The sequence below is a fragment of the Devosia naphthalenivorans genome (assembly GCF_003056355.1).
GTDB classification, from domain to species: domain Bacteria; phylum Pseudomonadota; class Alphaproteobacteria; order Rhizobiales; family Devosiaceae; genus Devosia; species Devosia naphthalenivorans.
The window spans coordinates 1-56150 of the sequence record NZ_PYVW01000015.1 but is presented as its reverse complement, the minus strand read 5'-3'; the positions used below and the strand labels follow the sequence as shown (position 1 = coordinate 56150).

The following is a 56150-nucleotide window of genomic DNA, read 5'->3' as shown; positions in this document are numbered from 1 at the left end:
GCCGGCACGAACCACAGCGTGATCCTGTCGACGACGCCCTGGATCGGCAGCTTGCCGCCCTGTGCTTCTTCGACCATGCGGATGATCTGCGCCAGCATAGTATCGCCGCCAACCTTGGTCGCGCGGAAGCTGAAGCTGCCGGAGGTGTTGATGGTGCCGCCGACTACGGCCGCGCCAACGGTCTTGGAGACCGGGAGGGGCTCGCCCGAAATCATCGACTCGTCGATATGGCTGGCGCCTTCGATGATCTCGCCATCCACCGCGATCTTCTCGCCGGGGCGGACGATGATGACATCGCCGGCAACCACTTGTTCGACGGGCAGCTCGACTGTTTGGCCATCGCGTTGCACTCGGGCCGTCTTGGCCTGCTCGCGCACCAATCGCTGGATCGCCTCGCCGGTGCGGCCCTTGGCCATTGCCTCGAGCAGTCGCCCCACCAGGATCAGCGTCACGATGACGGCCGCGGCCTCATAATAAACATAGCGCGTGCCCTGCGGCAGCACTTGCGGGGCAAAGGTGGCGACCGCCGAATAGAGATAGGCTGCGCCCGAGCCGAGCGCGACCAGGGAGTTCATCTCCGGCGCGCCGCGCAGCAGAGCCGGGATGCCGATCTTGAAAAAGCGCCAACCGGGAACGAACAGCACGATGCTGGTCGCTATAAAGTAGAGCGTCCACAGCACATCCATGGAGATCACGGACATCTGCCACATGTGGAACGGCATATAGAGATGGCCCCCCATCTCCAGCACGAAGAGCGGCAGGGTAAATGCTGCCGCAATTAGCACGTCGCGGCGCAACACGGCCGCATCCTCATCGTGATGTTGATGCGATCCGTGGTCATGATGATGGGCCCCTGGCGTCTTGCTGCCTTTATAGCCCGCCTTCTCGATTGCCTCGAGCAAGGGATCGAGGTCGTAAGCTTCGCCGAGTTGCACGGTGGCGCGCTGGGTGGCCAGATTGACCGAGGCCGAAGTGACACTCGGCACTTTCATAAGGCTCTTTTCCACCCGCGCCACGCAGGACGCACAAGTCATGCCTTCGATGTCGATGGATATGGGCTTGGTATGGACGTGTTCATTCATGGCAATCACCTCGTCCGACATCATATAAACCTTCCAATGATGGTAAGGTCAAGGCCATGTAGGGAATAATCGAGGTTCCAGCCAGCCGCATGGCTCCTGACCAGATGGTAAAATTTGATTTTACGGCGCGCGGTCAGAAGGAAAGCTAGTAAACTCCTTGCTAATCAGCATCTTATGAAGGCGACGGCGTGGCTATGTTCCGGTCGGGCGGGGACAGGCGACAGAGGTCAGACTGCCAGATTGCCTCTTCTGCTTGCACCCACTGCATAACGGTTGTGCACAAAGCCCATCTTCTAATCACGACCGGGCGGGTCTATATAGAGGTCATCAAACGAAGGGGAACCGAAAATGAACATCCGCCAGAAAATCGCAAAGTTTGCTCAGTATCAGCGCACGATGCGCGAGCTCAACGCTCTCGACACCCGTCAGCTGAATGATCTGGGCATCACCAAGGGCGACATCAAGAACATCGCTCGCGGCAACTACACCAACTAAGACTTGGTCGCTGCTTTAAGATTTGAGATGAAGGCGTCCATTCGGGCGCCTTTTGTCTTTTCTGGGTCCGGTTTTTACCGGATCAGATCTGCCAGCTTTCCGCCCAACGCGGCAATCAGGTCGTCCGGCTTCATTCGGATCTGCAATCCGCGCTGACCGCCATTCAAAAAGCATTCATCTTCAAGGCAAGCGAGCTCTTCCACCGCGGTCGGGATCGGCTTTTTCTGCCCGAACGGGCTGATGCCACCCACCTTGTAGCCGGTCAAACGCTCCGCATCCGCCGGCTTCATCATGTGCGCCGACTTGCCGCCGAAGGCAGCCGCCAGCTTTTTCATGTTGACCTCTTCATCCGAGGGCACCACCACACAGACCGGCTTGCCATCCACCTCCGCCATCAGCGTCTTGAGCACGATGGACGGCGAAACCCCCAGCGCTTCAGCAGCTTGCAGCCCGACCCGATCGGCATCGGGGTCATAGTCATAGGTTGCCGTGCTGAACGGCACTCCGGCCCTGGTGAGCGCAATAGTGGCGGGCGTGGTCTTGGACATGGGCCATTTCTAGTGAACACGAGGCCGCCCGCGCAAGCCGCAACCCTCACTTTTTGCGGCAAACCACCTTGTCCTCTGTCGCCCCGATATCCCGCAGCAAATGCGGCGAAGCATTGATCAAATCAATCGTCGCCTGCCGCCGGCGCCGATCAGCACTGGACAGATGCGGAAATCGCCAGTGAAACAGGTGAGCGGCAGCGGCGAACGGCTTGGCAATCACAGTCATGGCTACAACCATCCTTATGCGGACGGCTCCCGGATTGTTTTAACAGTTCCAGGATTGCTGGTATTGCGGCCGATTTCCAACTAAAGCTCCGATGGCGTGCATAAGGAGATTTGATCCATGTCAGCATTGCCGCCTCTTACCGCAGTGCGCGCCTTCGAGGCCGTTGCGCGGCATTTGAGCTTCACCCGGGCGGCCGAGGAACTGGGCATGACCCAGGCCGCGGTGAGCTACCAGATCAGGATTCTCGAGGAGCGCGTCGGCGCGCCGCTCTTCCTGCGCAAGCCGCGTCAGATTGCGCTGAGCGAGACCGGCGCCCGGCTGGCACCCGAGGTGACGCACGCCTTCGAAACATTGCGCAGCGCCTTTGCCGATAGCCGCGGCCGCATCGACGGCATGCTCGGCATTACCTCGGTACCGACCTTTGCCAGCCATTGGCTGGTGCAAAATCTGGGGCATTTCCAGCTGCAGCATCCCAATCTGGCCGTGCGCGTGGAAAGCTCGCCGCGTGTGGTCGATTTCGCCACCGAGGAGTTCGACCTGGGCATCCGCGGCAGTATCGGTGTGCCGCCGGGCCTCGCCGGGCACTTCCTGCTCGCAGCGGATTTTACCCCCATGCTCAGTCCGCGTCTTGCCGACTCGATCGGGGGCATCAGGGAGCCTGCCGACCTGCTGAAGCTGCCCATGGTCGATGCCGACGATCCATGGTTCTCGCTCTGGTTCGAGCAGGCTGGGGTGACTGGCTACAGCATAGAGACGCGCCCGATCAGCCAGCTCGGCTCTCAGAACCTCGAAGCCGCAGCAGCGATTGCGGGGCGCGGCGTCGCCATGTTGACGCCGGCATTCTATGTCGAGGACATCGCCGCCGGTCGCCTGATCCAGCCCTTCGACCTGATCGCCTCCGATAAGCACAGCTATTATCTCGTCTATCCCGAGGCGCGGCGAAACTCCCCCAAGATCAAGGCCTTTCGCGAATGGATCATTCCAGCGACGGAGCCGCTGCGGGCCGGCGGGGCGACGCGCCAGCCATGACAATAGGCCCGTGGATCGCTTCACGGGCCTTCGCTTTCTCCCCGCGGGAGGCGCGTGGATATCTAGACGATACCGCCGGAACCGGCGGCGACTTCTGGACGGATTTCGGCGACTTTCTGGCGGTACCCCGCCGCGCGATAGGTGCCGAGCAGGTCGATGGCGCCTCCCTTTTCAAACCGCGACATCGCCAGGATCGGTTCGACATCAGTGCGGTAGGCGGTGCGCAGACGCTGCGTTGCGGTTAGCGGATCGTTAGCATCTTGAGCCTCCGATAGGCCCTTCCGGTCAACAAGCAGCGCCTGCGCATAGGCACGCTGCACGTCGGACGCCGACAGCATCAGCGACTCGATTGGATCGGTGACGTTGTGGGACTGGTCCAGCATGTGGGCCGGATGGAAATTGGCGTCGCGCGTTTCGATGTCGACCAGCTCGTTGAAGACGAGGAACAGGCGATAGGGATCGACCGAGCCGGCGTCGAGATCGTCGTCGCCATATTTGCTGTCGTTGAAGTGGAAGCCGCCGAGCTTGCCGAACTGGGCCAGGCGCGAGACGATCATCTCGATGTTTACGTTGGGCGCATGGTGGCCGAGGTCGACCAGGCAATAGGCCTTCTCGCCCAGCTCCTTGGCGATGATGTAATTGGTGCCCCAATCCTGCACGACGGTCGAATAGAACGCCGGCTCGTACATCTTGTGTTCGGTATAGATGCGCCAGTCATCGGGCAGGGCGGCGTAGATAGCCTTGGCCGAGTCGAGATAGCGCTCGAATTGGGTGGCGAAGTTGACCTGGCCGGGGAAATTGGAGCCGTCGCCGATCCAGACGGTCAGGGCCTTGGACCCAATGGTCTTGCCGATCTCGATGCATTCGAGATTGTGCTCGATTGCCTGCTGGCGGGTAGGGGCGTCGGCGGCCGAGAGGGAGCCATACTTGTAGCTCTGCAACTGGCCCTTGGCATCAGCAAAGGTGTTGGAGTTCATCGCGTCGAAGCCGAGGTTGAAGCGCGATGCAGCTTGCTTCAGGCGGTTGGGATCGGCCTTGTCCCACGGGATGTGGAGCGAGACGGTGTTGGTCGCCTGCGTCAGCTGGGCGATAACGGCGCAGTCCTCGATCTTGTCGAAGATGTCGCGCGGCTCGCCAGGGCCGGGGAAGCGGGCAAAGCGCGTGCCGCCAGTGCCAACGCCCCAGGAGGGAACGGCGATGTTGAATTGGGAAACCTTGGCTTTGATGGCATCGATGGAGATGCCGCGCCGGTCGAGGCGCTCGCCCAGGCTGTCATAGTCGGCGCGCAGACTGGCCTCGTGCTTGGCGTTCTCGGCTTCGACGGTGGATTTGTCGATGATGTATTCGGTCATTTGTTTCCTCCGGCTGCTCCACTCACTCGGTGTCGTACCGGCGAAGGCCGGTATCCATCTTGACGTCTCAGGATGGACCCCGGCCTCCGCCGGGGTGACACGTGGGTGTGGAGAGATAGCGCCCCTTACCGCGTAAACGACTGCGCGTTGCCCGCGTCGACGTTGATGATGTTGCCCGTGGACTTGGCCGACGCCTCCGAGGCAAAGAAATAGATAGCTTCGGCGATGTCCTCGGGGAACACGGAACGCTTCAACATGGAGCGCTCGCGATACATCTCCTCCAGGCCGTCCTTGTCGGTCTTGTAGGTCGATGCGCGCTGCTCTAGCCATTCGCCTGCCCAGATCTTGGAGCCGCGCAAAACGGCGTCCGGGTTGACGACGTTGATCCGGATCTGCTCGCCAGCGCCTTCCAGCGCCAGGCAGCGGGCCAGATGGATTTCGGCGGCCTTGGCGGTGCAATAAGCGGCAGCGTTTGGCGACGCGGCAAGGCCGTTCTTGGATGCAACGAACACGACATTGCCGCCGATTTTTTGTTGACGGAACAGGCGGAACGCTTCGCGGCTGACCAGGAAATAGCCCGTGGACAGGATGTCCATGTTCTTGTTCCACAGCTCGAGCGTGGTGTCCTCGATCGGCGCGGAGGACGCGAGGCCGGCATTGGACACGAGGATGTCGAGCCCGCCGAACTCCACCACGGCGTGGGCGAAGCCGGAAATGACCTGCTCTTCGCGGGTGACGTTGATGTTGACCGGGCGGACGACATCTTTGCCGAACACGGAGCTCAGCTCTTGATTGGCGCTGTCGAGCGCTGCCTGGTCGATATCGGCTAGTACCACGCAAGCGCCTTCGCGCAGGAGGCGAACGGCAGTGGCCTTGCCGATGCCGCCGGCGCCGCCGGTGACCAGCGCAATCTTGCCGGCAAGGGACTTTGGCTTGGGCATGCGCTGGAGCTTCGCTTCCTCCAGCAGCCAGTATTCGATGTCAAAGGCCTCCTGCTCAGGCAGGCCCTGGTACTCGCTGACGGTGGAGGCGCCGCGCATCACGTTGATGGCGTTGACATAGAACTCGCCGGAGATGCGAGCGGTGGCCTTGTCCTTGGCGAAGGTGATCATGCCGACGCCCGGGATCAGGTAGACCACGGCATTGGGATCGCGGATGGCGGGCGAGTTGTCGTGTTTGGAGCGCTCGTAATAGGCGGTGTAGTCGGCGCGATAAGCGGCAATCGCGTCAGCCAGGTCGGCGATGACGGCATCAACGTCGGGATTGGCAGGGTCGAAGTCGATCACCAGTGGGCGGATCTTGGTGCGCAGAAAATGGTCGGGGCAGGAGGTGCCCAAGGCGGCGAGCGGACGAAGGTTCTTGGAGTTGACGAACTCCAGCACGGCTGCCGAGTCATCGAAATGGCCGAGCTTGTGGCTGTCTTCGGAGATGAAGCCACGGATCTTGGGCATCAGGCGAGCGGCAATGGCGCGGCGCTGTTCGGCAGGCAAGGACTCGACGGCCTGGCCGCCAAAGATGGTCTTGCCTTCGGTCTTCTTTTCAAACCATTCGATGGCCTGGTTGATGATGCCGATCGTGGTTTCGTAGCATTCCTTAGGCGTGTCGCCCCAGGTGAAGAGGCCGTGCGATTCAAGGATCAGGCCCTTGGCGTTGGGGTTCTCTTCGCAGAACTTGCCCAGCCATAGCCCGAGCTCGAAGCCGGGCTTCTTCCAGGGGAGCCAGCCGATCGTGTCGCCAAAGATCTGCTGCGTGAGCTCGCGCGAGTTCTTGGAGGCCGCAATGGCGATGATCGCATCGGGGTGCATGTGATCCACGAACGGGTGGTTCACATAGGCATGAAGCGGGGTGTCGATCGAAGCGGCGCGTGGATTGAGATTAAACGTGGCGTGGGGCAAATAGCCCACCATCTCGTCTTCGAATTCGACGCCGCGATAGAGACCCTTCAGCGCGCGCAGCTTGTCCATGTAGAGCGTCGAGAAGCCATCGAGCTTGATCGAGGCGCTGTCGCCGCCCGAGCCCTTGACCCAGAGAACTTCCACCATCTCGCCGGTGAGCGGGTCCTTCTGCATGATTTTGGAGGAGGTGTTGCCGCCACCATAATTGGTGACGCGCTTGTCGCTGCCCAGCAGGTTCGAGCGATAGACGAGGCGCTCGGGCTCGCTCATGGCGGCGGCCTTTGCGTCATCCCAAAGGTTCGCAAGGCGCTTGGGCGCGGTGGTGGACATGGGGTCTCCTCCAAAGAGATATGGTCAAGAATTGAGCGGGAGATGGCCACGATCGCCCGTCAGTGTCAATCACAATCAATCACGAATGATCGCGATCGGCATTCGTTGTTCAATGATGATGGTTTGTTGATTGACACTGATCGGATTCAATGTGAAGGAATGCGTCAGGAGGATGGCAGCATTGCACGAGAGTGAGCGACATAGAGTGATCCTGGCCGCGGTCCAAAGCCGCCCGGTGATGACCGTTGCCGATTTGTGCGAGGTGACGGGATCGTCCGAAGCCACCATTCGCCGCGATATCGCAGCACTGGACGAGCGTGGGGAACTGCGCCGGGTGCGCGGCGGGGCCGAGGCGGTCAATCCGCCCGAGCAGTCCGCGCTGATGGGGCGGCCATTCTCGGTCAACGAAACCATCAACATCGCGCAAAAGCGCGCCATCGCCCGCGCTGCCGTCGACCTCTGCCGCGATGGCGAGCCCATCATCATCAATGGCGGCACGACGACCTACCAGATGGTGCACCATCTGGCGGGCCGGCGGCTCAGCGTTTTCACCAACAGCTTCGCCATTGCCGAATATCTCATTCACAACTCGCGCAATTCCGTCGTCATTCCCGGCGGCACGATCTATCGCGAGCAGAACGTGATCCTGTCGCCATTCGGCGGCGTGGTGGCGAGCCACTTCTATGCCAAGCGCATGTTCCTGGGCTGCCAGGGCATCGGCGCGCATGGGCTGATGGAAGCCGACCCGATGGTGGTCCAGTCCGAACTCGCCCTGATCGGGCAGGCGGACGAAGTCATCGTGCTTGCCGATTCATCCAAGTTTTCGGGGAGATCGAGCCTCATCCTGTGTGGGCTCGACCGAATAGCCGCCGTCATTACCGACAGCGGAATACGCGACGAAGACCGCCAGATGCTGGAAACGGCAGGCGTGCGGCTCATCGTGGCGGAAACAAGTGCCTCAAGTGAGCGGCAAGCTGCCGTCGCCTGAAGCGAAACGCAAAGACCAGAAGATCCCAGGGAGGGAAACCGAAGTGAAGCTTTTGAAAGTACTGGCCGCCACCACTGCCGTTGCAGTGTTGCTCGCCGCTCCAGCCTATGCCCAGACCCGCATCGCGCTCGTCGTGAAGTCGCTCGGCAACGGCTTCTTTGACGCCGCCAACAAGGGCGCGCAGGAAGCTGCCGCCGAACTGGGCGATGTCGAAGTCATCTATACCGGCCCAACAGCTGCAACCGCCGAAGCCCAGATCGAAGTCATCAACTCGCTGATCGCCCAGCAGGTCGACGCCATCGCCATCTCCGCCAACGATCCTGATGCGCTGGTGCCGGCTCTGCAGCGCGCCATGCAGCGCGGCATCAAGGTTGTGTCGTTCGACTCCGGCGTTGCCGAAGAAGGCCGCCAGATCCATCTTAACCCATCCGACACCGCCCTGATCGGCGAAACCATTATCAAGCTGGCCGCCGATTATCTGCCCGAAGGTGGCGACGTGGCGATCCTGTCGGCTGCGTCAACGGCAACCAACCAGAACGCCTGGATCGAAGCGGCCAAAGCTGCGCTGCCCGAGAAGTTCCCCAACATCAATCTGGTCGCGACCGTCTATGGCGACGACGACTCGGTGAAGTCCACCGACGAAGCCAAGGGCCTGATTGCAGCCTATCCTGATCTCAAGGCCATCATAGCCCCGACCACGGTCGGCGTTGTTGCGGCGGCCCAGGTGGTCACCGACCAAGATTTGATCGGCAAGATCAACGTGACCGGCCTCGCGCTGCCATCCGAGTTCAAGCAGTTCATCGACAATGGTGCTTCGCAGGCCGTTGCCCTGTGGAACCCGATCGATCTGGGCTACTCGGCCGTGATGCTGGCCAACGCACTGGTTGAAGGCGAAGAAGCTGCTCCGGGCGCAACCTTCTCGATCGGCCGCGTTGGCGAAGTGACCCTGGACGACACCAACGCTGCTGCAATGGCCGTGCCGTTCCAGTTCGACAAGTCCAACATCGAAGAGTTCAGCAAGATTTATTGAGACTGCTACGGCCGGGCGCATGCGCCCGGCCACCTTCCAACCCACGGCGTCATTCCCGCGAAGGCGGGAATCCCCTTTCAGCCGAAGGGAGATTCCCGCCTTCGCGGGAATGACGTGGTGAAGGCTCAAAGACCGCTTCATGACCGAACCCATCCTCACCCTCTCCGGCATATCCAAGAGCTTCCCCGGCGTTCGGGCGCTCAACGATGTGTCGCTGGAGCTTTATCCCGGCGAGGTCACCGCGCTGATCGGCGAGAACGGCGCGGGTAAGTCGACGCTGGTCAAGACCATGACCGGCATCTACCAACCAGACGCCGGTGAAATCCGGGTCGCCGGCAAGATCGTGACGCTGCCGACTGCCCATTCTGCATCGGCGGTCGGCATCACGGCGATCCATCAGGAAACCGTGCTGTTCGACGAGATGACCGTCGCCGAAAACATCTATCTGGGCCACGCGCCGCGCAACCGTTTCGGGATGATCGATTGGCGCAAGATGCGTGCCGAAGCCAGAGCGACGCTGGACGCCATGGCGGCGGGGATCGACCCCGACATCAAGCTTAGGGAACTCGGCATTGCCAAGAAGCACCTCGTGGCGGTAGCGCGGGCGCTCTCGATCGATGCTGCTGTGGTCATCATGGACGAGCCCACCGCCGCCTTGAGCCAGAAGGAAATCGAAGAACTCTACGTCCTCATCGAACTGCTCAAGCAGGACGGCAAGGCGATCCTCTTCATCTCCCACAAGTTCGACGAAATCTATCGCATCGCGGACCGCTTCATCGTGTTCCGCGATGGGGAACAGGTGGGCAAGGGAATGATCAAGAACACCACCCAAAGCCAGATCGTGCAGATGATGGTGGGCCGTGCCGTCGACCACATCTTCCCTGAGCGCACAGCGACCATCGGCGAGACCGTGCTCGAAGCCAATGGACTGAGCCACCCCACCGAATTCGAGGACATCTCCTTTGCCGTGAGCAAGGGTGAGATTCTCGGCTTTTACGGGCTGGTCGGGGCAGGGCGCTCCGAGGTGATGCAGGCCGTCTTCGGCATGACCCAGCCGTCAAGCGGCTCCCTGGTCCTAAACGGGCAAATCATATCGCCGAAATCCGCCGCGGACGCCGTCGAAGCCGGCATCGTCTATGTGCCCGAGGAGCGCGGCAAGCAGGGCGTCATTACGGGAGAACCGATTTTCAAGAACGTCTCCTTGCCGTCGCTTCGCAAGACGTCCAAGTCCGGCTTCCTGCGCATGGCCGAGGAATATGCCCTCGCCCGCACCTATACCGAACGGCTGGACCTGCGCGCATCCTCCCTCAGCCAAGACGTTTCGACCCTGTCGGGCGGCAACCAGCAGAAGGTGGTGATCGCCAAGTGGCTCGCAACGCTGCCCAAGGTCATCATTCTCGATGAACCGACCAAAGGCATCGACATCGGCTCCAAGGCGGCCGTGCATCAGTTCATGAGCGAACTGGTGGCCGAGGGCTTGAGTGTGATCATGGTCTCGTCCGAACTGCCCGAAGTGCTGGGGATGAGCGACCGCATCGTCGTCATGCGCGAGGGCCGGATCGTCGACACACTGGAGAACAACGGCCTGCAGCCCGAAACGCTGGTGCGGCTGGCCGCCGGCATAGCCGAGGAGCAGGCGGCATGAAGGCGCTGACCAAACACCGCGAAATCTGGCTCGGCCTCGCCATTCTGCTGCTGCTGGTGATCGTCACCGCGCGTTTCCCGCGCTTCGCTCAGCCGCAGAATCTGCTGACCATTTTCAACGACACCTCCATTCTGATGATGCTCGCACTCGGGCAGATGGTGGTGATCCTCACCCGCTCGATCGACCTGTCCATGGCCGCCAATCTGGCGCTCACCGGCATGATCGTCGCCATGACCAACGCGGCATTCCCCGGCGCGCCGATCCCGCTGCTGATGGCGATGTGCGTCGTCATTGGCGCAGGGCTGGGCGCGTTCAATGGCGTGCTGGTGTGGAAGCTGAGCATCCCGCCGATCGTGGTGACGCTCGGCACGCTGACGATCTACCGCGGCCTGGTGTTCGTGATTTCCAACGGCGCCTGGGTCAACGCGGCCCAGATGAGCCCCGATTTCATCAATCTGCAGCGCATGGTGTTCCTCGGCCTGCCATTGCTGAGCTGGTTCGCCATCGTCGTGGCGCTGCTGTTCTGGCTTATGATGACGCGAACACCTCTCGGGCGCTCCTTCTATGCCATCGGCGTCAATCCGACAGCATCGGTCTATACCGGCATCGACGTAGGCCGCACCAAGTTCATGGCCTTCACCATTGCGGGCGCCATGGCCGGCCTTTGCGGCTATCTCTGGGTGTCCCGCTACGTGATCGCGTCGACGGAAGTGGCGAGCGGATATGAACTCACCATCATCGCGGCCTGCGTGATCGGTGGCGTGTCCATCGCCGGCGGCATCGGCACCGTCACGGGCGTACTGCTCGGGGCGCTCTTCCTCGGCGTCATCAACAACGCCCTGCCTGTCATCAATATATCGCCGTTCTGGCAGATGGCGATTTCCGGCTCGGCGATCCTGCTTGCCGTGGTGCTGAACGCCCGTGGCGAACAACGCAAGGGCCGGATCATCCTGAAGAAGGCGGAGGCCGTATGACCGACACAACCGCAACCCCTCGCCGCCTACCTAACCGTCTGGATAGCCCGTTCAAGGCAACCGTGTTGAGCTGGGAATCGCTACTGGTGCTGGTGGCCATCGCCATCTTCATCCTCAATTCACTCGCATCGCCCTACTTCCTGAACGAATGGTCCCTTTCGGACATGACGTTCAACTTCACCGAGAAGGCCTTGATTGCGCTCGCCATGGCGCTGCTGATCATCTCCGGCGAAATCGACCTGTCGGTTGCCGCGATCATCGCACTGGCATCCACGCTGATGGGTTGGGCGCTGCAGTTTGGTGCCGACACGCCGGCCCTGGTGGCGATCGGCATCGGCACCGGCATCCTCTGCGGCGCGTTCAACGGCTTCCTTGTGACCGGCCTCAAGCTGCCGTCCATAGTGGTCACGATCGGCACCATGAGCCTCTTCCGCGGCATCAGCTTCATCATCCTGGGCGACCAGAGCTTCAAGGGCTATCCGGCAAGCTTTTCCTGGTTCGGCCAGGGCTATGTATATTGGGTGATCTCGTTCGAACTCGTGCTGTTCCTGGTTTGCGCCGCTGTCTACTTTGTGCTGCTGCAACGCACCAATTTCGGGCGCCGGGTCTACGCTATCGGCAATAACGACGTGGCGGCGGAGTTCTCCGGCGTGCGTGTCGCTCGTACCAAGTTCATCCTGTTTTGCCTCACCGGCCTGATGAGCGGCATGGCAGCGGTTCTGCTGACTGCGCGGCTCGGCTCCACCCGCCCGTCGATTGCCGAGGGATGGGAACTCGAAGCCATCACCATGGTGGTGCTGGGCGGAGTTTCGATCCTGGGTGGCGCCGGCTCGATCGTGGGCGTCGTCCTCGCGGCGCTGATCATGGGGCTGGTGACCTTCGGGCTGGGTCTTCTCAACGTGCCGGGGATCGTGATGTCGATCTTCATCGGCGCATTGCTGATCATGGTGATCGCCCTGCCGATCCTGTTCCGCATGTGGCGGCAGCGATCATCGGTGCGCAGCGCCTAGAAGCACGGTATAGAGACGGCATGAACGAACATGCTGTCTCCCTCTCGTCCGAGCCAATCCTGCTCAGTGGCAAGCCGCTGAGTTTTTCCGACATTGCCCGAATAGGAACCCGCAAGGCCAGTGTGCTCGCCGATCCGCTCGCGATGGAGCGCGTCGGCAATGCACGCGAGGTCATCGAGGATGCCATTGCGCATCGCCGGCCGGTCTATGGCTCGACCACCGGAGTGGGCGCCATGAAGGATGTGGAGTGGACGCCCGACCAGTTGGACGAGTTCAATCTGGGCCTGGTCCGCGCCCACCATTTCGGTACCGGTGAAGCCTTCTCCTCCGAGATCGTGCGCACGGCTATGGCGATCCGCGTCAACATGGCGCTGACCGGCCGGGTCGGCTGCACTGCCGATCTGGTGGAGGCTTATCTGGCGTTGCTCTCGGCCGATGTGGTGCCGGTGGTGCGGCGAACCGGCTCGATCGGTTGCGCGGACATTGGCTTGATGGGCCAGATCGGCGCCGTGCTGACCGGCTCGGGTGAGGCCATATTTGCCGATCGCCGCCAGCCTGCCGGACAAGCCCTGGCAGCGGCAGGGCTCAAGCCATTCCGCCTGGCTCCGCGCGATAGCCTGGCGTCGATATCCACCAATGCTGTTGGCTATGCCGCGGCCGCCACGGCCATTCGGCAAGCTGCGACCACGGTACGCGTGATGCTGGCAACGGCCCTGACGACTGCAGGGGCCTTGGGTGCTTCGCGCGACCCGTGGAAGGCCGTGGCCCATGTCGGCACCGATCGCGAAGCCGGGATCGGCGCTTGGCTCTACTTCAATGCCAAGGGTTGGGACTGGCCTGATGCCACCCACATTCAGGACCCATTGAGCCTGCGCATGATGAGCCAGGTGTTTGCCACCGCTTTCGATACGCTGGTAGTGGCGGGCAAGACCTTGCTCGCCGCCACGGGGCGGACTGACGATAATCCAGTGGTTGCCGGCGGGCAAATCCTGACCTCGGGCGGTTCCCTGCCGCTTGATGTGACCGTGTTCCTGCAGACTGCCCAGCTTGGGCTGACGCATGTGGCGCGCAATTCGTTCAACCGCTGCGTGCTTCTCGGCAATGGCGGTCGCCGGGAATTGCCGGTCAATTTGGTGGCGCCGGGCGCCATCGCTACGGGCTTCGGTCCGATCATCAAGCTGGCGGGAGAATTGTTCGCCCGCGTCCTTTCCATGACCAACCCCATTTCGGCCAATTCGATGGTCGTCGCGGGCGGCATGGAGGACGAAGCGGCGTTCCTGCCGCTTGTCGTTGAACGTCTGGAGCGGCAAGTGCTGGCGCTGCAGCGGCTTGCGGCGCTTGAGGCGATCCTTGCTGCCCAGGCGCTGGACATTACGCAGGACAGTCCCGGCAATGTGCCCGGCATGATTTATGACCTGGTCCGGCAGCACGCCGCCTACTATGTCGCCGACCGTCCGCTGTCGGCTGAAGTGGAGGTGGTGGAAAGGGCATTGCAATCCCATCCATTCATGGGTGAACTTATCGCCCACTCAACCGTCATGGAACTGGATGAGTTTTTCGCGTTGGGCCTGGTTCCGTAGCATTTGCGGCCTAGCCCAATTCTGCCAAAACGGTAATCTACGTTGGACAAGAGCCGCGCTGCGCGGTGAATGCCCAGGGAAACGGAGAAATCATGCGCCTCAAGTCCACTCTTCTGAGCGCCGTTGCTGCGCTCGCCATCTCGGTCACTTCGGCCAATGCCCAGGTTGTCGTTTCCTCCAAGATCGATACCGAAGGCGGCGTGCTGGGCAACATCATCAAGCAGGTGCTGGAATCCAATGATATCTCGGTGGAAAACCGCATCCAGCTCGGCGCCACCCCGATCGTGCGCGAAGCCATCACTGCGGGCGAAATCGACATCTATCCCGAATATACCGGCAATGGCGCCTTCTTCTTCGACAAGGCGGAAGACCCGATCTGGAATGACGCAGCATCGGCCTATGCCGAGGTCGCCAAGCTCGACTATGAAGCCAACAAGATCGTCTGGTTGACCCCATCGCCGGCCAACAACACCTGGGCGGTCGCCATCCGTAGCGATGTGGCAGAGGCCAACAACCTGACCACGTTCACCGAGTTCGGCGCCTGGGTTGCCGGTGGCGGCGAGGTGAAGCTCGCGGCCTCCGCCGAGTTCGTGAACTCGCCTGCAGCGCTGCCCAAGTTCCAGGAAGTCTATGGCTTCACGCTCTCCCCGGATCAGCTCGTGACCCTTTCGGGCGGCGACACCGCGGCAACCATCGCCGCTGCTGCCCAGCAGACCAATGGCGTCAATGCCGCGATGGTCTATGGCACCGACGGCGGCATCGCGCCCTCCGGCCTAACGGTTCTGGAAGACGATAAGGGCGTGCAGCCGGTCTATCAGCCCGCGCCGATCATCCGCGAAGAAGTGCTCGCCGAATATCCGCAGATCGAAGAACTGCTCAAGCCCGTGTTCGAAAGCCTCACCCTCGAAGTGCTGCAGGAACTCAATGGCCGCGTCCAGGTCGGCGGCGAAGCAGCCGCTGCCGTGGCGACCGACTATCTGACGACGGCTGGCTTTTTGCAGTAGGGGCAGAGTTTGGAGCCCACCGCGTCATTCCCGCGTTCGCGGGAATGACGCGGTGGGAGGCGAGGTGTCTCCTCACCCGGGATGACACCGCGTTTTTGGTGGCGGCGTAGCACGATCCCACCCGAACATCCGGAGCCTGCATGAGCCTTGCCGCAGCACAGAGTGCAACGTCCCGCCCCACCTGGCTCGCCCTCGACAAACTCGGCGTCCTCATCGCCCTGATTGCTCTTGCCGGCGCCGCATTGCCATTCGCCCTATTCCGCGCCAACCGCATCGTGCTCGGCGAACCACGTTCGCTGCTCGATGCACTGCCAAGCTTCCCCGCTGCCCTCCTGATCGGAATATTGCTGGTCGGTTTCGCCGTGGCGTTGCTCAGGCTGCCCATCATTGCCAAACTGGTCGCGGGCTTTGCTGTCCTTGCAACTTTGTTCGTCGTCATCGGCTGGTCGGCCGGATACCTCACCCCGGAGGGTGACACCTTCGCCCGGGTTTCCCCCGGCGCCGGCTTCTGGCTGCTGGTCTTTGCCTTTGCGCTCCTGGTCACCGACGCGCTGACCCGCCTACGCCTGGCGCCTCTAGCGCGCATCGCTATCCTCTTGGCCGTGATTGCCGCCGCCACACTGCTGCTCTGGAGCGGCAGCTGGAACGATCTGTCGCTCCTCAAGGAATACAGCACCCGCGCCCCCGCATTCTGGGCCGAAGCGCGTACCCATCTGGCGCTGGCGTTCGGCTCCGTCGCCATCGCCGCAGTGGTCGGCATGCCGCTTGGCATACTCTGCTACAAGGTCCGGCCCGTCCGGGCGGCGGTGCTCAATGTGCTAAACATCGTCCAGACCATTCCCTCGATCGCGCTCTTCGGCCTGCTGATTGCGCCGCTGGCCTGGGTGGCGGCGAACGTTCCCGGCGCGTCCGCCGCCGGTATTTCCGGCATCGGGGCCGCGCCGGCCATGGTTGCGCTCTTCGCCTATTCGCTGCTGCCCATCGTTTCCAACACCGTGGTCGGCCTGCTCGGCGTTCCGCCTGCTGCCGTGGACGCGGCCAAGGGAATGGGCATGACCGGCCGCCAGCGCATGGTCGGCATCGAACTGCCGCTGGCCTTTCCCGTCATCCTCACCGGCATCCGCATCGTGCTGGTGCAAAATATCGGCCTCGCCACCATCGCCGCATTGATCGGCGGCGGCGGCTTCGGCGTGTTCGTTTTCCAGGGCATCGGACAAACGGCAATGGATCTCGTGCTGTTGGGCGCCATCCCCACCGTGGCGCTGGCTTTCGCGGCCGCCGTCGTGCTCGACGCGCTGGTAGAAATGACATCGCGCGGAGTGCGCCGTCCATGATCGAAATCGACGACATCACCAAGGTCTACAACACCACCGCGGTCGTGGACCGGGTGACACTCACCATCGAGCCGCACAGCATCTGCGTGATCGTGGGCACCTCCGGTTCCGGCAAGACCACGCTGATGCGAATGATCAACAAGCTGGTGGAGCCAACCTCCGGCCACATCCGTATCGATGGGCAGGATATCGCCGGCATCCCCGCCTACGAGCTGCGCCGCAGGATAGGCTACGCCATCCAGGGGCACGGGCTTTTCCCCCACCGCACGGTGGGCCAGAACGTGGCAACCGTTCCCAAGCTGCTCGGCTGGGACAAGCGCAAGACCGCCGACCGCGTTGATGAATTGCTCAGCCTCTTCCAGCTCGACCCTGCCGAGTTCCGCGATCGCTTGCCGCACGAACTCTCGGGCGGCCAGCAACAGCGCGTCGGCGTGGCGCGGGCGCTGGCGGCCGGGCCCAATATCCTCTTGATGGACGAGCCCTATGGCGCGCTTGATCCCGTCATCCGCGCCAAGGCGCAGGAGGATTTGCTGTCCATCCAGCGCCGTTTCGGCACCACCGTGGTGCTGGTGACGCACGACATGGAGGAAGCCATCCATCTGGGCGACGTCATCGCCGTGATGGACAAGGGCAAGCTGCTGCAATGCGACAAACCCGCCGAAATCATCGCCAATCCGGCCACGCCCTTCGTCGCCGAACTGATCGGCACCAGCGAACGGCCATTCCGCCTGCTGTCGCTCGCCACAGTGGCGGACCATCTTGAACCGGGCACGCCGGACGGCGAGCCCATCGACGCCACCGCATCCCTGCGAGACGCCTACGCCGAGCTCCTGTGGTCCGGCCGCTCGGCCCTGCCAGTCCGCCGGGACGGCCAGCTCGTCGGTCAGGTGACCCTCGACGCCCTCGCGCGATTGGCGCGTCCGCAATGACCATCGGCAATCTGCTCAGGGTTCTTGCCTTCGCGATCCTGGTGTTGCTGCTGGTCAACCCCGACCTGTTCAGCGGCTTCTTCGGGCTCTTTGCCCGCGACACCCAGCCGGCGATCTACAACCAGGGCAATCTGCTCGATATCACCATCAATCACCTCGGCATCGTGTTGGCGGCAACGCTGGCGTCCACCATCATCGCCGTGGGCTTGGCGATCATCGTTACCCGCCCATTCGGCGCCGAATTCCTGCCCCTGTCGCGCTCGCTCGCCAATGTCGGGCAGACGTTTCCCCCGGTGGCCGTCCTCGCGCTCGCGGTGCCGATGCTGGGTTTCGGCACTGCACCGACGCTGGTGGCGCTGTTCCTCTATGGCCTGCTGCCGATATTCGAGAATACCCTGACCGGGCTCACCAATCTGCCGCCGGCAGTGACAGACGCCGCCAAGGGCGTCGGCATGACGGGCTGGCAACGGCTGGTGAAAATCGAACTGCCCCTGGCGCTGCCGGTGATTCTGGCTGGGATCAGGCTCTCGACCGTCATCTCGCTCGCCACCGCCACGATCGGCTCCACCGTCGCAGCCCGCACCTTGGGCGAAGTCATCATTGCCGGCCTCACCACCGGCAATACGGCCTTCGTGTTGCAGGGCGGCTTGATCGTCGGCGTGCTGGCGGTATTGATCTATGATGCGCTGTCGGCGCTGGAGCGCACATTGATGCTGCGCACCGGCCAATTGGGAAGGGCGTCTGCATGACCAGAGCGAGGGCCTGTTCCGATGTCTGATTTTGACCTCTCGCTTTCGGGCACAGTCGTGCTGCCGCACACCATTATCGAAAATGGCTATGTGGCCTTTCGCGATGGCAAAATTGCCCATGTGGGCGAAGGCACCGCGCCTGCCGCCAAGGAGCGGCACGACCTCGGCAATGCCCTGATCCTGCCCGGCGCAATCGACGCGCAGACCCATTCGCTGAGCCAGAAGGACCAGGAGGATTTCATCTGGTCCACCCGTTCGGCAGCGGCGGGTGGCGTCACCACAATTGTCGACATGCCCTATGACGAAGGCAATCTGGTGTGCTCGGCCGAAGCCGTCCGGCGCAAGATCGCCCATGCGGAACCGCAGGCGCGGGTGGATTTCGCGCTCTATGGCACGGTTCTGCCGGAGGAGGGTGCCTCGCGTATCCTCGAGCAGGTGGAGGCCGGCGTTGCCGCCTTCAAGTTCTCCACCTTCGGCACCGATCCGGTTCGCTTTCCGCGCATTCCGCCTGCGCTGCTCGAGGAGTGCTTCGCCGCCATCGCGCCCACCGGATTGACGGCCGGCGTACACAATGAGGATGATGAAGCGGTGCGCGCGGCCATCGCCAAGGTCAAGGCGCAGGGCATCACCGATTATCGCGCTCATGCCATGAGCCGCCCGCCGCTCACTGAATTGCTGGCGAGCCTGCAGATCTACGAAACCGGCGCCCAGACCGGCTGCCCGGCCCATGTGGTGCATTGCTCGCTCGGACGCGGCTATGAAATCGCCCGCCTCTATCGCGACCAGGGCTTTGCCGCCACCATCGAGTGCTGCATTCACTATTTGACCCTGGACGAAGAAAACGATGTCGCCCGCCTGGGCGGCAAAGCCAAGATCAACCCGCCGATCCGGCCGCGCGCCGAGGTCGAAAAGCTCTGGGAGCACGTCCGCCAGGGCAATGTAACGCTGGTTTCCACCGATCACGTCAGTTGGTCTGAAAATCGTAAGAACAATCCCGACATGCTGGCCAATGCTTCGGGCGTACCGGGTCTGGAAGTCATGGTGCCGCTCTTCGTGATGGGCGCGCTGCAGCGCGGTATTCCGCTGACCTGGGCGGCAAGGCTGATGGCCGAAAATCCGGCGCGCCATTTTCGGCTGAGCCAGAAGGGCGCGCTGGAAGTGGGCAAGGACGCCGATATCGCCGTGCTGTTCCCGCGCCCCCAGCGCTACGATGCCGCCGCCAGCGGGCACAATGTGGTGGGCTGGTCGCCCTACAATGGCATCGAACTGCCCTGGACTGTGGGGCTGACCTATCTGCGCGGGAGCCAGGTATTCGATGGCACCAATGTTGCGGAGCCGGGAAGTGGGCGGTTTGTGCGGCCGGAATGGAAGCACTGATGTTCATCGCCCAAACATCCCCCCACCCAGCCTCCCCCGCAAGGGGGGAGGTGCCGCATCCTGCCTTGAGCAGTATCTTGCCCCGTTCACCGGCCCGGCACCTCCCCCTTGACGGGGGAGGTTGGGAGGGGGTGCGGAGAGCCCCGATCTGGGAAAACCATCTACCATGACCCCAAACTCCCCCATCCGCCCCGACCGCATCGAAGCCGACATCTACGCCCTGGCGGCAATAACCGAACCCGACCGGCCCTATACCCGTCGCGCTTTCACCCCCCTGTTCCTTGAAGGCCGCCGCTGGCTCGAAAAGGCGATGCAAGATGCAGGCGCCGTGACACAGATAGACGCTGCCGGTAACCTCATCGGCACCATTCCCGGGCAGCGGCCCGAGCTTGGCACCATCTTGCTCGGCTCTCATTCGGACACCGTGCCTGACGGTGGACGTTTCGATGGCGTCGCCGGGGTCATCGCCGCGCTGGAAGTAGCCCGCGCGCTGCGCGACCAGGGCGCAGTGCTGGCCCATACCCTGGAGATCGTCGATTTTCTCGCCGAAGAAGTCTCGATCTTTGGCGTCTCCTGTATCGGCAGCCGCGGCATCAGCGGCACCCAGCCCAGGGAATGGCTGGAACGCGAGGCCGCAGGTATTACGCTCGAGCAGGGGATCGTTCAGGTCGGCGGCGAACCATTCAAGCCGGCTCAGCGCGACGACATCAAGGCATTCCTTGAACTCCACATCGAGCAAGGACCCGTGCTGCAAAACGAGCAATTGGACGTGGGCGTGGTAACAGCCATCGCCGGCATTACCCGCATCGAGATCGTCGTCGAAGGGCGCGCCGATCATGCTGGAACCACCCCCATGGGCTCGCGTAAGGATGCGCTGACAACGGCCGCATGGATCGCGCTTGGCGTGGAAGAACTGGCCAAGGCGCTGGCGAGCGGCGAAGAGCATTTCGCGGCCACCGTTGGTGAATTCGAAATGCTGCCCAATGCGGCCAATGTGGTGCCAGCGCGGGTGCGGATGCTGATCGATGCGCGTGCCGAACTGCGCGATGACATGGACCGGTTCATCGATGAACTCGCCAAGGGCGTGGCGGCCATCAGCGAAAAAACCGGCGTCGGCGCTACCGAACCCCGCATCATCTCGGACAATCCGCCCACGCCCTGCGATGCCGATGTGCTCGATGTGCTCGACGCGGCATGCGAGAGCGCTGGGGCGCGTCACCGGCGCATGGCGTCGGGAGCAGGGCACGACACCGCCTGGATGGCCCGGATCGCCAAGGCCGCGATGATCTTTGTTCCCTGCAAGGACGGCCGCAGTCATTCGCCGGACGAGTTCGCCACGGTGGACGATATCGCACTCGGCACGGCCGTGCTGCTGGACGCAGTCAAGGCCCTCGATATCAAATTGCAGGAGACTATCTGATGGGGCGCATCCTGACCGAAAAGGACGTCGAGGCTGCCGTTCGTGGCGGTTCCGTCTATGCGGCGGGTGGCGGTGGCTGGGCTGATCACGGCCGCATGCTGGGCAAGGCTGCCGTCAGCATCGGCAAGCCGGAATTGGTGAGTATCGAAGAACTCGATGCCGACGATTGGGTTGCGACGGCCGCAGCAATCGGCGCGCCGGCCTCCACCACGCCGTGGGAAATGCAGGGCGTCGACTATGTCAAGGCCGTGCAATTGCTGCAGGACGCGCTGGGCGAGAAGGTCAGCGGGTTGATGGTCGGCCAGAACGGCAAGTCATCCACCCTCAACGGCTGGCTACCTTCCGCCATCCTGGGCACCAAGGTGGTGGATGCCGTGGGCGATATCCGCGCCCATCCGACCGGCGACATGGGTTCCATCGGCATGGCCGGATCGCCCGATCAGGTGATCCAGACCGCTGTCGGCGGCAATCGCGCCGAGAACCGCTATATCGAACTGGTGACGCGTGGCGCGACGGCAAAAGTCTCACCCATCCTGCGTACTGCCGCCGATATGTCCGGCGGCTTTATCGCCTCATGCCGCAACCCACTGCGCGCGAGCTATGTGCAAAAGCACGCGGCGCTCGGCGGCATTTCGCTGGCGCTGAAGCTGGGCGACGCGATGATGTCAGCCGAGGGCAAGGGCCCCGGCAAGATGCTCGACGCCATCGTCGAAACCACCGGCGGCACCATTCTCACCAAGGGTTACATCACCGCTGTTGACGTGACCTACACCAGGGAAGCCTTCGACATCGGCCGCATCACCATCGGCGAGGGCGACAAGGCGACGACGCTGCACGTCATGAACGAATACATGGCCGTGGAAGACGCCGGCGGCACAAGGCTCGCGACCTTCCCCGATGTGATCACCACACTGGACGCCGCCGGGCAGGCCCTCTCGGTCGGGCAACTGGGCCGCGGCATGTATGTGTTCGTGCTGCATGTTCCAAAGACCGGTATTCCACTGAGTTCGAGCGTGCTGGACCCGGCAGTGTATCCATTTGTCGAGGAACGGATGGGGATTGAATTGGCGAGGTATGCGTTGAGTTAAGGCGGCTATTTGCCCTCCGCCCTGTAGATGTACGAGAGACCTCATGGTGAGCTTGTCGAACCACGAGGTCGCCTGCCGAGGTGCCACGACCTCGTCCTTCGACAGGCTCAGGATGAGGTCTGCTGAGAGACGTGACCATGCCCACACCAAACCCCCGCCATCCCAATTTCCCCATCCCCGGCGGCCCTGAGCTCCGCGCCAGGGGCTGGCGACAGGAAGCCCTGCTGCGGCTGCTGGAAAACGTGCTGGCTGTCGGCGAGAACCCGAACGAGTTGATCGTCTACGCAGCTCTTGGCAAGGCCGCGCGCAATTGGGCCAGCCACAAGGCCATCGTCGAAACACTGCTGCGCATGGACGAGGACCAGACGCTGATCATCCAGTCGGGCAAGCCAATCGGCCTGCTCAAAACGCATGCCAAGGCGCCTTTGGTGATCATGGCCAACTGCAACATTGTGGGGCAGTGGGCCAAGGCGGAAGTGTTCTACGAGCTGGAGCGAAAAGGCTTGATCTGCTGGGGCGGGCTCACTGCGGGCGCCTGGCAATATATCGGCAGCCAGGGCGTCATCCAAGGCACCTATGAAATCTTCATGCGTATTGCCGAAAACCGCTTCGGTGGAGACCTCGCGGGACGGTTTATCCTGACGGCGGGCCTGGGTGGCATGGGCGGGGCGCAGCCACTGGCCGGACGCATGGCAGGTGCGGCGATCCTCTGCGTGGACATCGACCCTGAGCGCGCCCGCAAGCGCCAGCAGGTTGGCTATCTCGAAGAAATTGCTCCCGATCTCGATACCGCTTTGGCCATGATCGACCGGGCCGTTGCCGAGAAGCGGGCAACATCGATCGGGCTCGTCGGCAATGCGGCTGAGATCTACCCCGAGATCGCGCGCCGCGGCATCGTGCCCGATATCGTCACCGACCAGACCTCGGCGCATGATCTGGTCTATGGCTATGTGCCCAAGGGCATGTCGCTCGACGAAGTCCGGCGCCTGCGCGTCGAGGGACCATCGCAACTCATGGCGGCCAGCCGCGCCTCCATCGCCGACCATGTCCGTGCCATGCTGGCCTTCCAGCAGGCAGGCTCGGAGGTCTTCGACAACGGCAATCTGATCCGCACCCAGGCCAAGGCGGGCGGGGTGGACAACGCCTTCGACATCAAGATCTTCACCGAAGCCTATCTGCGGCCGCTTTTCGCCCGCGCCGTCGGTCCATTCCGCTGGATGGCCCTGTCGGGCGATCCCGAGGACATCAGCAACATCGACGACAAACTGCTCGAGATGTTCCCCGACAACAGGATCGTCACCAACTGGATCAAGCTTGCGCGCCAGCATGTGCCCTTCGAAGGCCTGCCGGCCCGTATCGCCTGGCTCGGACATGGCGAGCGCACGGCGCTGGCCCGCGCCGTCAACCAGATGGTGGCCGATGGAGCGCTGGCGGGTCCTGTTGCCTTCAGCCGCGATCACCTTGATGCCGGCGCCATGGCGCATCCCAACATCATGACCGAACGAATGAAAGACGGCTCGGACGCGATCGCGGATTGGCCCATTCTCGACGCCATGCTGCTCTGCTCCTCCATGGCCGACCTTGTGGTGGTCCATTCGGGCGGTGGCGGCTATGCCGGATACATGACGTCAGCCGGTGTAACCGTCGTGGCCGATGGCACACCCGCCGCCGACGAGCGGCTGGAGCATGCCCTCACCAATGACACGGCGCTCGGCGTGATGCGCTACGCCGACGCCGGCTATGAGGAGGGCCTTGAGGAGATCGCCGCCAAGGGGATCGGGTATATTCCCGTCGGTTAAACCTCGTTCCGCCAGGAAAACTGCGGCGAATAACCCAGCATCCGCTTGGCCTTGTCGATGCTGAGCAAAGTGCTGTTGGTCGCGATGTTGCCCTTGGTCGGGACCTGCGGAAAGACCTCGGCCAGCAGCGACATATTGGACCGGCTCATGACCGTATCGGCATTGGCTATGATGAAGGCCTCGAACCCGGTAAAATCCGCCTGGATCGAGCGGCGAACCGCCTGTGCCCCATCGCGCGCATCGATGTAACCCCAGAGGTTCCACTTGCGGGCATGTGGGTCGGCGTCGAACTTGGGAAAGGCCTTGTAGTCTTCCGGGTACATGACGTTGGAAAACCGCAAACCGACAATCCGAAGTTCGGGATCCCAGCGGCAAAACTGGGCGGCCATTGTCTCGTCCAGCAGCTTGCCGAGAGAGTAAGCGGATTCGGGACGCGGAAAGTACTCTTCGTCCACCGGCGCATAGGGCGGGGGCGAAGCAAAGGGGAGGCCAAGTACGGTCTCGCTCGAAGCAAAAACGATATTTTTGACGCCGGAAAGGCGGCATGCTTCGAAGATATTGTAGGTCGCGGGCACGTTGTTGGCGAAGGTGCGGGCATTGGCGGCAAGGCCCGGAGCGGGAATTGCGGCCAGGTGGACCACGGCGTCAAACGGCCCGCCGCGCTCGTCGACTCCGCCCAGAATGGCCGCCGTAACCTCCCCAAAATCGGTCAGATCGATGCGAACGCTGGGGCAAATCGGCTCTGGGAGAGCCTGTTGGTCGAGGTTCAGCACGTCGTATCCATGCGCGACGAGGTCCCGCAAAACGGCCCGTCCAAGCTTGCCGCTGCCGCCTGTTACCAACACCTTGGGCATTCGATCCTCCACGTATTCAAGCACTTAGCTGCCGTGCCCTGCTGGCCAGCATGGCACGCTGGCGGTGGGCTGCCAAGCGGCTCGATAGGTAAACGGACGATGAACGGCGCGATCACGGGCGGTTCAATGGCGGGGGCGCCTTATGGGAGCAAGGACGGCGCAGGGCCGGACCAATTGCTACCCAGAGGAGACTTCAAATGCGCAAACTCAGCACACTCGCCATCATTGCCGGCCTCGTGACTGCCATGGTCACGACGGGCGCCCAGGCCCAATCCAACTACCCGCGCCAGCCCGGCTCGAGCACCGCGACGGACCCCGATTGTACCGACATCATGGGCTTCATGCGGTCGGTAAAACCTGCGGAGATTCAATCGTTTAACGGCCACCGTGCAGTCCTGATCCCGGTCTGTGAAGACGGCACGATGCGCACCCGCAATGCCTATGGCTCGTTGTTTCGCGATGGCAATGCCGAGCTTTTGCGGCTGCCGATCGCCAGCCAGCCGGTGATGATCAACGCCCTCAAGGCGCGGGATTATGACCAGCACGACGTGGTTTCGGTGCGGTTCAGCGCCAATAACGGCGTCATCCTTTATGTGCACCAGCGCGACATGCGGTGAGGATTTGTCACGGGTTTGCCACGCCGATGAACGCTTTATGAACGGCAATCTCAGGGCCGGTTCAAAGCCAGGGTGGCAAGCTCCAGACCAGTGAAATTGAAATCGCTCTTGAGGGAGAGTTCGAGATGAACAAGAAACAGGAAAAAGTTCTGGTCGCCGCCCTGTGTGGCCTGGTGATCACCGCCGCCGGCGCCTTCGCCGTACAACCCGCAATGGCAGCCGGCTATGATGTAGACCAACTGGCCAAGGTGACCGACGTTGCGCGGTGGGATAATCTGAACGTCCGCAAATGGCCGGCCAGCTATTCCCAGAAGGTGGGAGCCTTCGCGCCGGGCGACCATGTGTGGGTGGAGCGCTGCATCGAGGCGGAAACCGGCGCCGACTGGTGCCTGGTCGATGCTCGGGACACGCGCGGCTGGGTCAATTCGCGTTACCTCACCATGGTGAGCGATTGGGACATCTGATCCTCCACCGATTTTCGTGCCGACCTCCTTCCCATGCTCAGTTGACTTTTCCGGTCCTGCGCTGTCTTCAAGACAGCCTGGACCGGAGTTTTATCTATGGACGCCAATCCCATTCTCGCCGAAACCGTCAGGGGCAACTGGGTCGAAAACCGCCATCGCGGCGCCTTCGCGATCGTCGATGCCGAGGGCAAGGTCATCGCTTCGGCCGGCGATACAGAGCGTCCGGTTTTTCCCCGCTCGGCCATCAAGTCCATGCAGGCGCTAGCTATCTTTGCGCGCGAGGCCGAGGGCAAGTTCCACCATACCGATGAAGAATTGGCGCTGGCCTGTGCCTCGCACCATGGCGAGGATGTGCATGTGGCGACGGCCAAGGGGCTGCTGAGCCGGATCGGGCTTTCGGCGGCGGACCTGGAGTGCGGCGCCCACGCGCCGACGAATTCTGCGGCGCGGGAAGCGCTGCGGGCGTCTGGCGGGGAGCCGAGCCCGCTGCACAACAATTGTTCAGGCAAGCATTCGGGCATGCTGAGCGTGGCGCTGGCCAGGGGCGTGCCCACCAAGGGTTATGTCGGGCGCGAGCACGAGGTGCAGCGCGCCGTGCGGGCTGCCGTGGAAGCGGTGATCGGCGAGCCGCTGAGCGAAGACCGGTGCGGCACCGATGGTTGTTCAATCCCGACCTTTGCGGCGCCGCTGCGGGCGTTTGCGCTCGGCTTCGCGCGCATGGCGACGGGCAAGGGGATTGCGCCGGAACTGGCGAGCGCTTCCCGGCGGCTGTTCGATGCCGCGACGAGCCATCCGCTGCTGGTGGCTGGAACGGGCCATGCCGATACGCTGATCATGGAAGCTTTCGGCGGCCGGGTGATGCAGAAGGTGGGCGCCGAAGGTGTGCAATGTGGCGCCATCCGCGACAAGGGCTGGGGTTATGCGCTGAAGTGTGATGACGGCAATATTCCAGCGTCGCAGGCCATGCTGGCGGGTTTGTTGCTGCGGTATGCGGAGCCGGATGAGGGCCAGCGGGCGGTGCTGGAGCGGTTCAGGGAGCAGACGATCAGGAGCGTCCGCGGGGCCGATGTGGGCGTGTTGCGGGCGGTGCTGGTGTAGGTGGTGCCAGCTAGGTGCTGTCCGGAAGGGAAAACTGAGTTACGGATTGTCCCTGCCGGAGCAGGGCGGCTATAAGGGCCAGAGGTTCATTGGAGTGAAGCGATGCTGGCCGACGACAAGATCTTTCTGGGAACCAGCACGCGGCCTGAATACCTGGCACTCAGATACGGCAATCGGCATGGCCTGATTACGGGCGCAACAGGCACCGGCAAGACGGTGTCGCTGCAGGTGCTGGCGGAGGGATTTTCGGCCGCTGGCGTGCCGGTGTTCGCCGCCGACATCAAGGGAGACCTTTCAGGCGTCGGCAAGATGGGCGCGGCGCAGGATTGGCAGAGTGAGCGTGCCGCCGAAATCGGGTTCGCCGACTATAGGGATGATATCTTCCCGGTGATTTTCTGGGATCTGTTCGGGCGCCAGGGTCATCCGATCCGGGCGACGATATCCGAGATGGGACCGCTGTTGCTCAGCCGTATGCTGGAACTGAACGATACCCAGGAAGGCGTGTTGAACATTGCCTTCAAGCTGGCCGATGACGAAGGGCTGTTGCTGCTCGATCTCAAGGATTTGCGCGCCTTGCTGGTGGATATCCAGGAGCGCGCGAAGGAAATTTCCACGCGCTACGGCAATGTGACGACCGCGTCGATCGGCGCTATCCAGCGCGCGCTGCTGGTGCTGGAGCAGCAGGGCGCGGAGAACTTTTTTGGCGAGCGGGCGCTCGAGATCGCCGATCTGATGCGGACCGACCGCGATGGGCGCGGCTTCATCTCCATTTTGGCGGCCGACGAATTGATGCGCGCGCCGCGTCTTTACGCGACTTTTTTGCTCTGGATGCTGTCCGAACTGTTCGAGGAACTGCCCGAAATTGGCGACCCAGACCGACCCAAGCTGGTGTTCTTTTTCGATGAAGCACATTTGCTGTTCGACGATGCGCCCAAGGCGCTGATCGACAAGGTCGAGCAGGTGGTGAAGCTGGTGCGCTCCAAGGGCGTGGGCGTTTATTTCGTGACGCAGAACCCGGTGGACATTCCCGAGGCGGTGCTGGCGCAATTGTCCAACCGGGTGCAGCACGCCTTGCGGGCCTATACGCCACGCGAGCAGAAGGCCGTGCGGGTGGCGGCCGAAACCTTCCGGCCCAATCCGGAATTTTCGACCGAAGAGGTCATCACGCAGTTGGGGATTGGCGAGGCGCTGGTTTCGGTGCTGGAAAGCAAGGGCGTGCCCTCGATGGTGGGCCGTACGCTGATCCGTCCGCCCTCGGCGCAGGTGGGGCCGCTGACGGCTGAGGAGCGGCGGTTGATCATGGCGAATTCGCCGGTTGCGGGGCTCTATGACACCACTGTGGACCGTGAATCCGCTTTTGAAACCCTGGCGCGCAAGGCGCGGGAGAAGCAGCTGGCCGAGGAGCGGCAGGCCCAGGACGATGAGCTGGCCAAGCGTGAACGGACCTATGCGGAACCCAGGCAGCGCCGGGCTTCCAGCCGCCAGACGCCGGCCGAAGCAGCGATAAATTCGCTGGCGCGGACCGTTGCCAACCGGCTGGGAAGCGCTCTTGTAAGGGGCATTCTCGGTAGCCTGAAGCGGGGTCGCTGAGCATGGCCGAACCGGTGGCTCACAAGCAAGTGCTTGCGGTTTTTGCTTCCGATAAAGGGCCGGGTGACCCCGAGCGTGCTTCGATCATGAGCCAAGCAGGCTCGTATTTTGCTCGCCGCGGTGCTTCGATTGTCGTGCTGGCCGAGAACGGCATCATTCCAGTTCCCCTGATAACCGCCGCTCGGACAGCGGGTGGGCAAGTCGAGATCGTGGCCGACACGAGCATAGTGCTGCCGGCTGCCCTGCGCGATGTGACGCTGCACGTTCTGGACAGCCGGGAAGAGCGGCTGGCGCGGATAGCGCAGACGGCGAGCGCCCTTGTCGCGCTGCCGGGATCACTGGCTTCGGCGACGGCGCTGTTTGGCGCCTGGACCTCTGCCAAGGGGCAGGGACGTTCGCTGCCGGTGGTGATGCTGAACCGCCATCGCGCCTTTGAGGTGATGCGCGGCTATTCGGCCGATGTGCTGTCCCATTCGCTGACAGGCTATGACAAGGCAATGCAGTTTGCCGACAATATCGAGGATCTGTGGAGCCGGGTCAGCCGGCTGGTGGGCGAGCAGCGCTAGACATCCCCATTCAGCCGATGGATCGATCGGCAAGGCGATACGTTCTGGGCCGATATGGTGGAGGTTGGCCCATGAGCAAACTGTTGTCTGGCATTGCTGCTGTGTCGCTAATACTTGTTGGGAGTGTCCCATCATCAGCCCAGAGCGTCGATTGGGAGCGCTATGTCGATCCGCAGTACGGGTTTTCGGCAGAGTTGCCCTATGGGGTGTTCGAACCGCTGGAGGATGATGGCTCTGGCGGGCTGACGCTGGGTGAGGTGGGCGGCACCGGGCAGATCAGCATCTATGGCGGCGATGCCGGTGGGCTGACGCTGGAGGGGTTCGCGGAGCGGCTTTCGGCGGGCGAGGAAGTGCGCAGCATTACCTATCAGGCCGGGGGCGATAGCTGGTTCGTGCTGTCGGGGTATTATCAGCCGGACGCCGAGGGCGAGCGACTGATCTTTTACACCAAGGTGCTGCTGTCGCCGGACCGCGAGACGTTTTCGGCATTCGAGATCAGTTATGATCTGGACGAGAAGGCGCGGTTTGATGGGATTGTGAGTAGGATCGAGGATAGTTTTACGCGACCGCCAGCGGGGTGAAGTCTTCTCGGTCCGAGCCGACAGATCGCACCATCACCCGGCGCCGACCTCTCCCTGAGGCGAGGTAGTGCGTGCCGACGCTGGGAGCTTCCGCTCAGGCGTCCAGGTGGGGCTGGGGTGGTTTGCGGCGGTCGGGGAAGAGGGGGATGACGTTGTCGGTTTCGCGGCGCTGTGGCACTGGCTGCGGTACCGGGGTGGCGAGGCGGTTGCGGCGGTCGGGGCCGCGATAGCCGCCCAGGACGCCAACGACACTGCGGGTGCGCAGGCGAGCCTGGATGCGCTGCAGGAGGTGACGCGGTGACATCGGCTTGATGACCACTTCGTCGATGCCGGCGCTGATGGCCTGGTGGCGCATGGGCGGGGTGATAGTGCGGGTGAGGGCGATGACCGGCACGTCCTGGGACACGAGGCTCCCGTTGAGACGGATCGATTCCACCATTTCGTAGGCCGGGCGGCCTTCCCGGTCGAAGTCGCAAACCAGCATGTCGATGGGGGCGAGGCGCATATAGGCGATCAGGGACAGTTCGCTATCGAACTGACGCACCTTGAGGCGCGAGTCGCCGGCAACAACCATGCCCAAAAGCGCTGTAAGCGCCTGGTTTGCTGCAATAATCGCCACGACCTTTGCCGGTTCGGACAAGCCATTCCCCTCTATAGTAAACAAAGGGTTACCATGAGGCCGTCGGAACGGGAAAGGTGGACCTTGGTAATATCCCTAATTTGCTGGGGAAGACGTGGCGCACAGAAAAGCCCGCCGGCGCGGGGCTGGCGGGCTCGGTCAACAGGTTGAAGAGGCTTAGCGGGCTTCTTCGAACATGTGCTCGACGTGTTCCCAGTTCACGAGGTTGTCGAACCAGGCTTCGAGGTATTTCGGGCGGGCGTTGCGGTAGTCGATGTAATAGGAATGTTCCCACACGTCGACGCCCAGCAGTGGGTGGCCGCCATGGACCAGTGGCGATTCGCCGTTCGTGGGTCTTGGTGACTTCGAGCTTGCCGTTCTTCAGCGACAGCCAGGCCCAGCCGGAACCGAACTGGGTAGTGCCGGCAGCGATGAAATCGGCGCGGAACTTATCAAAACCGCCGAGGTCTTCGTCGATCTTGGCAGCCAGGGCGCCGGGCAGCTTGTTGCCGCCGCCGTTTGGCTTCATCCAGTTCCAGAAGTGCACGTGGTTGTAGTGCTGGCCGGCATTGTTGAACAGGCCGGCGTTCTTGCCGTAGCTCTCCTTGACGATGTCTTCGAGCGGCAGGATTTCGAGCCCCGAGCCTTCCAGCAGCTTTTCGCCATTGGTGACATAGGCCTGGTGGTGCTTGTCGTGATGGAACTCGAGCGTTTCCGCGGACATGTAGGGGCCCAGCGCATCATAGGCGTAGGGCAGGGGCGGCAAGGTGAACTTGGTGGACATTGGATAGCCTCCGTTTTGATTTTAGACGCTGAGGAAGATCGCCCCCAGCCTATAGGCCGATTGTGAAAGTGGAACAATCAGGGGGAGTTGAATGATCCTTCCAGGCCAACGGCGTTGAGCGCAAAAGCGTAGCACATGGCGGTTTCCTTGAGGCGATCGAAGCGCCCCGAAGCGCCACCATGGCCGGCGCCCATGTTGGTCCTGAGGTATAAAGGCGTCTCGCCCGTCTTGGTTGCCCGCAATCTGGCGACCCATTTGGCAGGTTCCCAATAGGTGACACGCGGATCGGTGAGGCCGGCGAGCGCGAAAATGGGCGGGTAATCCTTGGCCGCGACCTGCTCATAGGGCGCGTATGAGGCGATGCGCTGGTAGTCCTCGGCGGAAAGCAGTGGATTGCCCCATTCGGGCCATTCGGGCGGGGTGAGGGGCAGGGTTTCATCGAGCATGGTGTTGAGCACGTCGACAAACGGCACCTGGGCGAGGATGCCGGCCCAGAGATCCGGGCGCAGATTGGCGATGGCGCCCATCAGCATGCCACCGGCCGAGCCGCCCTGCGCCACGATGCGGCCCTTGGCGGTGTAGCCTTCAGTGATCAGCATTTCGGCCGATGCAATGAAATCGGTGAAGGTATTGGTCTTGTGCTCGCGGCGGCCCTGGACGTACCAGCGATAGCCCTTTTCCATGCCGCCGCGGATATGGGCGGTGGCATGGACGAAGCCGCGGTCAACCAGCGACAGGGCGGAGATGGAGAACGACGAGGGCATGCTCATGCCATAGGCGCCGTAGCCGTATAGCAGGGCAGGCGCAGAGCCATCGAGTGGCGTGCCCTTGCGGTAAAGGACGGTGACCGGCACCTGCTCGCCATCGGGGGCGGTGGCAAAGAGGCGGCGGGTTTCGTAGTCGTCGGGGTTGTGGCCGGAGGGCACTTCCTGCTCCTTGAGCAGGGTGCGCGTGCCGGTCTCCAGGTCCAGATCATAGGTGCGCGACGGCGTGGTCGGGGAGGAATAGCTGAGACGAAACACCGAAGTGTCGAACTCGTAGCCGACCGACATGCCCAGCGAATAGGCTTCCTCGTCAAACTTGACGGTTTCCTCGGCCCCGGTGCGCAGATCGCGTACGACGATGCGCGGCAGGCCTTCGAAGCGTTCGAGGCGCAGCAAATGGTTCCTGATGACGATGGTGTCGAGGATCAGCACGCCCTGCTGGTGAGGTACCAAATCGGTCCAGTTTTCCGCGCCCGGATTATCGACGGGAGCGGTGACGATCTTGAAGTCTTCGGCGCCGTCGGAATTGGTGCGGATGTAGAGCAGGTCATCGCGCTCTTCGATGTCGTATTCGCGGTCGGTCAGGCGGCGATCAACCAACCGGGGTTCACCGCCGTGTTCGGCGTCGATCAGCCAGCATTCGCTGGTCTGGTGGTCATGGGCGTCGATGACGATGAATTTGTCGCTGAGGGTGCGGCCGACGCCGACGAAAAAGCCGGGATCGGATTCTTCGAAGATGATCGGATCGCTCGACTGGTCGGTGCCGATGGTGTGGAGCCGCACGCGATAGGGGCGGTGATTATCGTCGTATTCGGTGTAGTAAATGGCCGTGCTGTCATTGCTCCAGACATAGGAGCCGGCGGTTTCTGCGATGACTTCAGCGCTGTCCGTGCCGGTTTCGAGATCGCGGATGACGATGTCATAATATTCCGAGCCGGCGCGGTCGGCGGCCCAGGCGAGATAGCGATGGGAGCGGTCGTGCTCGGCGCCGGCAAAGCCGAAATATTCGTCGCGCGCTTCGATGTTGCAATCGAGCAGGATGGTTTCGGGCCCGCCCTCGCGCGGGGTGCGCACGATCAGGGGGTATTGCTTGCCCTCCAGCATGCGCGAATTATAGGCGAAGGGGCCATCGGGCGAGGCGACACCGCTGTCGTCTTCCTTGATGCGGCCGCGAATCTCCTTGTAGATCGTCTCCTGAAAGTCCTTGGTGCGGGTGCCGAATTCGGCTTCAAAATATGCGTTTTCGGCATCGAGATACGCCCGGATTTCGGGATCGAGCGTCTCGGGCTTTTGCATCACCTCCTGCCAATTGGGCGCGCGCAGCCAGTGATAGGGGTCCTCTCGCGTCACATTGTGGAAGGTGGCGGCGTGTGGCTTGCGGGCGGCAATCGGTGGAGTGGGCTTGGTCATAAAACAATCCAGCAAGGGGCGTGTTGCCTCCACATAGGGCCCGCCGCCGGCCAAAGGAAGGGTCAACGCCTCGCCGGGTTTTTCCGTTTTTCCCCATGTCTCGGATTTTGCGGGCCGTTTTGGCTTGTCCCGCGCTGTTCAACCAGTAAGGTCCGCAAGCAAAGTCAGGATCAGAATCGGACCGAGGTAGTTGGAACCAGGACTGGATGCAAGCATAGCGCTGGTGGCGATCGGGCCATTCATGGCCGCTTTGCTGGCCCCCTTGGTGCAAAGACTTACCCGGCCCTTCGGTGGGTGGGTGCTGGCATTGGTGCCGGCCGCTGCATTCCTGGTTCTGCTTAGCCTCGTCGAACCGGTTCTGGCCAATGGCTTCGTGGCAGCGCGGCTGGCATGGGCGCCGAGCTACGGGCTGGATTTGTCGTTTTTCGTCGATGGACTGAGCCTGACCTTTGCCCTGACCATCTCGGGCATCGGCACGCTTATTGTTATTTATTCGGGCGCGTATTTGAAGGGCCATACCCATCTAGGGCGGTTCCTGGCGTTCCTGCTGGCGTTCATGGGGTCCATGCTGGGGCTGGTGCTGGCCGATAGCATGCTGGTGCTGTTCATCTTCTGGGAACTGACGGCGGTGGCCTCGTTCCTATTGATCGGGTTCGATCATACGCGGCAGGCGGCGCGGCGCGGCGCGATCCAGGCGCTGGTGATCACTAACATTGGGGGCATGGCACTGCTGGTGGGCGTGGTGGTGCTGCGCCAGATCGGTGGCGCGTGGGAACTGAGCGCTCTGCGGGAGTTGGGCGATGGCGTGCGGGGGCATGGGCTTTATGGCCTGGCGCTGGCGTGCATTTTGCTGGCATCCTTTACGAAATCGGCGCAAATGCCGTTCCACTTCTGGCTGCCCAACGCCATGGAAGCGCCAACGCCTGTGTCGGCCTTTTTGCATTCGGCGACCATGGTGCAGGCGGGGGTTTACCTGCTGGCGCGGATGACGCCGGTGCTGGGCGGAACCGATATCTGGAGCACGATACTGGTTTGTTTCGGCAGCGCGACCCTGCTGTGGGGGGCACTTGCGGCGCTGCGCCAGACCGATCTCAAGCAGATGCTGGCGCAAACCACGATCGCTTCGCTGGGTCTGCTGGTGCTGCTGATCGGGCTGGGGTCCGAAGCGGCAATCGCGGGCATGGTGGTCTATTTCGTCGCCCATGCGCTGTACAAGGCCGGGCTGTTCATGGTGGTGGGAGCGCTCGACCATGAAACCGGGACGCGCGATATCACCGCGCTCGGCGGCATGGCCGACCACATGCCGGTGACGTTCATCGCCGCCGCGCTGGCGAGCCTGGCCATGATCGGGCTGCCGCCGACGCTGGGCTTTTTTGCCAAGGAAGAGATGTTGCTTGGGGCTTTCGGGCCGCAATGGCTGCAGGGGCTGGCCCTGGTTGTGCTGATCGTGGGCAATGCGCTGTTGGCGGTGGTAGCGGCGCTAATTGCTATCAAACCGTTCCTGGGCGCCACGAGCCAGACGCCAAAATCGCCGCATGAAGCTCCGATTGCCATGCTGATCGGCCCGGTGTTGCTTGGCGCTGCCGGCATTGTGGGAGCGTTGGTGCTGGACTGGTTCGGGCATACGGTGCTGGAGCCGACCGCGTCTGCTATCCTCGCGTCGCCGGTCGAAAGCCACCTCGCCTGGTCGATCAACTTCGCCAGTCCAATTCTCTGGCTTTCGGTTCTGGTCTGGGCGCTGGCTTTGGCGATGTATGGCCAGGCGGATCGCATCCGCACGCTGCTCAACAGGGCACATCGCGCCGTGGGCTGGACGGCGGACCATGTGTTCGATGCGGCCATGTTCGGCTTGATCCGGTTTTCAGCCTGGATCACGCGCCTGCTGCATCATGGGCGGCTGGAGCTTTACCTGGTGGTGGTGTTTGCCATGTTCGCGCTGGCGCTGCTGGTGCCGATGGTGGCGATGAACGGCTTTGCTGCGATTGTGCAGCAGGGTTGGCCGGAGTTGCGCGTGCATGAATGGGGCGTATTGCTGCTGGCAGTCGGGGGGCTCGGGGCCGTGTTGCTGGCGCGCAGCCGTCTGGTGGCGATCCTGTCGCTGGGCGTTCAGGGCGCGGCGGTGGCGCTGGTGTTCCTGCTGTTCGGGGCGCCGGACCTGGCGTTTACCCAGTTCATGGTGGAGATTTTGTCGGTCATCATCCTCACGCTGGTGATGACGCGGTTGCGGCTCGACGAACGCGATCCGCGCCCGCTCGAGGACTGGGTCCGCGACGGGCTGCTGGCGCTGGTTTGTGGTGGGGCGGTGAGCCTCGTGCTGATCGCGGTGCTCAGTGGAACGCTGGACACCAGCCTCAGCGATTTCTTTGCCGCCACCAGCGTGCCGATCGCGCACGGGGCCAATATCGTCAACGTCATTCTGGTCGATTATCGCGGCTTTGATACGCTGGGCGAAATCAGCGTGGTGATGGCCGCCGGCATGGCCGTGGTGGCACTGCTGCGCACGCGCCGGCGCAAGAACGTACCCGTGACAAGCGGGGAGGGCGAGCCGTGAACACGGTGATTTTTCGCACCATCGCGCCGCTGATCGTGGGCACCATGCTGGTGTTTTCCGTCTATATCTGCCTGCGTGGGCACAATGAGCCCGGCGGCGGATTTATCGGCGGGCTGATCGCTGCATCGGCCATCGCCGTGCTGGGCATGTCTTCGGGGCGTGACGCGGCGCGACGGGCCCTGCGGTTCGATCCCATCGCCATTGCCGCCGCCGGAGTGCTGCTCGCCGCGTCATCGGGGCTGCTGTCGCTGTTTACCGGGAGCGCCTTCATGACCAGCATCTGGCTGTATCTGGAGCTGGGGGAAACCACCGTGCCGCTGTCGACGCCGATGTTCTTCGATATCGGGGTTTACCTGGTGGTCCTGGGCGCCATTTCGGCTATCGGGCTGGGTCTTGAAACCGATGATGGGGAAGGGCTCTGATGGATCTGGTTCTAGCTGTTGTGGTTGGCCTGTTCATCGCGCTGGGCGTCTATCTGCTGCTGTCGCGCGCCTTGATCCGCATGCTGATGGGCATGCTGGTGCTGGGCAATGGCGTCAATCTGCTGATCTTCACGGCCGGGCGGCTGACCCGGGAGGTCGCGCCCATCGTGCCGCCGGGGCTGGAACAGGCACCGGGCGCCATCGCCAATCCGCTGCCGCAGGCGCTGATCCTGACGGCCATCGTCATCGGCTTTGCGATGTTCAGCTTCCTTTTGGTGCTGGCCTATCGTGCCTATCAGACGCTCGACTGCGATGACACCGACGAGATGCGCCTCGCCGAGCCGGCCGATGCGCCCAACCCACCCTTGAGCTACTGATGGAAGAGCTGGTGCAAACCTCCGCCGTCGCCACCGCCGACTGGATCGTGGTGCTGCCGCTGGTGCTGGCGCTGATCGGCGCGGCACTGGCGCTGATGCTGCGCAATAATGGCCGGGTGACGTTTTTGCTGGCGCTGCTGGTGGTGGTGGCCGCGATTGCCTGTGAAATCGGGCTTGCCCTGCGCATCTGGCAGGAGGGGCCGGTCAGCATGACCATGGGCAATTGGCTGCCGCCCTTCGGCATCAGTTTCACGGCCGATCTGTTTGGCGCAAGCTTTGCGCTGGCGGCGTCGGTGGTGACCTTGCTGGTGCTGTTCTATGCCGAGGCGGACCGATCGGCGGCGGACGGCCGGGACGGCTTTCACGCGCTAGTGCTGTTACTGCTGGCAGGGGTGACAGGCTCGTTTCTGACGGGCGACCTGTTCAACCTTTACGTCTGGTTCGAGGTGATGCTGATCGCCTCGTTCGGGCTGATCGTGACGGGCGGCAGCGCCTTGCAGTTCGATGGCGCGGTGAAATACGGCTTCCTCAATTTCCTCGCGACCACGCTGTTCCTGCTGGCGCTGGGCCTGCTCTATGGCACGATCGGTACGCTCAACATGGCCGATATCATCGGCAAGGCGCCGTCGGCCAATCCGGCGGTGATAACAGCCATTGCCGCGCTGTTGCTGCTGGCGTTCGGCATGAAGGCCGCGGCCTTTCCGGTGAATGCGTGGCTTCCCGCGTCCTATCACACGCCGCCGGCGGCCATATCGGCGCTGTTTGCCGGGCTTCTGACCAAGGTGGGTGTTTATGCGGCGCTGCGGAGCCTTGTGGTGCTGTTGCCGGCCACGCGGGATATTCTGGAGCCGGTCATCGCCCTGGTCGCGATTGCCTCGATGATCCTTGGGCCCTTGGGCGCGCTTGGGGAGACCCATCTTAGGCGCGCCATGGGATTTTTCGTCATCGGCGGGATCGGCGCGGCGTTCGCGGGCATTGCGCTGGCAACGCCGGGCGGGATCGGCGGGGCGGGGGCCTATATCTTCCATTCCATGCTGACCATGACGGCGCTCTATCTGGTTTCCGGAATGATCGAGCGCAGCACCGGGCAGGTCGATACGCGGCACATGGGCGGGCTTTATGCGAGTAGCGCGCCGCTTTCGATCATGTTCCTGGTTTTGGTGCTGGCGGTGGCCGGCGTGCCGCCGCTGCTCGGCTTTTGGCCCAAATTGCTGCTGATCGAGGCCGGGGTGGCGCAGGGGGGCTGGCTGGGGACGAGCCTCGTCGTGGCGCTGGTGCTGAATGCCGTCTTGACGCTGATTGCCGGGACCAGGATCTGGGCGCATGTGTTCTGGCGGCAGACCACCGGGACGGGAAAAGTGCCAGCGCCAAGGCGTGGCCTGTTGCGCTATGCGGCGGCGGCGGCGATTGTCGGCTTGGCGGTGGCAGTCGGTTTGTGGCCCGATTTTTTGCTGGCCGGAGCGCGGATGGGGGCAGCGGATCTGGCTGATCCGGCGCGCTATATCGCGGCGGTGGGTCTTGCGGGGAGTGCGCCATGACGCAGATCATCTTCGGTGTTGCCCTGGTCTTGCTGTGGGCTGCTATCACCGCAAACTTCTCTACCCCTAATTTGGTGCTCGGGGCCGTGTTGGCGATTGTGGCGGTCGGGTTCCTGCGGCGCTCGTTCTCGGAGCCCCTGCGGTTTGGCAAGGTGCGCAGCATCGCGCGGCTGACAGGGACCTTCGTAGTCGAACTGCTGATAAGTGCGTTCCGGGTGGCGCGGATCGTGCTGACGCCGGATCTGCAATCGGCGTTGCGGCCGGCGATCATCGCGTTTCCCTTGAGCGTCAAATCCGATGCGGAGATTGCCACCTTGGCCAATCTCATTACGCTGACGCCAGGCACGCTCAGCGTCGATGTTTCGGAGGACCGCAGCGTGCTTTACGTCCATGCCCTGAGTTTTACCACGCGTGAGGCGTTTATTGCTGAAATCGCCAACGGCTTCGAGCGCCAGGTGAAGGAGGTCTTCGCATGACGCCGGCCGATGCTGTTTCGCTTGCAAGCACGATTGCGCTGTTGTTGCTGGGGCTCGCCCTGTTGCTGTCCGTGGTGCGAATCGTAGTCGGGCCGACTCTGGGCGACCGCGTGCTGGCGCTGGACCTGCTGACAGTATTGGCGATGGGTTTTGTTGGCGCGGTGGCGATCAGGACTGGGCTGACGCTGTATCTCGACATCGCAATTGCCCTAGCCCTTTTGGGTTTCTTGGCGACGGTGGCCTTTGCGCGTTATATTTTGTCGCGGCGTGTGGCGGGGAAGCAGCAGCCATGATCGAGGCGGTGGCAATCTATGCAGGTTGTGTGCTGCTGGTAGTGGGCGCTTTGTTCTGCCTGCTGGCGGCAGTGGGCGTGATCCGCCTGCCCGACCTGCTGACGCGCATGCATGCGGCGTCCAAGGCAGGCGCTGTTGGCGGCGGGATGATTTTGCTGGCGGTTCCGTTGGTTAGTCTTGATGGGAGCGTCGCACTCCGCGCAATACTGGGCGTAATGTTTCTCGTGCTTACAACGCCGGTTTCGGCTCACCTGCTGGCTCGCGCCAGTCTTAAATCAACAGATAATGTAACTTTCACTGCTCTTGATGAACTAGGCCACAAAAAAGACCCAAGTTTGTAGATTTTATACACTGTGGGTTACATGCTAATTGCTCCCGATCGGGTTGCTCGGAGCAATAAACGGCCCTAGATATGGGAAATGGTCGCGACTGCCCCGTTGCGGCCCAATAATAATGAAAGGTTTAATGATGAATGAGACCGCCGGCGCGGCGACCGGTCACGAGCAAGAGTTGATCGAGCTCAGCACTGAAATTGTCGCGGCCTATGTGAGCCACAACGCTCTAAGCCCGTCTGATCTGCCCAAATTGATCGCCGAAGTGCATGGCGCTTTGCGGTCGCTATCTTCCAACGAAGCCCCTGTGGCTGTTGAAGAACTCAAGCCAGCCGTGCCGATCCGCAAATCTGTTGCTGCGGACTACATCATCTGTCTTGAAGACGGCAAGAAGTTCAAGTCGCTCAAGCGTCATCTGCGCACACACTATAACCTCTCGCCGGAAGAATACCGCGAGAAGTGGGGCCTGCCTGCTGATTACCCCATGGTTGCCCCCAGCTACTCGGCGACGCGTTCCAAGCTCGCCAAGGATAACGGACTGGGCCGCAAGGCCGCCTAAGTCCCCGCACGCCACGAGACGTCGCGTCCAGCTGACCAGAACGGATCAGGCGGACCCCGGCGATAAACAAACTTCAACCGGCCGCCCTTCTGGAGCGGCCGTTTGAATTTGTGCGTAACGACTTATCCAACTTATCCCCCTCGGCCTTGCCTTGTTGCAGGATATAGGAATAAATTCCTGTATCCTGATGAGGTACTACGATGGTCGACTCGGCAAAACCTGGCGCTTCACTCTACCCTAACCGAGTGATCGCGGACGTGATTTCACTGGTGGCACAAGAGAAAAACGTGCCACGCAGGCTACTTACACATAGGTCGCGGTGCCGGACCCAAGCGGTGCAGGCGCGCCATCTAGCGATGTACCTGTCCTATGTGGTGCTCGGGCGAATCCTCGCCGAGATCGGCGAAGAGTTCGGCCGTGATAGGACAACAGTCTCATACGCCTGCGCACACATCGAAGACATGCGCGACGATCCGGCTTTCGACGCGGAAGTTTGCCGGCTCGAAGGCTGGCTCGAAACGGCGGGCCAGGAGACGCAGAATGTCGCGGCCTGAGGATGGCCCGCTGCTGCGGCTGGCCGGCAGCAGGGGCGGGGAGGACGCGTTTCTGGGTCTGCATCACCTCGCTGCGGCCGACCGGCTGGAGCGGATGATCGCCCGGGCACGGCTAAGCCCGCGACTGACGATGTCGTATGATGCCGCGCGGCTGGGCGGGAGCGGCAAGGGGCGCGGAAACAGCGTGGAGGAGATGAGCGACACTGCGGCGGAAGCGCGCCAGAAGCTCAATCTGCTGGCCAAGACACTGCCCGCCGATTGCTGGAACGTGTTGTTTGATGTGTGCGGGATGGGCAAGGGTCTTCAGACAGTTGAGACCGAGCATCAATGGCCACGGCGCAGCGCCAAGCTGGTGTTGCGGGTGGCGCTTGATTTGCTGGCGCACCAGTTCGGGCTGTCGCCGCATGTTGCGGGGGCCGCGGGTGGAGGCGCGCGGGGGTGGATCGAGGAACGTTTGCCGCTGATTGGTGAGGCGGAAGCGGTGTGAGGGTGCGGGTGACCTAAAGCATACCGCAAAGTACGATTCACTCAGTAGACCTCATCCTGACCCTTCGACAAGCTCAGGATGTCGAAGGACGAGGTCGTGGCACTCAAACCTCCACTCGCTCAACCTCGTGGTTCGACAGGCTCACCATGAGGTCTTGGGCCCTTCACCTGTCCGCCAGACGCACCTGCTTTAGCTCAAAATCTGCCTTCGAAGCGGTTGTGCCTGCGGGACGTGGCCCTCGGGTCGAGCCCGAGGGAACACCGGTGGGCGGGGATAAATCTGATGCATGCGGCCAAAGGGAACAGTGCCGCTTGGCCTGGAGTCGCGCGGGTGGAGGCTGGTGTGCCGCGACCTCGTTCTTCGACAGGGTCAGGATGAGGTCTACTGGGAATATCGTAGTTGGTGCGAGCTGGCCTAGCTCAAAGCCTGACCTTCGGCGCGGATGCGGTTGACCATGGCGACGAGGCCGTTGGAGCGCTGCATGCCCAAATGTTCGCTGAGGCCGATCTTCTTGAACCAGGCGATGGCGTCGGTTGCCGCGATCTCGGCGGCTGGACGGCCCGAGTAGAGGGCGATGAGTATCGCCACCAGCCCCTTGGTGATGATGGCGTCGGACTGGCCCCTGAAGCTCATGGCGGCAGAACCGCTGGAGCGGTCGACGCTCGAGACCAGCCAGACATTGGATACGCAGCCCTTGACCTTGTTTTCAGGGGTCTTGTCGGCATCGGGCATGTCCGGCAGCGCCTGGCCAAGCTCGATCACATAATTCAGCCGGTCTTCCCAATTCTCAAGAAAGGAAAGGTTCTCGGCAATGTCCTGGAAGGCTGCTGGCTCGGTCATGACTGCTATCTAGGGCGGGCCGCAGCTTGCTGCAAGGCAAAGACGAACAGTCTCGCCGCTGCGCGGCCGGAACAAAAGGCCCCAGGCACGAGGCTGCATGCCTGGGGCAAGGCCAGCGGGCGATGGAGTTCGCCACCTGGGGAGGTGGCGCGCCAGCTGGTTTTCGGTAAACGCCGGACGGCGTTGTTATCCTGCGCGATTGGGGCGGGGCCGGGGATAGGGGGCCGTGCTGCTGACCGGCGCATCAGCAGTCGCGCCGGCGGAGGCAGGCGTGGGCTGCAATACGGCGGCGGCGACGGCCTTGCCGCCAATGCATTCGAAGCTGTTGCATTCAATGGCGTTGACCTGCTCGGCCACGACCTGTTTGCCCGCCGCCACGGCCTGGGCCGCAATGGCGCCGCCATCGGGCATGTCGACGCCGGGCTTGATCACGAGATAGGCGAGCGTGAGCCAGAATACGGAGCGAACAACGACGAACATGATGCTTACCTGGGCAATTTCGGCAGGGCTGTTTGGCCTGCTGCCTGAAACTACCCAGCCCGGCTTAATCGGCATTGGGGCATTTCGATAAAATTTGAATCAAATGCTGCGGCGGGACTTAGCCGGAGCAACACCTTGTTTACGCTAACCCTAGAAAGCCGTCGTGCGGTGCAATCAAAAGCCGTTTGGGCGTGGGGATTTAAGCTGGCCTTAGCGGTTGGGCGGCAGGTTGTAGTCAACAAGACTCGAACACCATTCGGGCGGGTATTGGCCTTCGAAGCCGATACCTGCGGTGCCCCAGGCACCATCACTGCTGGCGTCGTTATAGTGAGTAATGCGTATGCGTAGCCTGTTCTCTTTCGGCGCGAGCAAAGAGATGTCCTTTGGCGGAGCCGGCACCGGGCATCGCCCGGAAATGCTGCGCCGCAAGACGCTCGCCAATAATGCACGCCTCGCACTCCTCCTGACCGCGCTGAGCATGCCGCTGGCGGTGTTCTGGCTGGTGGGCGGATATCCGCTGCCGATCCTTATCGCTGCGCTCGGTCTTGGCGGAGGCATGGTGACCCTCGCCCTGCATCAGCGCGGCATGTTCGAAGAAGCCGCTTCAGGGCAGGTTTATGCCATGCTTGCGGCGGGACTGTTGCTGACGCTCGCCGATGCGCGGGTGGCGGACGCGGGCCTTGCCGTCGCGCTTATGGCCACTATCCTGGCATCGCTGCTGGGGCGGGCCAGCCTGCGCCGCCAGAGCTGGATATTGCTGGCTTTCATTGGCACGGTGGGTGCTATCGGCTCCCTGCTTCCTATTGCGAGGATGGATCCGGGCCTTCTCACCGGCACTGGCGCACTGGCGTTCCTCATCAGCGTCGCCGTGGTGCTGCACACGGCCAACCGAATCAGCGCGGCCTACGAGGTTTACGACAAGGCGCAGATCAACGCTTATCGGCACCTGATCGAACATGTGCAGGACGCCGTTTTGCGTTTTTCGAGTGAGGGTGAAGTGCTGATGGCCTCGCAGTCCTCCGAGACGCTGTTCGGCTGCCGCCGGTATCAGCTGACTGGTAGCGGCCTGATGGAGCGCCTGCATGTCGCCGATCGGCCGAAGTTTTTGACCGCATTTGCCGACGCCAATAAATCCGGCATGGCGCGCGTTTTCGAGGTGCGGATGCGGCAGGACGATGCGCGGGCCACCAGAAACGTGCCGCGCTTCATCTGGGTCGAAGTCAGCCTGTCTCCCGTGATCGAGGACGAAAGCGGCGGCGAGCATGAAGTCGTGGCGCTGCTGCGCGACATCACCGACCGCAAGGACGGCGAAGCGGCAATGGCCGAAGCGCGCCGCGCGGCGGAGGAAGCCTCCGAAGCGAAATCGCGGTTCCTCGCGACCATTGGGCATGAGCTGCGCACGCCGCTCAACGCTGTCGTCGGCTTCTCGGAAATGATGGCCACCGGTATCGGAGGCGAGCTTTCGCCGACGCACCGCGAATATGCGGGACTGATCCACCAGAGCGGCAAGCATTTGCTCGAAGTGGTGCGGATGCTGCTGGACATGTCGCGGCTGGAAGCCGGCAAGTTCGAGCTGCAGGCCGAGGCCTTTGCCGCCCAGGACATCATCGAGCCATGCTTTGCCATGGTGGATGCGATGGCGCAGGCCCGCGACGTGCGGCTTGTCGCCGATATCGGCAAGAACCTGCCCATGCTGGTGGCGGACGAGCGGGCGTGCCGGCAGATCCTGCTGAACCTGTTGTCGAACGCCATCAAGTTCAGCAATCCGGGCGGCGCGGTGACCGTGACGCTGAAGCGCCAGGGCACGAGCCTCAATCTGTCGGTGAGCGACCAGGGCATCGGCATGGCGCCCGAATCACTGGACCGGATCGGGGAGGCATTCTTCCAGGAACACGCCGGATTGACCCGCACCTATGAAGGGACCGGGCTCGGCCTCTCCATCGTCAAGGGGCTGGTGGAACTGCATAAAGGCGCTTTGCGGGCGATGTCGGAAATTGGAGCGGGGACAACCGTGACTGTTTTGTTGCCCATAAACGGTCCGGCAATAAAGTCCGACGACACTGCAACCGTAACGCCAATCCGCAAAGAACCCGCCGCCGCACCAACATCCTCATGGCAAGACGAAAAAAGAAAAGCGCAATGACGGCCTCAACTCTTTCGAACCTGTCCCTGGTGGCAGGCAGCGCTGTCGTGTCCACGCTGGGGCGTGCCGGCGCCTGGGCTTTCGCGCGCTACATGCGCGCGCCGCTCGCCTCGACCGGCCTGATGGCCATGGTGACCATGACGGCGCTTGCCGGCAGCAACGCGCTGTATTTCCAGACCCACCGCCACCCGGCGCCGTTCTTCAGCCTGCCGCAGGACGTGCCAACGCCAGTTGCCGCGCCGGTGGAGGCGCCAGTGCCGCTTGCGGCGCCGGAGCGCATGGACGTGCTCGCGCCGATCGAGAACCAGACGACCGGCAGCGTGGTTGCACCGGCCCCCCAGGTGGTACAGGCGGTGCCCGACCGGCCCGTTGGCAATCGCGAAGCCTTCAACGTGCAGAAAAAGCTGTTCGAGCTCGGGCTGTTCGAGGGCGATGTCGACGGGTTTTACGGCCCCATGACCGCGCGCGCCATCCGGGCCTTCGAGGAGCGCAACGGCATGACCCCGAGTGGGGCGTTGACGCCGGCCATCGTCGAGGCGATCCTGCGTTCCGATGCGGCCGGCCGCGTGCCCATGGCGCAGGCGCCGGTGATTACGGCGCCGGTGGTCCAGCCGCAGCCGGTGGTGCAGCAGGCCGTTGTTCAGGCGCCGCCGCAGCAGGACCGTGTCGTGGCGCAGCTTCCTCAACTGACCCCGGTGGATCGGGCGGTCGACACCGTTGGCACCGCAGCAGCTGAAACCATTGATTCGATCGTTGCCGCCGTGGGTGGCACCCGCGCACCGTCGCAGGCCCAGGACGCCGCGCCATTGCCGCCCGTGCCGATGCTGGCGAGCAGCGCTCAGCCCATGCCGCCTCCAGTGCAGGTCGCGTCGCTTGAGCCGATGGGCGCTCCGGCTCCCGTAGCGGTACAAGAGCCAGTGGCGGACCAGAGCATGGCGGCTACATCAAGCGTGGCGCCGGCCAATAATCTGCAGCTGGTCAGCCAAATCCAGCGTGGCCTCGCGAGCCTGGGCTTCTATCATGGCTCGATCGACGGGCACCCCGGCGATGCCACGGCGAAGGCAATCCGCGAATTCGAGAATTTCCACAGCTACAAGGTGACCGGGCAGATCAACCCGGACCTGGTCGGCCTGCTGCGCGACGCCGGCGCCTCGGTTTAGGTGAGCCTGCTCCGCAGCGATCTGTGGTGTGCAGCTTTTGTGCGGCGCCACAACGATCTGGGCAATATGTGCGTGGTGGCGCGGCGGGGCGATCCGATAGCGGGACAAGTGTTTATCGAGGTGGACCACCTCGATGGCACGGTGTCGCTGTTCACGCCGGCGCCGATGGCGGGGCGGCCCGATAGCGCGAGCCTGGTGTTTCAGCGACGGTTTTCGCGGGTGGAGCCGGGGAAGGTGCGTGAACGGATTGCGCGGGAAGTGGAGTTCGATCCGGATCTTTGGGTGCTGAGCGTGGATTTTCGGGGGGATGATCCGGGGATCGAGGTGGTGGGCTGAGCCAGCTGAATTGGTTCAGTCGACACCCTCCCCGCTAGGGGCACTGTGCACTTAGGCCGTATGGATCAGATTTATTCGCGCCCACCGTGCTTCCCTCGCGCTTGACCCGAGGGCCACGTTCCGCAGGCATAACTGCTCCGGCAAGGGCTCTCGGAATGGCCCTCGGGTCAAGCCCGAGGGCAACACGGCGTTCTAGACTGCCTTGTGCCAAAGGGAGGGATCGAGCGTAGGGAGGTTTGGCCGCGATATCATGGCTCCCAACACCCCCTCCCGGCCTCCGCCGTCGAGGGGGAGGAGAAGCAAAGGGTTAGCTTGCGCGTTTGATGCCGATGCGGGCGAGGGCTTCGATGGCTTGGTCGACGATCGGGTTGGATGCGGGGGATAGCTGTGGGGTGCGGCGGCTGGTTTCGGTGAAGGGCTTGTATTCTGGCTTGGCGAGTTCGAGCAGGTTGACCTCGCCGCGCCAGGCACTCATCAGGAAGGCCATCGAGTCAGCGGATACGTTGCCAAACAGCGTGGCGAAATCGGCGAGCGCGCGGGAGCGGTCGGTGTCGTGGCTGGTGGCGTGGATCAGTACCTTGAGCCCATCATAGGCCGAGCAGCCAAAGGCGCGCAGGATCACGAATAGGGAGGCGCCGGTCACGTCATGGGCGATCTGGCCGCAGCGTACTTCATCAAGGCCCGTGATCTGACTGAGGAGGCGCGTGACTTCCGGGCGGCGGTTTTCGGAAAAGAGTTTCATCAGTGCCTTGGTGAGTTCGGCATTGGCGACGGTGAGTTGCTCGATGGTCTTCTTGATGGGAGCGTCTGGGGTTTCGCGTTGAGCGAAGGCCTGGATAACCTTGACGCGGTCTTCGTCGGAGAGGTCGAAGAAGGCGGGAGCAAGGAGCGCCGCATCGAAGTCGCTGCGCTTGGCTAGCGCTTCGGCTACCATGTGGTCCATCTGCGCGGAGCGGGCGAGGGCGCTGAGATAGGCGCCGCGCGGCACGATATGGGTGTTGGAGGCCAGGGCTCGGTAGACCTTGCGCGAATTCATCTGGAAGAGCTTGGCCAGCACCACATTGGTCAGATCGGCACGGGCAGCGATGATGGAGGCTGCAGGGATATCGTAGCGGCCGATGATCTCAAACATGGTAGCTTCGGACAGCTCGGCAGCGGCCTCGAGGAAGGTGTTGAGGTCCTCCCCGATATTGTCGACCACCAATCGCTCCAGCGCCGGGGAGAGCATTGCGGCGCGGCCCAGGATGGCGGCGCCCTTGGCGCGGGCCTGGGGGCCGGCGATGGGGAAGAGGCGGCCGGCGAGAGTTTCGAACTGTTCCATTTCGGGAGCGGTCGGCCTGCCGCGCCGCGTATACGCATCGCAGGCGGCGATCAGCAACGTGTTGGTGCGATCAACGCCGCCCGTCTCGATCAGCAGTTGAAACGTCTCATAGGGCTGGAAACCAAGCATGGCTGGGGACCGTCAGTTCGCAAATCGCATCACATTTGATGCCTGCCCACTCTTGCCGGCAATTCGTTAGCAGACTGTTAACCTTGACAAGTTCTTAATGCAGGCAAGAGCACGAGGGGCGTCGTGCCGAAAAATTGTATCGACTTCGCAACACCAGACGCTGGCCTCCGATGGGACCGGAGAGCGCAGCAAGGAGGCCAGCTTGGGAAAGCTCGTCAAATTCGACAGCCGGCGAAAACCGGCACCTGCACGACCGCAAGCCGGCGGCAGCGCCCAGATCCTGATGTTTACCGGGGTGCGTTATGAGCGCGGCGTGCAGCCGACTACCAGCATCGACCCATCGCGTCCGAAGCGGAAGCGTGGCTGAACCTATTCGCCCATTGCTGCGGCTGATTTCGATCACCGCCCTGGCAGCGTTGGCTGTCGGCTGCGTCGCACGACCGGTCGGCGATTTCGGCCGCGCCGAACCAAGCTTTACCCATGATGTCGCGATGCCGGCGGTTGGCAATTACCTCGCAGGTAAGCGCGATGAAGCGGTTTCCACCTTCAACCGGACCGACCAGGAAGAGGAGATGCACAATCGCATCTGGCGCTTTCTTGTGGCGCGCCATGCCAAGGACTGGATGTTCGATGCTTCGGTGGAACTGCAGCGCACAAGGATCGTGGCGGCGCGCGACACCGAATTCACCATCGAGCGCTATTATAACTGGCTCAAGAGCACGCAGTACCAATCCTCGCGCACGCGATATTCGACGGTAGGGGCGCATGTGCAGTCCGACATCGACACGCTGCCCACGACGTTTGCCGCGATCTGCGCGGTGATCGAGATCGATCGGCAGCGGGCGGTGGCGCTGGCCGGCTTGCGGCAGGGCATTCCGCCGGACATGGGCGGGGAGGTTGCCGCGCGCAGGTCGGAGAATAGTGCCTCGATTTCGTGGTTCGTGCGGGCGCTGAACTATCGGTTCGATAGCTATGATTTCGCGCTGGACAATCTGCTGGTGGAAACGCCGCACGAGCAATCCCTCGCGGTCGACGATAGCCTCAGGCGGCTTTCGGAATTCGTCGTGCGCGCCAATCGCGGTGACTTCTGCTTGCATGGAGGCGCCCGGGCGGGGTCGGGGCGTGTCATCATACCGTCACGCTACCAGCATAGCGGCGACACGGAGATTGTGCTGCAGAAATAGCCTGGGGTGATGCGACTTGGATGAGGATTCCGCCCGAAAGGGATCGCCGGGTGAGGTGCTTCTGGCGTTCCTCAAGCTGGGGCTGACCTCGTTCGGTGGCCCGATCGCGCATCTGGGGTATTTCCGTGACGAACTGGTGGTGCGCCGGAAATGGCTCGACGAGAGCGCCTATGGCGATCTGGTGGCGCTGTGCCAGTTCCTGCCCGGACCGGCTTCGAGCCAGGTCGGGTTTGCGCTGGGGCTGAGGCGGGCTGGGCCGCTTGGCGCATTGGCGGCGTGGGCGGCTTTTACCTTGCCGTCGGCCATTTTGCTGATCGTGTTTGCGGCGGGCGCCGCGGCGCTGCAGGGGCCGGTTGCGCAAGGGGTGCTGCATGGGCTCAAGCTCGTCGCGGTCGCCGTGGTGGCGCAGGCGGTCTGGGGCATGGCGCGGAGCCTGACGCCGGACCGGCAGCGGGCGGGCATTGCATTGTGTGCGCTGGTGCTGGTGACCCTAGTGATGGGCGCCGTGGGGCAGATTGGCGCGATTGTGCTCGGCGCGGCGGCAGGGTTGGTGTTGTGCCGAACGGGTGAGCGCAGCGGCGATGCGACGCTCGGTTTTGCCGTGAGTGCCAAGGCCGGGCTGGTGGCATTTGCGCTGTTTGTTGGCCTGCTGGTCGCGCTGCCGCTACTAGCGGGTGCCATTGGCGATCATGGGATTGCGCTGTTCGACGCCTTTTATCGCGCGGGATCGCTGGTGTTCGGGGGCGGTCATGTGGTGCTGCCGCTGCTGGAAAGCGAAGTCGTGGCGACGGGCTGGTTGAGCTCCGATGCGTTCGTGGCGGGTTATGGAGCGACGCAGGCGGTGCCGGGGCCGCTGTTTACGTTCGCGGCCTATTTGGGGGCGGTCGGTGCGCCGCCCAATGGCATTGTAGGTGGGCTGGTGGCGCTGGTGGCCATTTTCCTGCCGGGTCTGCTGGTGCTGATCGCCGCGCTGCCGTTTTGGGATCGGCTGCGGCGCCGGCCGCAGGCGCAGGCAGCCATGCGTGGCGCCAATGCGGCGGTCGTGGGGATATTGGCGGCGGCGCTTTATGATCCGGTTTGGACGAGTGCGGTGCTGGGGGCGAGTGATTTCGCGCTGGCGGCGGGTGGGTTTTTGTTGCTGGTGATGTGGAAGGCGCCGCCGTGGAGCGTGGTGGTGCTGCTGGCGGGGATTGGTGGGGTGATGGGGGCTGTGGGGTAGCCACGCCCTTGTGGTTCGACAGGCTCACCATGAGGGCTGTTGAGGGATGAGTGAAAGCACCACTTCCCGAAGCTCTAGAGCACTAGTAGACCTCATCCTGAGCTTGTCGAAGGACGAGGGCGTGGCGTGATTGAACCGCTAGGGGTGGCGGCCGCACTCGGTTCGGGACAGGGCCTCGGCGAAGCGGGCGCGCATGGCTTCGTGGGGTGGGGAGAGGCGGACCAGGACGGCGAGTTTGTCGGAGGCGGCTTCGACCACGAGCACGCCTTCCTCGACGTCGAGTTGCTGCTGCGCCAAGAGGCGCGTCTGGGCAGCGTTGAAGACGCCGATTTCGAGCACCTGGCCGATGCCGTCGCGATTGGTGGTGGAATAGGTGACGACACCGGCCTCGTTAAAGAGCGCCACCGACCAAAACGCGTCGGGCAAAAGACCGCTCACATAGGCGGGCCCCTTGGCGAGGTCGATCTCGCAGATCCCATAGATCAGTTTTGGATCAAGGCCGAGCGGGTTGGGCTCGCCGGCCTCGACGGGCGGCAGGATCAGCGTCCTGTTGTCGGCCCCGAGTGCCTCGATGCGGGTCCACAGGTCCTCTTCGGCAAGGCCGGGCAGCGTGAGGATGACGATGATGTGGATGATGCCGCCCAGCACTACGCCACCGAGCAGCCAGAGCAGGAGCCTGATCATGCGCATTCCCCCCGGATGATGGAGGGCATGGATTCGTCGCTCGAGAAGCCGGAGAAGACGGCTGTATCATAGAGCGTCAGTTCAAGCGTGAAGGGGCCGGTGCCGGACAGTTCCAGCCAGTTGTGAGGCTGTAGCCGCGTGCCCACATTGATGATGATGGAGCCATCATTGGCCCGGGCCAAATCGGACGAGCGCAGCGCCAGTGGCTGGCCGTCGCCAGCCAGATTGCGGCCCTGCGGATCGACGGCCACAAGGGTCCAGAAGGTAGCAAGCGGCGTCTTGCCTTCGATGCGGTAGCTGCAATCAAGTGTCAGCGGCTCGCCGCGATTGTCGGTCACGGCCGAGAATTGCAGGCCCTCGGATTGCCCCAGTTGCAACGCGGCCTCGCGCGCCAGATGGCCTCTGGTATAGGGGTTGGGCGCACTGGAGCCGATGTCGGGCCACGCCGTCCAGGGGCCAACGCGGGCCACGCCGACCAGGCGCCCATCGGTCAGTGCGTAATAGCTCAGCCCGAACCCGACGGTGAGCGCCACGGCAATCATCAGCAGCAGATAGAGAACAAATCGCACGGGTCAGCGGCTCGATGATGCTGTGTTCGGCATGGACGGGCTGACCTGAATGGAGAGCGGCTCGCTATCGCTATAGCAAGGGGGGCGGGTGGGCGGAAGGGCGGATTGGCAGGATCTCGTCAGCGAGGTCGACGATGTAGCAAGAGCTAAAGCCCCTTGGTCGCGGCGGGGACGGTGGCGCGGGCTTCGGTGGTGGTGCCGCCGGCTTCCAGGGTCTGGTTGAGGAGTTCGGCGAGGTCGACCAGCTTGCGGGCGGCTTCGGGGGTGAGGCTGGGCGGGCGTTGAGCGATCTCTTCGGCAAGGGCATCGGGGTCGGCATTGGCGATGATTGCGGGCTCGGGCACGAAGTCGACGCCGAACACCGGCAGGATATCGGTATTGGTGTGGGCGTAGGCCATGAATTTCTGCCAGGCCATGGCAGGGAGGGTGCCCCCGGTCAGATCGTTGGTCGGGTGGTAATCGTCATTGCCGAACCAGACGGCAGCCACGTAGTTGCCGGTGAAGCCGCAGAACCAGGCGTCGCGATAGGAGGAGGTGGTTCCCGATTTGCCCACCGCCGGGACACCCGGTACGTCGCCACGACGGCCGGTGCCGCCGGTGATGACGCCGCGCAGCATCGAATTCATGTTGGCGACGGTGGTTTCGCTCAGGATCCGCTCGCGCGGGGCGTCGGGATCGACCTCGAAGATCGTTTCACCGGTGAGCGTGGTCATGCGGGTGATGCCATAGGCGGGGGTCTTGAGACCGCGATTGGCCAGTACGGCATAGGAGGAAGTCATGTCCAGCACCGAAACCGAGGCGACGCCGAGCGCCAGCGAACGGGTGACGGGGTAGTCGGCGGTCAGGCCCATGCGGTGGCTGAGTTCGGCGATGGTGTCGCGGCCCGTCTTGATGGAAAGGGTCACCGGCACGGTATTGAGCGATTGCGCAAACGCGCTGGCAAGGGAAACCGAGCCCTTGTAGCTGCGGCCATAGTTCTGCGGGCACCAATCGCCGATGCAGACCGGGCGATCGGTGATAGGATCGGACGGGGTGAGGCCCAGTTGTTCGAAGGCTTCGGCGTAGACAAAAATCTTGTAGGCGGAGCCAGGCTGGCGCGTGGAGACGATGGCGCGGTTGAACTGGGATTTGGCGTAGTCGATGCCCCCAACCATGGCGCGAATGGCGCCCTGGGTGTCGGTGACGACCATGGCCGCCTGCTCGACGTCGTATTTCTCGCTGTTTTCGCGCACGGTGGAAACGACGGCTTCCTCGGCATATTTCTGCAAGGTGGTGTCGATGGTGGTGCGGACCACGAAATTGTTGGACGCGTGCTGGCTGGACTCGATGATCGTCTTGGCCTCGCCGAAGGCCCAATCCATGAAGTAATTGGGCGAGTTCTGGTCCTCGGCCCGGGAAATGGCGGAGGCCGGGTTGCGGCGGGCAGCGGTGACCTGGCCCTCGGTGAGGAAGCCTGCCGCGACAAGGTTCGAGAGCACCAGATTGGCGCGGCCGCGAGCGGCGGCCAGATCGATATGAGGGGCGTAGTTGCTGGGGGCCTTGAACAGCCCGGCCATCATGGCAGCTTCGGCAAGGGAAATATCCTGCACGCGCTTGCCGAAATAATAATCGGCCGCGGCGACGACGCCGAAATTACCGCCGCCCATATAGGCACGGTCAAAATAGAGCTTGAGGATTTCGTCCTTGGAATAGTGCCACTCCAGCCAGACCGCCAGGAACGCCTCGATGATCTTGCGCTCGATGGTGCGTTCCGAGGAGAGGAACAGGTTCTTGGCCAATTGCTGGGTGATGGACGAGCCGCCCTGCACGCCACGGTCGCCCGAAGCATTGGTGACGAGGGCGCGGAGCGTGCCGACGACGTCGATGCCGAAATGCTCGTAGAAGCGGCGGTCCTCGGTGGCGAGTGCTGCCTTGATCAGGTAGTCCGGCATGTCGCTGAGCGGCACGGAATCGTCGGAGCGGATGCCGCGGCGGCCGATCTCGGTGCCGAAACGATCAAGGAAAACAATGGAGTAGTTCTCGGCCTTGTTGAATTCGCCGGAGGCGGTGGCGTCGAAGGCGGGCAGGGCCAGGGCGACCATCAGGACGCAACCGATGGCGAGGAAGGAAAAGCCGTCGCTCAGGACCTCGACGAAAAAGCGTTTGATACCAGCGACATGGAAGATGGACATGATGTCCTGCCACTTGGTCCAGCCGCGGCTGAAGGATTGGCCGAACTCATAGAGGGAGGAATCCAGCCACGCATCTGCTGCGAGCATGCCTGAGGTTTTCTTCCGCTTCTCTTTGGTATAGAAAGGATCCTGCACCCAAATTCCCCGGATCTGCCTCACGCAGTTTTGCGCTGCTTGCCAGCTTCAAGGCAAGCCAATCGCTGGAATATGATTGCAACAGGCGCCCGGCAAGGGCAAACCCGCAACAAGCTTACCCAAACCACGAGCAGCAATGGCCTTCTGGGAAGAAAAGACGCTCGACCAAATGACCGACGCGGAGTGGGAAGCGCTCTGCGATGGCTGCGGGCGCTGTTGCCTGATCAAGCTCGAGGATGAGGACAGCGGCATCCTGATCACCTCGGATGTGCGCTGCAAGCTGCTCGATGGCGATAGCTGCGCCTGCACCGATTATCCGGGGCGGCAGGCCAAGGTGCCCGATTGCATCAAGCTGACGCCGCAGAACGTAAGCGAGATCAAGTGGATTCCGACCACCTGCGCCTATCGCCGGCTGGCTGAGGGCAAGGGACTGGCGTGGTGGCACCCGCTGGTATCGGGCGATCCGCAGACGGTGGTGGATGTCGGTGTTTCGGTGAAGGGGCGGACGTTCCTCGAAACCGACGTGCAGCCCGATGAGTGGGAAGAGCACGCGGTGGACTGGCCGGAGTGGGAGCCGCCCGAGCAACTATAGGGCCAAGTATCGGTTCGTTTTACTTTGCGTTAACCATGTTGTGTCCAGATCGGCAGGCGCCGGTGTGCCCAGGAAAGTCCGCAACATGACAGATCTCGCAAACGGTAACGACAGCGATCACTTCTGGGCCCGCGTGCGGATGGCATTGGGCGTGATGCGGCCGGTGAGCCGGGAGCGCCAGCCGGCTTACGGACAGGCAGCGATTGCGCGCCAGATCGGGATCAAGCCGCGCCTGGGTGCGCGGATCGAGGAGGAACTGGGCGAAAGCTGGGCCCGGGCCGCGGCGCGGAAGGTGTCGATGAGCCTGCTGGTGATCGAGATCGACCGCATGGGCGACTATTTCACGTCATACGGCAAGGACGCGACCGATGATTGCGTGCGCTCGGTGATGCAGGCAATTGCCGATGCCTTGCCGCGCGATGGCGATGTCTGCCTGCGCATGGGGCGGGCGACGTTCGTGGTGGCGCTGCCGGACCTGCCGGTGCTGCTGGCCAAGACCAGCGCGGGACATATTGCCGAGGCAATCCGCGGGCTGGCGCTGGCGCACAAGGAAAGCCATGCCGGGATCGTGACGGTCAGCATGGGGCTGGCGGTGACCAATCCACATGGGCAGTACGATCGCAAATTCTTCGAAACGGCAGCCGCGGCACTCAAGAAGGCGCAGCGCAAGGGGCTGGGCCGGCTCCATTCCATCGACCTGCGCCCGGCGCAGGAACAAAGCCGCAAGAAGCGCGCGGCCTGAGGTTGCAAGGCGGGGCGTGAGCCCTTATTAGAGCCGTCCCGCGCGGTGCCTCGTCCGGCTTTCCAGTAGACCTCATCCTGTGCTTGTCAGGACGAGGTTGTGGCATGTGGCGCCCTCCACTCGCTCAACCTCGTGGTTCGACAGGCTCACCATGAGGTCTTTGGAAAATCGCAAATGTCCAACGCCCTCGCTTGCGGCCTTGATTTCGGCACGTCCAATTCAACATTTGCGCGGGTCGATGCGCAGGGACAGCCGCGGCTGCTGCCGCTGGAGGAGGGGCGGCCGACGATCCCCAGCGTGCTGTTTTTCGGCTTCGAGGATGACAGCATCCATTTTGGCCGCAAGGCGGTGGCCGAATATGTAACGGGCGCCGATGGGCGGTTGATGCGCTCGCTCAAGAGCGTGCTGGGAACCGGGCTGATCGGGGACACGACGCGGGTCAAGGCGCGCAGCTATGGCTTCATCGAAATCCTGGGCATTTTCATTGGCGAGCTCAAGCGGCGGGCGGAAGCGCAACTGGGTGAGCCGGTGGACAATGTGGTCTGCGGGCGGCCGGTGCACTTCGTCGACGACGATCCGGTGGCGGACCGGGCAGCGCAGGACCAGCTGGAAAGCGCGGTGCGGGCGCAGGGGTTCAGCCAGATCGATTTCCAGTTCGAGCCGATTGCGGCAGCGCTTGATTACGAGCGGCAGGTCAATGGCGAGCGGCTGGCGCTGATCGTCGATCTGGGTGGTGGTACATCGGATTTTTCGGTGGTGCGGGTTTCCCCGGAGCGGTCGCGGCTGGCGGACAGGAGTGCGGACATTCTGGCGACGGCGGGCGTGCATATCGGGGGCACCGATTTCGACCGGTTGTTGTCCATGACCAAGGTGATGCCGGAGCTGGGGCTGGGCACCAAGACGCGAGACGGCAAGCGGCATCTGCCGGTGGCGCCGTATTATGATCTGTCCACCTGGCACCGCATCAACCGGCTTTATAACGCGCAGACGCTGCGGGATCTGCGTGGCACGCGCAACGAGGCACAGGCGGCTGGGCGGGTGGAAATGATGATCGAGTTGATCGAGGACCGGCTGGGGCATCAACTGGTGGGCGCGGTGGAAGCGGCCAAGATTGCGCTGTCGGATGCAGGCAGTACGGCGTTCCGGTTTCCGGTGCGTGACGAGGTGATCGCGACCGAAATGACGGTGGAGGACCTGGAGCGGGCGCTGCATGGCTCGGTGGTGCGGATCGAGGACACGATCGGCGAGACGCTGAAGCGGGCAGGGGTCGGGCGTGGGGATGTGGATAGTTTGATTTTGACGGGTGGCTCGACGCAGGTGCCGGCGATTGCGCGGCGGCTGGAGGGCTTGTTCCCGGAGGCGGATCTGGTGCGCACGGATGTGCTGGGGAGCGTGGGGCTGGGGCTGGCGATGGATGCGCGGCGGAAGTTTGGGTGAGGGGTGATGGGGGTGAACCTCCACTTGTTGTGACAACCACAACGTCATTCCCGCGAAAGCCGGAAGGTGGACTCACGTTTGAAGTGCAACACGGTTAGAGAAACTGGAGAAGACCTCATTTGGGGTTTGGAAGTCGAGACATTTTCGCGGGGTGTTGTTGTAGAGGGCGACAATGGTTTGCAGGTGCT

At 62.9% G+C, this 56150-nt stretch carries 55 protein-coding genes and 1 pseudogene (1 of these 56 running past the window's edge); 41 read left to right on the top strand and 15 right to left on the bottom strand.

From position 1 onward, the window contains the following. Positions 1-1082: the beginning of a heavy metal translocating P-type ATPase gene (locus tag C8264_RS16860; protein ID WP_281261460.1), read on the bottom strand. 1177 nt of this gene lie to the left of the window's left edge; the window shows 1082 of its 2259 coding nt (coding positions 1-1082); the start codon lies at positions 1080-1082; its stop codon lies off the left edge, out of view. A gap of 348 nt (positions 1083-1430) precedes the next feature. Between C8264_RS16860 and C8264_RS16855 the strand changes: the two genes are divergently transcribed. Next, positions 1431-1577 (top strand): DUF1127 domain-containing protein, encoded by a 147-nt coding sequence (locus C8264_RS16855; RefSeq protein WP_108462151.1) that lies wholly within the window; start codon positions 1431-1433, stop codon positions 1575-1577. Between the two features lie 74 nt (positions 1578-1651). Here the strand turns inward: C8264_RS16855 and ybaK are convergent, their stop codons facing one another. Together ybaK and C8264_RS16845 are read right to left on the bottom strand one after the other, a co-directional pair. Next, positions 1652-2125 (bottom strand): Cys-tRNA(Pro) deacylase, encoded by a 474-nt coding sequence (ybaK, locus tag C8264_RS16850; RefSeq protein ID WP_108462150.1) that lies wholly within the window; start codon positions 2123-2125, stop codon positions 1652-1654. Between the two features lie 46 nt (positions 2126-2171). After that, on the bottom strand, positions 2172-2351 hold the full coding sequence (locus C8264_RS16845) for a hypothetical protein (RefSeq protein ID WP_162783710.1): 180 nt from the start codon (positions 2349-2351) through the stop codon (positions 2172-2174). A 117-nt stretch (positions 2352-2468) separates the two neighbouring features. Between C8264_RS16845 and C8264_RS16840 the strand changes: the two genes are divergently transcribed. Beyond that, positions 2469-3380, top strand: coding sequence for a LysR substrate-binding domain-containing protein (locus tag C8264_RS16840; RefSeq protein WP_108462148.1), 912 nt, complete (start codon positions 2469-2471; stop codon positions 3378-3380). Positions 3381-3442: 62 nt separating this feature from the next. On the opposite strand, the gene rhaI is transcribed toward C8264_RS16840, so the two are convergent. Together rhaI and C8264_RS16830 are read right to left on the bottom strand one after the other, a co-directional pair. Further along, positions 3443-4732, bottom strand: coding sequence for an L-rhamnose catabolism isomerase (gene rhaI / locus C8264_RS16835; protein WP_108462147.1), 1290 nt, complete (start codon positions 4730-4732; stop codon positions 3443-3445). A gap of 125 nt (positions 4733-4857) precedes the next feature. Beyond that, positions 4858-6957, bottom strand: coding sequence for a bifunctional rhamnulose-1-phosphate aldolase/short-chain dehydrogenase (locus C8264_RS16830; protein WP_108462146.1), 2100 nt, complete (start codon positions 6955-6957; stop codon positions 4858-4860). Positions 6958-7138: 181 nt separating this feature from the next. Between C8264_RS16830 and C8264_RS16825 the strand changes: the two genes are divergently transcribed. The 14 genes from C8264_RS16825 to C8264_RS16760 all read left to right on the top strand — a co-directional run bounded on the left by C8264_RS16825 (position 7139) and on the right by C8264_RS16760 (position 23884). Then, the gene (locus tag C8264_RS16825; RefSeq protein WP_108462221.1) at positions 7139-7945 is read left to right on the top strand and encodes a DeoR/GlpR family DNA-binding transcription regulator; all 807 of its coding nucleotides are present in this window, start codon (positions 7139-7141) and stop codon (positions 7943-7945) included. Positions 7946-7988: 43 nt separating this feature from the next. Continuing rightward, positions 7989-8975 (top strand): rhamnose ABC transporter substrate-binding protein, encoded by a 987-nt coding sequence (rhaS, locus tag C8264_RS16820; protein WP_108462220.1) that lies wholly within the window; start codon positions 7989-7991, stop codon positions 8973-8975. 139 nt (positions 8976-9114) lie between these two features. Beyond that, positions 9115-10620, top strand: coding sequence for a sugar ABC transporter ATP-binding protein (locus C8264_RS16815; RefSeq protein WP_108462145.1), 1506 nt, complete (start codon positions 9115-9117; stop codon positions 10618-10620). After that, entirely contained in the window at positions 10617-11594 is a 978-nt protein-coding gene (locus C8264_RS16810; protein WP_108462144.1) for an ABC transporter permease, read from the top strand. The genes C8264_RS16815 and C8264_RS16810 overlap by 4 nt, the downstream gene beginning before the upstream one ends. Continuing rightward, positions 11591-12604, top strand: a complete 1014-nt coding sequence (locus C8264_RS16805; protein ID WP_108462143.1) for an ABC transporter permease — start codon at positions 11591-11593, stop codon at positions 12602-12604. The genes C8264_RS16810 and C8264_RS16805 overlap by 4 nt, the downstream gene beginning before the upstream one ends. A gap of 20 nt (positions 12605-12624) precedes the next feature. Further along, positions 12625-14184 (top strand): aromatic amino acid lyase, encoded by a 1560-nt coding sequence (locus C8264_RS16800; protein WP_108462142.1) that lies wholly within the window; start codon positions 12625-12627, stop codon positions 14182-14184. Between the two features lie 92 nt (positions 14185-14276). Then, a complete protein-coding gene (gene osmF, locus C8264_RS16795) occupies positions 14277-15188 on the top strand; it encodes a glycine betaine ABC transporter substrate-binding protein OsmF (RefSeq protein ID WP_108462141.1) in 912 nt (303 codons plus the stop codon). Positions 15189-15328: 140 nt separating this feature from the next. Then, a complete protein-coding gene (locus C8264_RS16790; protein ID WP_108462140.1) occupies positions 15329-16522 on the top strand; it encodes an ABC transporter permease in 1194 nt (397 codons plus the stop codon). Further along, complete coding sequence (locus C8264_RS16785; RefSeq protein ID WP_108462139.1) at positions 16519-17451, top strand: ABC transporter ATP-binding protein; 933 nt, start codon at positions 16519-16521, stop codon at positions 17449-17451. The genes C8264_RS16790 and C8264_RS16785 overlap by 4 nt, the downstream gene beginning before the upstream one ends. After that, the gene (locus C8264_RS16780; RefSeq protein ID WP_108462138.1) at positions 17448-18200 is read left to right on the top strand and encodes an ABC transporter permease; all 753 of its coding nucleotides are present in this window, start codon (positions 17448-17450) and stop codon (positions 18198-18200) included. Before C8264_RS16785 ends, C8264_RS16780 begins: the two co-directional genes overlap by 4 nt. 21 nt (positions 18201-18221) lie before the next feature. Beyond that, a complete protein-coding gene (locus C8264_RS16775) occupies positions 18222-19577 on the top strand; it encodes a dihydroorotase (protein WP_108462137.1) in 1356 nt (451 codons plus the stop codon). 166 nt (positions 19578-19743) lie between these two features. Then, positions 19744-20997: a Zn-dependent hydrolase gene (locus C8264_RS16770; RefSeq protein ID WP_108462136.1), complete on the top strand. Its 1254-nt coding sequence runs from the start codon at positions 19744-19746 to the stop codon at positions 20995-20997. Beyond that, the gene (locus tag C8264_RS16765) at positions 20997-22085 is read left to right on the top strand and encodes a thiohydantoin desulfurase (protein ID WP_108462135.1); all 1089 of its coding nucleotides are present in this window, start codon (positions 20997-20999) and stop codon (positions 22083-22085) included. Before C8264_RS16770 ends, C8264_RS16765 begins: the two co-directional genes overlap by 1 nt. 137 nt (positions 22086-22222) lie before the next feature. Next, entirely contained in the window at positions 22223-23884 is a 1662-nt protein-coding gene (locus C8264_RS16760) for a thiourocanate hydratase (protein ID WP_108462134.1), read from the top strand. On the opposite strand, the gene C8264_RS16755 is transcribed toward C8264_RS16760, so the two are convergent. Beyond that, positions 23881-24738 carry an NAD-dependent epimerase/dehydratase family protein gene (locus tag C8264_RS16755; RefSeq protein WP_108462133.1) on the bottom strand — a complete coding sequence of 286 codons (858 nt, stop codon included), beginning with the start codon at positions 24736-24738 and terminating at the stop codon, positions 23881-23883. The two genes, C8264_RS16760 and C8264_RS16755, sit on opposite strands and share 4 nt — an antisense overlap. Positions 24739-24935: 197 nt before the next feature. Here C8264_RS16755 and C8264_RS16750 point away from each other — a divergent pair, with 197 nt between their 5' ends. The 6 genes from C8264_RS16750 (at position 24936) to C8264_RS16725 (ending at position 29654) form a co-directional block, all read left to right on the top strand. After that, positions 24936-25355, top strand: a complete 420-nt coding sequence (locus C8264_RS16750) for a hypothetical protein (RefSeq protein ID WP_108462132.1) — start codon at positions 24936-24938, stop codon at positions 25353-25355. A 125-nt stretch (positions 25356-25480) separates the two neighbouring features. Then, complete coding sequence (locus C8264_RS16745; protein ID WP_108462131.1) at positions 25481-25819, top strand: SH3 domain-containing protein; 339 nt, start codon at positions 25481-25483, stop codon at positions 25817-25819. Positions 25820-25915: 96 nt separating this feature from the next. Next, entirely contained in the window at positions 25916-26917 is a 1002-nt protein-coding gene (locus C8264_RS16740; RefSeq protein ID WP_108462130.1) for an asparaginase, read from the top strand. Positions 26918-27019: 102 nt separating this feature from the next. Continuing rightward, positions 27020-28507: a helicase HerA-like domain-containing protein gene (locus C8264_RS16735; RefSeq protein WP_108462129.1), complete on the top strand. Its 1488-nt coding sequence runs from the start codon at positions 27020-27022 to the stop codon at positions 28505-28507. A gap of 86 nt (positions 28508-28593) precedes the next feature. Continuing rightward, positions 28594-29073: an LOG family protein gene (locus tag C8264_RS16730; protein WP_205245712.1), complete on the top strand. Its 480-nt coding sequence runs from the start codon at positions 28594-28596 to the stop codon at positions 29071-29073. A 71-nt stretch (positions 29074-29144) separates the two neighbouring features. Beyond that, a complete protein-coding gene (locus tag C8264_RS16725; RefSeq protein WP_108462127.1) occupies positions 29145-29654 on the top strand; it encodes a hypothetical protein in 510 nt (169 codons plus the stop codon). Positions 29655-29748: 94 nt separating this feature from the next. Here C8264_RS16725 and C8264_RS16720 read toward each other — a convergent pair whose 3' ends face one another. The 3 genes and pseudogenes from C8264_RS16720 to C8264_RS16710 all read right to left on the bottom strand — a co-directional run bounded on the left by C8264_RS16720 (position 29749) and on the right by C8264_RS16710 (position 33231). Next, on the bottom strand, positions 29749-30294 hold the full coding sequence (locus tag C8264_RS16720; RefSeq protein WP_108462126.1) for a response regulator: 546 nt from the start codon (positions 30292-30294) through the stop codon (positions 29749-29751). A gap of 156 nt (positions 30295-30450) precedes the next feature. Continuing rightward, positions 30451-31057, bottom strand: a pseudogene (locus C8264_RS16715) (superoxide dismutase). Between the two features lie 77 nt (positions 31058-31134). Then, positions 31135-33231, bottom strand: coding sequence for a S9 family peptidase (locus C8264_RS16710; RefSeq protein WP_108462219.1), 2097 nt, complete (start codon positions 33229-33231; stop codon positions 31135-31137). 190 nt (positions 33232-33421) lie between these two features. Here C8264_RS16710 and C8264_RS16705 point away from each other — a divergent pair, with 190 nt between their 5' ends. From C8264_RS16705 to C8264_RS16660, 10 genes are all read left to right on the top strand, one after another. After that, on the top strand, positions 33422-35782 hold the full coding sequence (locus C8264_RS16705; RefSeq protein ID WP_342748708.1) for a putative monovalent cation/H+ antiporter subunit A: 2361 nt from the start codon (positions 33422-33424) through the stop codon (positions 35780-35782). Further along, positions 35779-36204, top strand: coding sequence for an MnhB domain-containing protein (locus C8264_RS16700; protein ID WP_108462125.1), 426 nt, complete (start codon positions 35779-35781; stop codon positions 36202-36204). Before C8264_RS16705 ends, C8264_RS16700 begins: the two co-directional genes overlap by 4 nt. Continuing rightward, positions 36204-36581, top strand: coding sequence for a Na+/H+ antiporter subunit C (locus C8264_RS16695; protein ID WP_108462124.1), 378 nt, complete (start codon positions 36204-36206; stop codon positions 36579-36581). The genes C8264_RS16700 and C8264_RS16695 overlap by 1 nt, the downstream gene beginning before the upstream one ends. Next, on the top strand, positions 36581-38119 hold the full coding sequence (locus tag C8264_RS16690; protein ID WP_108462123.1) for a proton-conducting transporter transmembrane domain-containing protein: 1539 nt from the start codon (positions 36581-36583) through the stop codon (positions 38117-38119). The genes C8264_RS16695 and C8264_RS16690 overlap by 1 nt, the downstream gene beginning before the upstream one ends. Next, positions 38116-38595, top strand: coding sequence for a Na+/H+ antiporter subunit E (locus C8264_RS16685; RefSeq protein WP_108462122.1), 480 nt, complete (start codon positions 38116-38118; stop codon positions 38593-38595). Before C8264_RS16690 ends, C8264_RS16685 begins: the two co-directional genes overlap by 4 nt. Beyond that, positions 38592-38888: a cation:proton antiporter gene (locus C8264_RS16680; protein WP_108462121.1), complete on the top strand. Its 297-nt coding sequence runs from the start codon at positions 38592-38594 to the stop codon at positions 38886-38888. The genes C8264_RS16685 and C8264_RS16680 overlap by 4 nt, the downstream gene beginning before the upstream one ends. After that, positions 38885-39229 (top strand): monovalent cation/H(+) antiporter subunit G, encoded by a 345-nt coding sequence (mnhG, locus tag C8264_RS16675; protein ID WP_108462120.1) that lies wholly within the window; start codon positions 38885-38887, stop codon positions 39227-39229. The genes C8264_RS16680 and mnhG overlap by 4 nt, the downstream gene beginning before the upstream one ends. 127 nt (positions 39230-39356) lie before the next feature. Next, entirely contained in the window at positions 39357-39779 is a 423-nt protein-coding gene (locus C8264_RS16670; protein ID WP_108462217.1) for a Ros/MucR family transcriptional regulator, read from the top strand. Between the two features lie 200 nt (positions 39780-39979). Next, positions 39980-40333, top strand: coding sequence for a helix-turn-helix domain-containing protein (locus C8264_RS16665; RefSeq protein ID WP_108462119.1), 354 nt, complete (start codon positions 39980-39982; stop codon positions 40331-40333). Then, the gene (locus C8264_RS16660; protein WP_108462118.1) at positions 40320-40820 is read left to right on the top strand and encodes a DUF6456 domain-containing protein; all 501 of its coding nucleotides are present in this window, start codon (positions 40320-40322) and stop codon (positions 40818-40820) included. The genes C8264_RS16665 and C8264_RS16660 overlap by 14 nt, the downstream gene beginning before the upstream one ends. A 414-nt stretch (positions 40821-41234) precedes the next feature. Here the strand turns inward: C8264_RS16660 and C8264_RS16655 are convergent, their stop codons facing one another. Both C8264_RS16655 and C8264_RS16650 read right to left on the bottom strand, forming a co-directional pair. After that, a complete protein-coding gene (locus tag C8264_RS16655) occupies positions 41235-41660 on the bottom strand; it encodes a SufE family protein (RefSeq protein WP_108462117.1) in 426 nt (141 codons plus the stop codon). Between the two features lie 186 nt (positions 41661-41846). Beyond that, positions 41847-42215: a hypothetical protein gene (locus C8264_RS16650; RefSeq protein WP_108462116.1), complete on the bottom strand. Its 369-nt coding sequence runs from the start codon at positions 42213-42215 to the stop codon at positions 41847-41849. Positions 42216-42516: 301 nt separating this feature from the next. Between C8264_RS16650 and C8264_RS16645 the strand changes: the two genes are divergently transcribed. From C8264_RS16645 to C8264_RS16635, 3 genes are read left to right on the top strand one after another with little or no spacing between them, the layout of a single operon-like run. Next, positions 42517-44283 carry a PAS domain-containing sensor histidine kinase gene (locus C8264_RS16645; protein WP_162783709.1) on the top strand — a complete coding sequence of 589 codons (1767 nt, stop codon included), beginning with the start codon at positions 42517-42519 and terminating at the stop codon, positions 44281-44283. Then, a complete protein-coding gene (locus C8264_RS16640) occupies positions 44280-45443 on the top strand; it encodes a peptidoglycan-binding domain-containing protein (protein WP_162783708.1) in 1164 nt (387 codons plus the stop codon). Before C8264_RS16645 ends, C8264_RS16640 begins: the two co-directional genes overlap by 4 nt. Next, on the top strand, positions 45444-45779 hold the full coding sequence (locus C8264_RS16635; protein ID WP_108462113.1) for a DUF1491 family protein: 336 nt from the start codon (positions 45444-45446) through the stop codon (positions 45777-45779). Between the two features lie 307 nt (positions 45780-46086). Here the strand turns inward: C8264_RS16635 and C8264_RS16630 are convergent, their stop codons facing one another. Further along, positions 46087-47229: a DUF2336 domain-containing protein gene (locus tag C8264_RS16630; protein ID WP_108462112.1), complete on the bottom strand. Its 1143-nt coding sequence runs from the start codon at positions 47227-47229 to the stop codon at positions 46087-46089. A 202-nt stretch (positions 47230-47431) separates the two neighbouring features. Here C8264_RS16630 and C8264_RS22235 point away from each other — a divergent pair, with 202 nt between their 5' ends. The 3 genes from C8264_RS22235 to chrA are packed head-to-tail and all read left to right on the top strand — an operon-like array spanning position 47432 to position 49632. After that, a complete protein-coding gene (locus C8264_RS22235) occupies positions 47432-47596 on the top strand; it encodes a hypothetical protein (protein WP_162783707.1) in 165 nt (54 codons plus the stop codon). Continuing rightward, positions 47589-48413 carry a hypothetical protein gene (locus C8264_RS16625; protein ID WP_162783706.1) on the top strand — a complete coding sequence of 275 codons (825 nt, stop codon included), beginning with the start codon at positions 47589-47591 and terminating at the stop codon, positions 48411-48413. Before C8264_RS22235 ends, C8264_RS16625 begins: the two co-directional genes overlap by 8 nt. Before the next feature lie 16 nt (positions 48414-48429). After that, positions 48430-49632, top strand: a complete 1203-nt coding sequence (chrA, locus tag C8264_RS16620; protein ID WP_108462110.1) for a chromate efflux transporter — start codon at positions 48430-48432, stop codon at positions 49630-49632. 138 nt (positions 49633-49770) lie between these two features. Here the strand turns inward: chrA and C8264_RS16615 are convergent, their stop codons facing one another. From C8264_RS16615 to C8264_RS16605, 3 genes are all read right to left on the bottom strand, one after another. Then, the gene (locus C8264_RS16615; protein WP_108462109.1) at positions 49771-50316 is read right to left on the bottom strand and encodes a DUF1254 domain-containing protein; all 546 of its coding nucleotides are present in this window, start codon (positions 50314-50316) and stop codon (positions 49771-49773) included. Beyond that, entirely contained in the window at positions 50313-50885 is a 573-nt protein-coding gene (locus tag C8264_RS16610; protein WP_108462108.1) for a DUF1214 domain-containing protein, read from the bottom strand. The genes C8264_RS16615 and C8264_RS16610 overlap by 4 nt, the downstream gene beginning before the upstream one ends. Before the next feature lie 146 nt (positions 50886-51031). Next, a complete protein-coding gene (locus tag C8264_RS16605; protein WP_245893308.1) occupies positions 51032-53143 on the bottom strand; it encodes a transglycosylase domain-containing protein in 2112 nt (703 codons plus the stop codon). A gap of 184 nt (positions 53144-53327) precedes the next feature. Between C8264_RS16605 and C8264_RS16600 the strand changes: the two genes are divergently transcribed. From C8264_RS16600 to C8264_RS16590, 3 genes are all read left to right on the top strand, one after another. Then, positions 53328-53783, top strand: coding sequence for a YcgN family cysteine cluster protein (locus C8264_RS16600; RefSeq protein WP_108462106.1), 456 nt, complete (start codon positions 53328-53330; stop codon positions 53781-53783). Between the two features lie 85 nt (positions 53784-53868). Further along, positions 53869-54525 (top strand): diguanylate cyclase domain-containing protein, encoded by a 657-nt coding sequence (locus C8264_RS16595; RefSeq protein WP_162783705.1) that lies wholly within the window; start codon positions 53869-53871, stop codon positions 54523-54525. A 174-nt stretch (positions 54526-54699) separates the two neighbouring features. Continuing rightward, entirely contained in the window at positions 54700-55962 is a 1263-nt protein-coding gene (locus C8264_RS16590) for an Hsp70 family protein (RefSeq protein WP_108462104.1), read from the top strand. The last annotated feature ends 188 nt before the right edge of the window (positions 55963-56150 follow it).

What these genes read in the sequence shown, in the direction of transcription:
- C8264_RS16650 (WP_108462116.1), bottom strand. Translation starts at nt 42,215, where the DNA reads ATGCCGATTAAGCCGGGCTGGGTAGTTTCAGGCAGCAGGCCAAACAGC.
- ybaK (WP_108462150.1), bottom strand. Translation starts at nt 2,125, where the DNA reads ATGTCCAAGACCACGCCCGCCACTATTGCGCTCACCAGGGCCGGAGTG.
- C8264_RS16745 (WP_108462131.1), top strand. Translation starts at nt 25,481, where the DNA reads ATGAACAAGAAACAGGAAAAAGTTCTGGTCGCCGCCCTGTGTGGCCTG.
- C8264_RS16670 (WP_108462217.1), top strand. Translation starts at nt 39,357, where the DNA reads ATGAATGAGACCGCCGGCGCGGCGACCGGTCACGAGCAAGAGTTGATC.
- C8264_RS16855 (WP_108462151.1), top strand. Translation starts at nt 1,431, where the DNA reads ATGAACATCCGCCAGAAAATCGCAAAGTTTGCTCAGTATCAGCGCACG.
- rhaI (WP_108462147.1), bottom strand. Translation starts at nt 4,732, where the DNA reads ATGACCGAATACATCATCGACAAATCCACCGTCGAAGCCGAGAACGCC.
- C8264_RS16810 (WP_108462144.1), top strand. Translation starts at nt 10,617, where the DNA reads ATGAAGGCGCTGACCAAACACCGCGAAATCTGGCTCGGCCTCGCCATT.
- C8264_RS16755 (WP_108462133.1), bottom strand. Translation starts at nt 24,738, where the DNA reads ATGCCCAAGGTGTTGGTAACAGGCGGCAGCGGCAAGCTTGGACGGGCC.
- C8264_RS16655 (WP_108462117.1), bottom strand. Translation starts at nt 41,660, where the DNA reads ATGACCGAGCCAGCAGCCTTCCAGGACATTGCCGAGAACCTTTCCTTT.
- osmF (WP_108462141.1), top strand. Translation starts at nt 14,277, where the DNA reads ATGCGCCTCAAGTCCACTCTTCTGAGCGCCGTTGCTGCGCTCGCCATC.
- C8264_RS16840 (WP_108462148.1), top strand. Translation starts at nt 2,469, where the DNA reads ATGTCAGCATTGCCGCCTCTTACCGCAGTGCGCGCCTTCGAGGCCGTT.
- C8264_RS16660 (WP_108462118.1), top strand. Translation starts at nt 40,320, where the DNA reads ATGTCGCGGCCTGAGGATGGCCCGCTGCTGCGGCTGGCCGGCAGCAGG.
- C8264_RS16830 (WP_108462146.1), bottom strand. Translation starts at nt 6,957, where the DNA reads ATGTCCACCACCGCGCCCAAGCGCCTTGCGAACCTTTGGGATGACGCA.
- C8264_RS16780 (WP_108462138.1), top strand. Translation starts at nt 17,448, where the DNA reads ATGACCATCGGCAATCTGCTCAGGGTTCTTGCCTTCGCGATCCTGGTG.
- C8264_RS16775 (WP_108462137.1), top strand. Translation starts at nt 18,222, where the DNA reads ATGTCTGATTTTGACCTCTCGCTTTCGGGCACAGTCGTGCTGCCGCAC.
- C8264_RS16630 (WP_108462112.1), bottom strand. Translation starts at nt 47,229, where the DNA reads ATGCTTGGTTTCCAGCCCTATGAGACGTTTCAACTGCTGATCGAGACG.
- C8264_RS16615 (WP_108462109.1), bottom strand. Translation starts at nt 50,316, where the DNA reads ATGATCAGGCTCCTGCTCTGGCTGCTCGGTGGCGTAGTGCTGGGCGGC.
- C8264_RS16845 (WP_162783710.1), bottom strand. Translation starts at nt 2,351, where the DNA reads ATGACTGTGATTGCCAAGCCGTTCGCCGCTGCCGCTCACCTGTTTCAC.
- C8264_RS16730 (WP_205245712.1), top strand. Translation starts at nt 28,594, where the DNA reads ATGAGCCAAGCAGGCTCGTATTTTGCTCGCCGCGGTGCTTCGATTGTC.
- C8264_RS16605 (WP_245893308.1), bottom strand. Translation starts at nt 53,143, where the DNA reads ATGCTCGCAGCAGATGCGTGGCTGGATTCCTCCCTCTATGAGTTCGGC.
- C8264_RS16690 (WP_108462123.1), top strand. Translation starts at nt 36,581, where the DNA reads ATGGAAGAGCTGGTGCAAACCTCCGCCGTCGCCACCGCCGACTGGATC.
- C8264_RS16680 (WP_108462121.1), top strand. Translation starts at nt 38,592, where the DNA reads ATGACGCCGGCCGATGCTGTTTCGCTTGCAAGCACGATTGCGCTGTTG.
- C8264_RS16760 (WP_108462134.1), top strand. Translation starts at nt 22,223, where the DNA reads ATGCCCACACCAAACCCCCGCCATCCCAATTTCCCCATCCCCGGCGGC.
- C8264_RS16765 (WP_108462135.1), top strand. Translation starts at nt 20,997, where the DNA reads ATGGGGCGCATCCTGACCGAAAAGGACGTCGAGGCTGCCGTTCGTGGC.
- C8264_RS16815 (WP_108462145.1), top strand. Translation starts at nt 9,115, where the DNA reads ATGACCGAACCCATCCTCACCCTCTCCGGCATATCCAAGAGCTTCCCC.
- C8264_RS16740 (WP_108462130.1), top strand. Translation starts at nt 25,916, where the DNA reads ATGGACGCCAATCCCATTCTCGCCGAAACCGTCAGGGGCAACTGGGTC.
- C8264_RS16685 (WP_108462122.1), top strand. Translation starts at nt 38,116, where the DNA reads ATGACGCAGATCATCTTCGGTGTTGCCCTGGTCTTGCTGTGGGCTGCT.
- C8264_RS16590 (WP_108462104.1), top strand. Translation starts at nt 54,700, where the DNA reads ATGTCCAACGCCCTCGCTTGCGGCCTTGATTTCGGCACGTCCAATTCA.
- C8264_RS16770 (WP_108462136.1), top strand. Translation starts at nt 19,744, where the DNA reads ATGACCCCAAACTCCCCCATCCGCCCCGACCGCATCGAAGCCGACATC.
- mnhG (WP_108462120.1), top strand. Translation starts at nt 38,885, where the DNA reads ATGATCGAGGCGGTGGCAATCTATGCAGGTTGTGTGCTGCTGGTAGTG.
- C8264_RS16640 (WP_162783708.1), top strand. Translation starts at nt 44,280, where the DNA reads ATGACGGCCTCAACTCTTTCGAACCTGTCCCTGGTGGCAGGCAGCGCT.
- C8264_RS16710 (WP_108462219.1), bottom strand. Translation starts at nt 33,231, where the DNA reads ATGACCAAGCCCACTCCACCGATTGCCGCCCGCAAGCCACACGCCGCC.
- C8264_RS16645 (WP_162783709.1), top strand. Translation starts at nt 42,517, where the DNA reads ATGTCCTTTGGCGGAGCCGGCACCGGGCATCGCCCGGAAATGCTGCGC.
- C8264_RS16750 (WP_108462132.1), top strand. Translation starts at nt 24,936, where the DNA reads ATGCGCAAACTCAGCACACTCGCCATCATTGCCGGCCTCGTGACTGCC.
- C8264_RS16790 (WP_108462140.1), top strand. Translation starts at nt 15,329, where the DNA reads ATGAGCCTTGCCGCAGCACAGAGTGCAACGTCCCGCCCCACCTGGCTC.
- C8264_RS16665 (WP_108462119.1), top strand. Translation starts at nt 39,980, where the DNA reads ATGGTCGACTCGGCAAAACCTGGCGCTTCACTCTACCCTAACCGAGTG.
- C8264_RS16600 (WP_108462106.1), top strand. Translation starts at nt 53,328, where the DNA reads ATGGCCTTCTGGGAAGAAAAGACGCTCGACCAAATGACCGACGCGGAG.
- C8264_RS16735 (WP_108462129.1), top strand. Translation starts at nt 27,020, where the DNA reads ATGCTGGCCGACGACAAGATCTTTCTGGGAACCAGCACGCGGCCTGAA.
- C8264_RS16800 (WP_108462142.1), top strand. Translation starts at nt 12,625, where the DNA reads ATGAACGAACATGCTGTCTCCCTCTCGTCCGAGCCAATCCTGCTCAGT.
- C8264_RS16805 (WP_108462143.1), top strand. Translation starts at nt 11,591, where the DNA reads ATGACCGACACAACCGCAACCCCTCGCCGCCTACCTAACCGTCTGGAT.
- C8264_RS16695 (WP_108462124.1), top strand. Translation starts at nt 36,204, where the DNA reads ATGGATCTGGTTCTAGCTGTTGTGGTTGGCCTGTTCATCGCGCTGGGC.
- C8264_RS16595 (WP_162783705.1), top strand. Translation starts at nt 53,869, where the DNA reads ATGACAGATCTCGCAAACGGTAACGACAGCGATCACTTCTGGGCCCGC.
- C8264_RS16785 (WP_108462139.1), top strand. Translation starts at nt 16,519, where the DNA reads ATGATCGAAATCGACGACATCACCAAGGTCTACAACACCACCGCGGTC.
- C8264_RS16725 (WP_108462127.1), top strand. Translation starts at nt 29,145, where the DNA reads ATGAGCAAACTGTTGTCTGGCATTGCTGCTGTGTCGCTAATACTTGTT.